Consider the following 40647-nt stretch of genomic DNA (forward strand, 5'->3'; position numbering starts at 1 on the left):
GGCGATGCGGTGTATCTGTTAAAACCGAGTTGCCAGTAACAGGGGCCGCTTCGCGCCCCAACGCGGGGCAAGCCCGCTCGCCACAAAATCAGCAGGCGGTCAGGTGTAGATAAACCGGTTGACCACGCCTTCGAGCATCTCCTGACGGCCGCTCACAGCCTGCGGGTTCAGCTCATGGGCAAACGCGTGCTCGGCCAACGATGCCAGGCTGAACTCACCGGCCAGCACCGCCTGGCCCAAGGGCTGCTGCCACCCGGCATAACGCTGGTCCTTGAACTGCTGCAATCGGTCGTTTTGCACCATGGCCGCCGCACGCTCCAGAGACAGGGCCAGCACATCCATGGCGGCGACATGCCCGTGGAACAGGTCAACCTCATCCAGGCTCTGGCGGCGCACCTTGGAATCAAAATTGTAGCCGCCGTTCTTGAAGCCCCCGGCCTTGAGGATTTCATAGGTGGCCAGGGTCATCTCCTCGACACTGTTGGGGAACTGGTCGGTGTCCCAGCCGTTCTGCGGGTCGCCGCGGTTGGCGTCGATGCTGCCGAAAATCCCCAGGGACACGGCGGTCGCAATTTCATGGTGAAAACTGTGCCCGGCCAGGGTGGCGTGGTTGGCCTCGATATTCACTTTTATCTCGTGTTCCAGGCCGAACTCATGCAGGAAGCCGAACACCGTGGCGCTGTCGTAATCGTACTGGTGTTTGGTCGGCTCCTGGGGCTTGGGTTCGATCAGCAGGTCACCCTTAAAGCCGATCTTGTACTTGTGCTCCACCACCATGCGCATAAAACGCCCGAGTTGTTCGCGCTCGCGCTTGAGGTCGGTGTTGAGCAGGGTTTCATAGCCTTCGCGACCGCCCCACAGCACGTAGTTGGCACCTTTGAGGCGTTGGGTGGCGTTCATCGCGCTGAACACTTGAGCGGCCGCGTAGGCGAATACCTCCGGGTCCGGGTTGCTGGCGGCGCCAGCGGCAAAACGCGGGTTGCTGAAACAGTTGGCGGTGCCCCACAGCAACTGGATGCCGGTCTGTTCCTGGTGGCGCTCCAGGTGGTCGACCATCTGCGCGAAGTGGTTGCGGTATTCCTTGAGCGAGCTGCCTTCGGGTGCCACATCGGTGTCGTGAAAGCTGTAGTAATCAATGCCCAGCTTGGAGAAAAACTCGAACGCCGCTTCAGCCTTGCCGATGGCCACGTCCATCGGCTCGCCGCTGCGCTGCCACGGGCGCTTGAAGGTGCCCATGCCGAACATGTCCGCCCCCGGCCACACGAAGGTGTGCCAGTAGCAGGCGGCCATGCGCAGGTGTTCACGCATGGGCTTGCCGAGGATCAGTTTGTTGGCATTGTAATGGCGAAAGGCGAGAGGGGCGTCGCTGCTGGGGCCTTCGAAGCGAACCTTCTCGACACCTGGGAAGTACGGCATGGTGTTTTCCTTATTGTTCTTGGTGGTGCCCCGATACTAGCAACGGCATCGGGACTGCCGATTATGAAAATCACCAAGACGTAGTGCGATTTTGACCAGCCAGGGCTAGTCTGTAGCGACCGGCCCCAGGATAAAAACAATGAAAACCCTACCGCCCGTGCACCGCATTGCCCTGTTGTTCAACGGCAGCAAAATCTACGATCGCGGCATCATTACCGGCATCGGCAATTACCTGAGCAGCACGCGTGTGTCCTGGGACTTGTTCCTGGAGGAAGATTTTTTGTGCCGCTTAAGAGGCATCGAGCGCTGGCAGGGCGACGGCATCATTGCCGACTTCGATGACCCGCTGATCGGCGAGGCGCTGGCCGATATTCATTTGCCGGTGGTGGCAGTGGGCGGCTCCTATCAGGATGCACGCGCCTACCCCAAGGGCATTCCCTATGTGGCCACCGATAACCATGCACTGATCAAGTTGGCGTACGAACATTTGATTGAGGCGGGGCTGACCCGCTTTGCCTGCTTCAGCTTGCCCGAAGCCCAGGCCAACCGCTGGGCGCAGGAGCGCGAGAAAGCCTTTCGCCGCCTGATGCAACGCGATGGTTTGCAGGTTGAGGTTTACCGTGGGCTGGGCACCAGTGCGCCGCTGTGGGACAGCGCGGTGGAGCAGCAGATCGCCTGGCTGCAAGCCTTGCCCAAGCCCATCGGTATCATCGCCGTCACCGACGCCCGCGCCCGGCAATTGCTGCAAGCCTGCCTCACCGCCGGCATCGCCGTGCCGGAACAGGTCGCGTTGATCGGCATCGACAACGACCCGCTGACCCGCACCCTTACGCGCGTGCCGCTCAGCTCGGTCATCCAGGGTACCGAAACCATGGGCCGCACGGCCGCCGCGCTGCTGCACCAGATGTTGCACGGCAAACCCTGCGCGGGCACGCAGATTTTGGTGCCGCCGGATGCAATCAATGTGCAGGCCTCCAGCCTGCATCAACCTTTGGGCAATCCGTATGTGATGCAGGCGTTGCTGTTTATTCGCCAATACGCCTGCCAGGGCATCAAGACCGCGCAGGTGGCGGCGTATGTGGGGGTGTCGCGTTCATCCCTGGAGTCGCACTTTCGCAAGGTGCGTGGGTGCAGCGTGCATGACGAGATTCTGCGCTTCAAACTTGCGGCGGCGGCCAAGGGCCTGGAAAACCACGCCCTGGCGATCGCCGACATTGCCCAGGGTTGCGGCTTCAAATCGGCGCAGTACCTGCATACAGTGTTTCGGCGAGAGTTTGGCTGTACGCCGCGCGAGTACCAGCATGGCGCAAGTACACCGTAGAACAACTGTGAGATCGTTCCCACGTTCCACGTGGGAATGCATCCCGTGACGCTCCGCGTCACACAGGCGCAGGTGGCGGGACGCGGAGCGTCCCATGATGCATTCCCACGCGGAGCGTGGGAACGATCCTCATTTCATGCTTTTAGAATACGGCTTTGACCTGCAACCCCAGTACCAGCGCGTTATCGATGCTCTCACCGGAAAACGCCCCAGGCTCGATGATGTATTGCACATCCGGGCGCAGCGTCAGCCACGGCGTGGCCTGGTAGCCATAACTGAGTTCGATCAATTGCTCGGCATTGTTCAGGTTGGGGTAGTCCGTCCCCGCATTGAACGCCGCCAACTCCTGCACGTCACGGCTGCGTGGGTTGGGCACCGCACGGCCATAACCCAAGGCGATTGTGTCGCGTGGGCGGCCTTCAAACGGCTTGTACAGCACCACGCCCGCGCCATACCACTTGCTGAACGGCGAGGCGGCTTCGCTGGCGGCCGAGTATTGGCCGAAAGCGTGCAGCACACGGCCTGCGGATGTGCTGGAGGCCCAGACGGCCTGGTCGATCAGCAGGTAGTGACCGCCGCGACCGTTCACGTCTTTGTTGCTGCCGATGCGCTTCACATCGGAGCTGTCGTAGTAATAACCCAGCTTGTACTCACCCGGCAGCGTGCCCGCGTGTTTGTACACCAGCTCGATCGGCACCACCGTGCCGGTGGTGTGTTTGGGGTCCAGGCGCCAGGCGCGGCTGGAGTTGCCGTTGCTGTCGGGGTCGACATTGAATGCCGCCACACGCAGCTGCCAGTTTGGCGAAAAGTCGTATTTCACCCGCGCACCCAGGCGTGCATTCGGGTAGTTGGTCCAGCCGCTGCCGCCGGACATGTTCAGCGGGTGCCCGCAGAAACCGGCGTTCATGAAGTTGCACAGGATGCCGCTGTCGAGGCCGCCGAGGTCGTTGCCCATCGCCATGTAACCGAGCTTGATGTTCAGCGCGGGCGTGAACAGCGTGCGCTCGTAGCTCAGCTCGGTAAGGCGGGTGTAGAGGCCGCCATAGTTTTCCTGGATCGGCAGGCGGTTGCCTACCAGGTCTTCGGAGGCGCTGTTGCCGCGCCGGTCGTTGATGGTCAGCTGAATGCGGTCGCCGTTGGTGAAGCCGTAGAGCTTGCCGAGGTCGAACTGCACACCGAGCTTGATGTTTTGCGAGTAGCGCGCCGAGCGGTGTTGACCGCCGTCGGCGTTGTAGGCGGTCTCGCCGCTGTAGTCGCCGGTGAAGCGGATGCCTTGCTCGTCGAGTTCACGGCGCAGGCCGCCCCAGTCGCCGGTCAGGGTAGTGTCGTCGGCTTGAACGGGCAGGGCGGCAGCCAAAGCCAGGCCCAGCGCCAGGCGGCCGAAGGGCATAGGAGAAGTGAGGGTCATGCGGGGTCTTCCAAACGGCATGTATAGAAAGGCGCGCGCGGTGCAGGAGAGCACCGCGCGAACAGAGGGGCGTTACGGCAGGGCGTAGGCGATTACGTAGTCGCCACGGTCAGTGGACTGGCGAGCACCGCCGGCGGTGATGACGATGTACTGCTTGCCGGTTTTTGGCGACACATAGGTCATCGGGCCGCCCTGGCTGCCCACTGGCAGGCGGGCTTTCCAGACTTCATCACCGTTGCCGCTGTTGAAGGCGCGCAGGTAGAAGTCCTGGGTGCCGGCGATAAAAATCAGCCCGCCCTGGGTCGACAAGGTGCCGCCCAGCGTCGGCAGGCCGACCTTGATCGGCAGGTGCATGCGGATGCCCAGCGGGCCGGTGTCCTCAACAGTGCCCACCGGCACTTGCCAGGCGATCTGCTGAGTCTTCATGTCGATGGCCGTCAGTGTGCCGAACGGCGGTGCCTGGCACGGGATGCCAGCCACGGACAGGAAGCGGTTTTTGTTCACCGCATACGGCGTGCCCTTGAGCGGCACGGCGCCCATGCCGGTGTTCAGCGCTTCACCACCGGACGCGGCCTGGGCCTTGTTCTGCGATGGCACCATCTGGATCCACAGGCCCAGGCGCATGTCATTGACGAAGATAAAGCCGTGCACCGGGTCGGTGGAAATACTGCCCCAGTTCATGCCGCCCAGAGAGCCCGGGAAACTCAGCGATTTATCCGTGCCCGGCGCGGTGTACAGGCCTTCGTAGCGCATGCCCTTGAAGTCGATACGGCACAGCAATTGGTCGAACGGCGTGGCGCCCCACATGTCCGATTCGGTCAGCGTCTGCGCGCCGATCTGCGGCATGCCCACCGATTTAGGCTGGGTCAGCGAGTAAGGCTCGTTGGGAATGTTGGCGGCCTTGACCGGTACTTCCTTCACGTCGGTCAGCGGCTTGCCGGTGGCGCGGTCGAGCACATAGATCTGCCCGGCCTTGGTGCCGATCACCACCGCCGGCACGGCCTTGTCGCTGCCCGGTGGGGTGAAGTCGATCAGGCTCGGCTGCATCGGCAGGTCGAAGTCCCACAGGTCATTGTGGACGGTCTGGTACACCCACTTTTCTGCACCGGTAGAGGCGTCCAGCGCCAGCACCGAAGCGCCGTATTTGTGGTTCAGTTGGGTACGTTCAACGCCGTAGATGTCGGTGGACGAGCTGCCCATCGGCAGGAAGACTGTGTTCATCAGCGGGTCATAAGACATCGGTGCCCAGCTGTTCGGCGTGCTGCGTACATAAGTGCTGCCGGCTGCCGGGGCCTGCTTGTCTTCGGGGTTGCCCGGGTCGAAGGCCCAGCGCATCTGGCCGCTGATCACGTCGAAGCCGCGGATCACACCGCCGGGCATATCGGTTTGCACGTTATCTGCCACGCGGCCGCCGACCACTACGGTGGTGCCGGCGATCAAGGGCGCAGAGGAGAGCTGGTAGTAGCTGTCGGGCACATTGCCCAGGCCGGCTTTGAGGTCCACCTGGCCGTGGGTGCCGAAGTCTTCGCAGAACTTGCCGGTGTCGGCATCCACCGCGATCAGGCGCGCATCAATGGTGTTGGTCAGCAAGCGGCGTTGGCATTGCGCCCCGGCCGGTACGCTGGCAGCAATGATCGGCGAGCTGTTTGGCTGGGTTGGCTGGGCAATCGGCGCAGTGGCATCGAAATACGCCATGCCACGGCAACGCTGCCAGACCGCCGATTTGGCGTTGACTTCGTTCTTCCACAGCTCTTTGCCGGTGTCGGCATCCAGGGCGATCAGGTTGTTGTGCGGGGTGCAGATGAATACCTTGTTGCCGATCTGCAGGGGCGTCAGTTGGTCTTCGGCACCGTTGCCGTCGCTGATCGCCACGTCGCCGGTGTGGTAGGTCCACGCCACTTTGAGCTTATTGACCGTGTCGCGGTTGATCTGGTCCAGCGCCGCAAAACGGCTGCCGCCTTCGGTGTTGCCGTAATGCGCCCAGTCCTTCTGCGCATCGGCGGCGGCCACTGGCGTGACGCCAGGGCCTTTGCCGGTGGGCGCAACGCTTGGGTGTGCAACGAACATATTGCCCGCCGCCACCGCCACGCCGACTGCCAGCACGGCGGCAACGCCATAGGCGCCACGCGCCGGTCGGCCGGCCAGCAGCGGATACACCAGCGCCACCACCAGGCCGATCACGGCAAACATGAACAGCCGCGAGAACAGCGGCCAGTACACCAGGCCCACGTCCGCAATCGCCCACACGGCGGTGCCAACCAGGAACGCGGCGAACAGCCAGGCGCCCGCCGGCTTGCGCCGCGCGATCAACATGCCGGAAACGGCCATGGCCACGCCACCGACCAGGAAGTACCAGGAACCGCCCAGGCTGACCAGCTTGGCGCCGCCCACAGCCAGCGCTACGCCGAGCAGGGCGATAACCACGCCCAGGCCCAGCAGGAGAAATCTAGAGGCGCCAGCGGCGCGCGATGCTCTTTTCATGTCGACAGGACTCGAAGGTGAGAGGGCAAAGACGCGATTTTAGCAATATAAGTAACCAGTTAGTACATTGTGCTGCGTAATAGTCTTTTACAAATGTGTGTACAACAGCAAAACCCCGGTTCGCAGGGCGCCGATGCGAACACAGATGTCCCCAGCGACAAAAACCAACTGTGGGAGCTGGCTTGCCTGCGATGCAGACACCTCGGTACATCAGGTACACCCAGTTGATGTCATCGCAGGCAAGCCAGCTCCCACACCAGCCCCATTCCACATTGGCTTTAGTGTAGAGCGTCAGCGACAAAGCTCAATTTGGCTATTGCTCCACGTGCGCCAGAAACGCCCCCACACACGCCATGCACGCCTCACGTTCTTCGACATGCGGCATATGGCTCGACTGCTCAAAAATCTGCCAGCGCACGTCGCGGATGCCATCGGCAAACGGCTGTACCGTGGCGGGTGTGGCTTCATCAAAGCGCCCGGAGATCAACAACGTCGGCACCTGGATGCGTGGCAGTCGCTCGATGATGCTCCAGTTGCGCAGGCTGCCGATCACGTGGAATTCAGTGGGGCCGTTCATGGTGTGATAAACGGTCGGGTCGTCTTCGATGGCGGCATTGGTGCGCAGCACTTCGGCGGGCTCCGGCTGGACGCGGCAGACGTGGCGGGCGTAATACACATCCGAGGCTGCGCGGTACTCGGCGCTGTCAGTGGTGCCTGCCGCCTCATGGCGCAGCAGGGTGGCCTGCACTTCGGTGGGCAATGCCTGGCGCAGCTCATTCGCGGCGGCGCACCACAGGTCCATGGAGGCGGGCGAATTGGCGATGATCAATGCCTTTAAGCCGGCGGGTTGGCGTACCGCGTGTTCAGCCCCAAGCATGCCGCCCCAGGACTGGCCCAGCAGCGCGTAGTCGCTGATGTCCAAATGCTCGATCAGGTTGTCCAGTTCCGCCAGGAACAATGCCACGTTCCAGAAGTCAGCAGATGCGTCGCGCAGGTGAGTGGAGCGGCCATTGCCCAACTGGTCGTAGTGCACCACCGCGCGCCCTGTGTCGGCCAGGTCCTTGAAACTGTCGACGTAGTCATGGGTGCAGCCGGGGCCGCCGTGCGCGACGATCAAGGGCAAGCGCCCGGAACTCAAATCGCCAGTGACCCGGAACCATGTCCGGTAGCCACGGAAATCGGCATAACCTTCGCGAACCTGCATGCTGTGTGCCTCCTTGGATAGATGCGCTACAGGCTAGTCAAAACCGCGCGTCAGGGGCACTGGTAAAAATGATAGGTTCTTGAATTAAAAGCACCCTGGGCTTAAGCCAGCGCATCACGCTGCATCGACTGCAGGTTCTTCTCGATGGTTTCGCAGATGGTTTCCATCTGGATCTGATGTTCGCTGGAATGAAACGGGCTTTGCAGGTCGGTGCCGATGCGTTCGATTGCCAGCAGCATAAAGCCCACCACGGTCGAGGCCAGCGGGGTGAACCAGCCCAGGGACTCCACCAGGCCCACTGGTACGATCAGGCAGAACAGCGAGATAAACAGCCGCGGGAAATATACGTAAGGGTAGGGCAGCGGCGTATTGGCGATTCGCTCCATGCCGCCTTGGGCGTTGGACAGGTCCACCAGTGTCGACTCCAGCCGCGCCAGGCGAATACTGTCCAGGTGCCCGGCCTTGTATTCGCGGGCCAACAACGTCGCTGAACCGGTGAGGATGTCATTGGCAAAGTTGTTGGTGGCGCCATTGCGCGCAAACTCTTCGGCGGGGATAAACGCACGTACTTCATCCGGGCACGGGCGGCCCTTGAGGTGCGCCGCCAGGCAATTCACATAGGCCACATGGCGGCGCAACAGGGTGGCCTTGACCGGGTTTACCTCGCCCTCGGGGTCATCCAGCAGTGTCAGCACCTGGCGGGCGAAACTGCGCGAGTTATTCACCATCGCGCCCCACAACGTGCGTGCTTCCCACCAGCGGTTATAGGCGCTGCTGTTACGAAAGCTGATCAACACCACCAGCGCCGACCCCAGCAGGGTCAGCGGCATCAGCGGCAAGTTGATCTTGGTGGTGAGGAACAACATGAAATCGACCGTGACGGCCACATCCCACAACAACAGCCAGAACAAGGCCCAACCCACATAGCCCATGGTTTTGATAATCAGGCGGTACTTTTTGATGATGGCGGCTTTCAAGCGAGGACCTCACGGCGAGCAATGGGCAATAAATACCCTAGCTCGGACGCCCGGGGGCGGTGAAAGGTTCGCGGTCATATTTCTGGCGCCATTTATTGGCTCTGCTTCACACGCAATCTTTGCACTGCTATTTCAAGCAAGTTCACCGCTTGCGCGTTAGCAAATAGCCCAGGAAGTGCAGTTGGAACAACTTTGGTAATGATGCTGTGCCACGCGGCAATCACTGTACATTGACCCCAAAGGCAAAGCGCCATCAGGGGCCGTTTTACGACGTGATTTGTTTTGGGACCTGACTACGTGAACTTTGTAGTCTAGATCAGTGGGATGAAGTTGGTTGATCAGGGTTCTTTCATGCGTGTCAGTTCGTTAAAGTTGGATATCGGTAATACTGCACAAGCACTTGAACGTCATGAGGACTTTGAATCTTGTATTCGGGCACATTATCAGGTGCTTCTTGGCCCTTACTCGAAACGCCCGTTTTTCTACAAAAGTGCAATGAAATACAGCCGTTTGATGGTCTCATTTGCACTGTTCAGCGAGTACTTTTCCAAACCGACAGCCTTGCTTTGCGAGGTGAAAGCCTTTTGTGTGGCGCGGGGGTATTGCTCAAGAAACAGCCTGGAGTCGATCTTCCTGCTGTTTCGGGCGCTGGGGTTCATGGTGGTCGACGCACACCCGGAGGACAGCCGGTTCAGGGTGTATGCGCCCTCGGATGAAGCCTGCCGGGAAGTGCGGCTGATGCTGACGTCCATTACCGACTCACTGGCGCTGATGTGCCCTGAGAAGGAGCGTTTTCGCACAATGCGCGAGATGGACGACCGCAGTTTTCTAGCCCTTTATTTCAAAGGCTTCGCTCAGATCCTGGCCGACGAAATGACCGTTGATGTGTTGCTGCCCGACTGTTTTTGGCTGGTGAAGAAAGATGCAGGCCATTTGTTGATGCTGGCGATATATAACGATGCCTTTTCACCGGAAAACGAGCGCATGACCTTCAAATCGTCATCTTATCTTGCGCTCGCCCAGCAGCTGTCGGTATCAAAAACCCATATTATTAGAATGGTCCGGGAGGGTGTCGAGAAGGGCTATTTCAAAGTGCATGCGAAAAAACAGCTGGAAGTGCTGCCGGCTTTTGTTTGCCTGGTAAGACGGTTTATGGCGTTTTCATTTGCGGTTGGCCTGCACGCGGTTGAAAGAGGGGAAAGGGATGCCTGCTAATTTGAAGTTAAGGCCACGGATGCGCCGGTTACTGTCGCCAGCGGTCACCCAGGCCGAGTTAATCGGGATTATTGCCTGGCTCGGGGTGTTGTTGATTCATCCGGACATGCAGCTGGATATATATTTGTCAGCGATCACCCTGTGCCTGTTGGCGGTGTGTCGACTGCACCACATGACCATCCACTTTTACCTGTGGCGCACGCTCGGGGTTGTGTATGTCGTGCTGCTGTCCGTGGGGTTTGCCTATGTCATCAGCGCGCATGGGGAGTTGCGCCTGTTTGGCTTGCCGCTGGCGGTTATCCTGGTGATCAGCAGCGCCATCCTGTTTATCAGTGTGCAGGATTACCTGGTCTGCGCCACGTTGGTCTGGTTGATTTTATGGCCGTGCATCCAGGCGGACATTTACGGCGATGCCCAGGTCTATCTGTATATTTTTTGCGTTGCGTCGGTGGCCATCGGTTTTATCCTGAGTTTTTCCTATTTGAAGAACCTGCGCTCGGTGTTGCTGGTAGAAAGTGAGTTTCGCGAGCTGGCAGAGACGGATTACCTGACCTCCATTCTCAACCGGCGCGCCTTCATGCAGGGCTTTGACGCGTTGATCGCCAGCGGCCACAGCGGCTATTTCATGATGTTGGATATCGACAGTTTCAAACTCAAAAATGACCGGTATGGCCACGATGTGGGCGACAGCATTCTTTGCGCCATGGCCACCTGCCTGAAAACCGCCAAAGGCAGCCACAGTTTCGGCAGGATCGGCGGCGAAGAATTCGGCGTGCTGCTGTTGGGCGACGACCCGGCTGTCGCCTGCGAGTTCGCACGGGATTTGTTGCAGGCTATCCGGCACAGTGTGGCGGCGCCGCACAATTACACGTGCAGCGCGGGAATGGCGCGGTTTTCGGCGGGGGACGAGATGTCGGCAGTGCTTAAGGACGCTGACCGCAACCTGTATGGCGCCAAGCAAAATGGCAAGGACCGGGCCTATCTGGAGGGCAGGCCGATTAATCCGCAGGGGTGTGCAGTCGCCCAATGAGTGCTCAGCGCGGCTGGATCAACGCTGGCCCATGGTTGCGTGTGTTGCCCACGGCACTGTCGACCTTGAACCATTCGAACACGTCTGCCGGGTCGCCCTGCAACAGCACCATCTGCTCGGCGCGACTTCGGGAGGTGGCCGGGTCCAGCCACTCACGGGCCAGTTCCGGAGTGAACACCACGGGCCTGCGGTCATGGATGTCGAGCATGCCACCGGCGCTGTCGGCGGTGATGATCACGAAGCCATCGTGCGCGTGCGCGCCCTCATCGGCGTCGGGCAGTTGGCCTATGGCGGCACAGAATACCGGCGCACCGTCGCGGCGACGAATCAGGTAGGGCTGTTTTTTCGCGTCGCCTTCATCCACCCATTCAAACCAGTTGTCCACTGGGGCAATTGCGCGATGCGGCCAGATCGCGCGAAAGAACGCGCCGTGCGCGACCTTCTCGACACGCGCGTTGATCGCCAGCAGGCGTTCTTTGCTCCAGTGCGGGCGCCAGCCCCAGCGCACCGGGTCAGCGTGCAAAAGATCATTGTCCAGGTGCAGCAACGCCACGGGGGTGGTTGGCGCCACGTTGTAGCGCTCAAGCGGCTGGTCGCCCACGCTATTGGCCAGTGCATTGGGCATGCTCAGCGCCGCCACAAAGTCATGAATACCGCGGTACTGCGAAAGTCGTCCGCACATGGCCGGTTCCTCGAACTGACTCCCTGAGCGTAGACGATCAATTTACAGCGGCGTGAGCACGTTCATCACCGTGTCCAGCGCCACCCGCGTGTCATCCAGTTGCACCAGCGAGGCGTGCCGGGCGCCGAGGGCGTCACGGTTCTGGATGGCGGTGAGGATCGCTTTGTGGCGGGGCAGGCTCAGGCCCTGGATGTCAGGACGGCGGTTGGTGATGTTGATCGACTCGCGCAGCGGCAACGACAGCATGTTGCACATGTAGGCGAGCAAGTCGTTGCGGGTCGCGTCGGCGATGGCGCGGTGGAAGTCCAGGTCGGCCTGCAGCAGGTCATCGTGGGTCTTGGCGGTTTCCATGCCCCGGTAGGCGGTTTCGATGGTGGCGATGTCTTCGGCGGTGGCCGTGGTCGCGGCCATGGCGGCGATTTCCGGTTCGAGGATGCGCCGCACGCCGGCCAGGGTGTTGAAGAATTCGCTGTGGGGCGTGGACTGCATCAGCCAGGACAGCACGTCCGGGTCAAGCAAATGCCATTTCACCCGTGGGCGCACCACCGCGCCCACCCGTGGTTTGGAGTACACCAGGCCCTTGGCGCTGAGCACGCGGGTCGCCTCACGCAACACCGAGCGGCTGACCTGGTATTCCTCGCACAGCGTGGCTTCCATGGGCAGGCGTTCTTCGGGCTTGAAGCGACCGGAAACGATGTGCATGCCCAAGTCCTGAACGATCTGGGCATGCTGGCTCTTGCGCGGCTTGGGCGGCTGGTGATCCATAACGACGGGGAGGCTCTGGCTTAGGTTCGCGGCATCATAGCATCCCAATTAGTGGGAATGCCGGGGGACTTCAGCGCCACGGCAGCCCACCAGGAAGTCGAAGTCGCAGCCTTGATCGGCCTGCAGCACGTGATCGATATACAGCTGGCGGTAGCCGCCGACGATCAGGTTTTGCGCTGGCGCAAGGTCAGCCATGCGCGCCGCCAGTTCGGCGTCGGGGATATCCAGGTGCAACCGGCCGTTGGCGCAGTCGAGCTCGATCCAGTCACCTTCCTGCACCGTGGCCAGCGGCCCACCGGCGGCAGCTTCCGGTGCCACGTGCAGCACCACCGTGCCGTAGGCGGTGCCGCTCATGCGTGCATCGGAAATGCGCACCATGTCAGTCACGCCCTGGGCCAGCAGCTTGGCGGGCAGGCCCATGTTGCCGACTTCGGCCATGCCGGGGTAACCCTTGGGGCCACAGTTTTTCATGACCAGAATCGAGTTGGCATCCACGTCCAGCGCCGGGTCATTGATGCGTGCCTTGTACATGTCGAAGTTCTCGAACACCACCGCGCGGCCACGGTGCTGCATCAACTCGGGGCTGGCGGCGGAAGGCTTGAGCACGGCGCCCAGCGGCGCCAGGTTGCCGCGCAATACGCAAATACCGCCATCGGCGCGGATCGGGTTATCGAGGGTGCGGATCACCTCATCCTGGCCGTAGATCGGCGAGTCCTGGGTGTTCTCGCCCAACGACTTGCCATTGACCGTCAAGGCATTCGGATGCGGGATCAGGTTGGCTTCGCCCAGGCGACGCAGCACGGCCGGCAGGCCGCCGGCGTAGTAGAACTCTTCCATCAGGAAACGGCCTGACGGCTGCAGGTCGACGATGGTCGGCACGCCACGGCCCATGCGGGTCCAATCGTCGAGGTCGAGCTCGACACCGATACGCCCGGCGATGGCTTTGAGGTGGATCACCGCGTTGGTCGAACCGCCGATGGCCGCATTCACCCGGATCGCGTTTTCAAACGCCTCCTTGGTAAGGATTTTCGACAGTTTCAAATCCTCACGCACCATCTCGACCGCGCGCATGCCAGACATATGCGCCAGCACATAGCGCCGCGCGTCCACCGCCGGAATCGCCGCGTTGTGGGGCAGGGAAGTGCCGAGTGCTTCGGCCATGCAGGCCATGGTCGACGCGGTGCCCATGGTGTTGCAGGTACCCGCCGAGCGCGACATGCCGCCTTCGGCCGCAAGGAAATCGTCAAGGGTGATGGTGCCGGCCTTGACCTGCTCGCTCAGTTGCCACACCACCGTACCCGAGCCGATGTCCTGGCCCTTGTGCTTGCCGTTGAGCATCGGCCCGCCGGTGACCACGATGGCCGGCACGTCACAACTGGCCGCGCCCATCAGCAGCGCCGGGGTGGTTTTGTCGCAGCCGGTCAGCAGCACCACGCCGTCGATGGGGTTGCCGCGAATGGCTTCCTCTACATCCATGCTCGCCAGGTTGCGGGTGAGCATGGCGGTGGGGCGCAGGTTGGATTCGCCATTGGAGAACACCGGGAATTCCACCGGGAAACCACCGGCCTCGATCACACCGCGTTTGACGTGCTCGGCGATCTGGCGGAAATGCGCGTTGCACGGGGTCAGTTCCGACCAGGTGTTGCAAATGCCAATGATCGGTTTGCCATGGAACTGATGGTCGGCAATGCCCTGGTTCTTCATCCAGCTGCGGTACATGAAACCGTTCTTGTCGGCGGTGCCAAACCACTGGGCGGAGCGGAGGGCGGGCTTTTTATCAGGCATGATCGACTCTCTTATTGTATGACTATATGTTCTATATGTGCTTAAACATAAGCGCAAAAACGCAGATTTGGAAGTATTGTTTTGCAAATAGTCATACTATATAGTCCGGCTTAATTGAGGTTTGACCCTGGCGGATTTTCGCGAGAGGCAGCCCCCGAGCTTCTATAAAAACAACAATCGGAGATCGACCCCATGAGCCAGGAATTGCGGCTTGTTCGGCGTATCACGCTGAAACTGATTCCCTTCCTGATCCTGCTGTACCTGATCGCCTACGTGGACCGCTCGGCGGTGGGGTTTGCCAAACTGCACATGGGCGCCGACGTCGGCATCGGCGATGCCGCCTATGGTCTGGGGGCGGGGTTGTTTTTTATTGGCTACTTCCTGTTTGAAATCCCCAGCAACCTGATGCTCGACCGCTTCGGCGCGCGGCGCTGGTTTGCACGGATCATGCTCACCTGGGGCGCCATCACCATCGGCATGGCCTTTGTGCAGGGGCCGCACAGTTTTTATGTGATGCGCTTTCTGCTTGGCGCGGCCGAAGCCGGGTTCTTTCCGGGCGTGCTGTACTACATCACCCAGTGGTTCCCGGTGCGCCATCGCGGCAAGATCCTGGGGCTGTTTATCCTCTCCCAGCCGATTGCCATGATGATCACCGGGCCCGTGTCCGGCGGCCTGCTGGGCATGGACGGCATCCTTGGTCTGCACGGCTGGCAATGGCTGTTTATCGTGATCGGCACGCCGGCGTTGTTGCTGACTTGGCCGGTGTTGCGCTTTCTGCCGGACGGCCCCAAGCAGGTCAACTGGATGAGCGAAGACGAAAAAGCCTGGCTGACCGCTGAGTTGGCCAAGGACCTGCAAGCCTACGGCCAGACCCGCCACGGCAACCCGCTGCATGCCCTCAAGGACAAGCGCGTGTTGTTGCTGGCGCTGTTCTATCTGCCGGTGACCTTGAGCATCTATGGCTTGGGCCTGTGGTTGCCGACCCTGATCAAACAGTTCGGCGGCACTGACTTGGTGACCGGCTTTATCTCGGCGGTACCCTACATTTTCGGCATCATCGGGCTGCTGATCATCCCGCGCAGTTCCGACCGTTTGAACGATCGTTATGGCCACCTTGCCGTGCTCTATGTGCTCGGCGCCATCGGCTTGTTTTGCAGTGCCTGGCTGAGCGTGCCGGTGCTGCAAATGGCGGCGCTGTGCCTGGCGGCATTCGCCTTGTTTTCCTGCACGGCGGTGTTCTGGACCTTGCCGGGGCGGTTCTTTGCCGGCGCCAGTGCGGCGGCGGGCATTGCCTTGATTAACTCGGTGGGCAACCTGGGCGGCTATATCGGCCCGTTCGTGATCGGCGCGCTCAAGGAATACACCGGCAACCTGGCTTCGGGCCTGTATTTTTTGGCTGGCGTCATGGTGTTCGGGCTGGTGTTGACCGCTGTGGTGTACCGCGTGCTGGAGCGCAAGCATGTGCTGCCCGCCGACCAGTTTGCCGCCAGCGCCCGAGGCGCCACACGTACTTAATCCTGGAGAAGTTTGATGCGTTTAGTTCAGTTCGAATTGCGTAACGGTGAGCGTCGTGTCGGCGTGGTGCAAGGCAACACACTGCGCGAAGTGCACACCGCGCGCAGCGTGCGTGAGTTGGCGCTGGCCGCCATCGATGCCGGTGTGGGCCTGGCGCAACAGGTCGACAGCCTCGGGCTGGGCGACAGTTACGACTACGCCGCGCTGTTGGCAGACCTCAAAGTCCTGCCGCCGCTCGACCATCCCGACCCCGCGCACATGCTGATCAGCGGCACTGGACTGACGCACCTGGGCAGCGCCTCGGCCCGCGATAAAATGCATCAGGCCGGTGACGACAGTGCCTTGACCGACACCATGCGTATCTTCAAATGGGGCGTGGAAGGCGGCAAACCGCCGGCCGGCCAGGCCGGCGTGCAACCGGAATGGTTCTATAAGGGCGATGGCAATATTGTCGTGCGCCCAGGCCAGGCATTCCCGGTGCCACCCTTTGCTGAAGACGCCGGTGAAGAGCCGGAAATCGGCGGGTTGTACGTGATCGGCCGTGACAGCAAACCCTACCGCCTGGGGTTTGCGGTGGGCAACGAGTTCTCCGACCACGTCATGGAGCGCAAGAATTACCTGTACCTGGCCCATTCCAAGTTGCGCAGTTGCAGCTATGGTCCGGAGTTGCGTGTGGGTGAGTTGCCCGAGCATCTGGCCGGCACCAGCCGCATCCGCCGAGACGGTCAAGTGATATGGGAAAGCGAATTTCTCAGTGGCGAGGCGAACATGTGCCACAGCCTGGAAAACCTCGAGTACCACCATTTCAAATACAGCCAGTTCCTGACCCCGGGCGACGTGCATATTCATTTCTTCGGCACCGCCACCTTGTCATTCGCCGACGGTATACGTACCCAGCCGGGGGATGTGTTCGAGATCAGCCAGGCCGAGTTCGGCGCGCCGCTGGTCAATCGGGTCGGCAGCGCCGAGGCGGCGTTCGCACCTGGCACTGTCATCAGCCTTTAAGGAGATCAGCATGAATCCGTTTCTCGGCCACAACTACATCGGCGGCCAGCGCAGCGCCCAGGGCAGCATCACCCTGAAAAGCGTCGACGCCAGCACCGGCGAGGCCTTGCCTCAGGATTTCTATCAGGCCACGCCCGCCGAGGTGGATGCCGCCGCCAAGGCCGCCGCTGCCGCCTATCCCGCGTACCGGGCATTAAGTGCATCGCGGCGGGCGCAGTTCCTGGAGACGGTGGCTGATGAGCTGGACGCGCTGGGGGATGATTTTATCGAGTTGGTGTGCCGCGAAACGGCATTACCTGCTGCGCGCATCAAAGGCGAGCGCGGGCGCACCAGCGGCCAGATGCGCCTGTTCGCTACGGTATTGCGTCGTGGTGATTTTTACGGCGCGCGTATCGACAGAGCCTTGCCCGACCGCCAACCCCTGCCGCGCCCGGACCTGCGCCAATACCGCATCGGCCTCGGCCCGGTGGCGGTGTTTGGTGCGAGCAACTTTCCCCTGGCATTTTCCACCGCCGGCGGCGACACCGCTGCCGCGCTGGCGGCCGGCTGCCCGGTGGTGTTCAAGGCGCACAGTGGGCATATGGCGACGGCTGAGCGGGTGGCCGATGCAATCATTCGGGCGGCCGAGGCCACCGAGATGCCGGCGGGGGTGTTCAACATGATCTTCGGTGGCGGCGTCGGTGAGGCGCTGGTCAAGCACCCGTCGATCCAGGCCGTGGGTTTTACCGGCTCGCTCAAGGGCGGCCGTGCCTTGTGTGATATGGCGGCGGCACGCCCGCAGCCGATCCCGGTATTTGCCGAGATGTCGAGCATCAACCCGGTGATTGTGCTGCCCCAGGCCTTGCACGCCAGGGCCGCGACCATCGCCCGCGACCTCACTGCCTCGGTGGTGCAAGGCTGTGGCCAGTTCTGCACCAACCCTGGCCTGGTGATCGGTATTGCCTCGCCACAGTTCACCGCGTTTACCCAACAGGTGGCGCAACTGATCGGTGAACAGCCGGCGCAAACCATGCTCAATGCCGGCACCCTGGGCAGTTATGGCAAAGGCTTGGAAAAGCTCTTGGCGCACCCTGGCATCCAACACCTGGCGGGCAGCGCTCAAGTGGGCAGTCAGGCGCAGCCGCAGCTGTTCAAGGCCGACGTGCGCTTGCTGATCGACGGTGATGAGGTGTTGCAGGAAGAGGTGTTCGGCCCTGCCACGGTGTTTGTCGAGGTCGCCGATCAGGCCCAGCTCAGCGACGCCTTGCACGGCCTGCACGGCCAGCTCACCGCGACGCTTATTGCTGAACCGGCCGACCTGCAGCACTTCACTGAACTGACGCCGCTGCTGGAGCAGAAAGTCGGGCGCATCCTGCTCAACGGCTACCCGACCGGCGTGGAAGTGTGTGATTCGATGGTTCACGGCGGGCCGTACCCGGCCACATCCGATGCCCGTGGCACCTCGGTCGGCACCCTGGCCATCGACCGTTTCCTGCGCCCGGTGTGCTTGCAGAATTACCCTGATAGCCTGCTGCCCGACGCGTTGAAAAACGCCAACCCGTTGCGTATCCAGCGGCTGGTGGATGGCACGCCATCGCGCGACCCGCTGTAACACCAGGAGGTTTTATGTCGTGTACCGCAGTCACTGCGCACCGTGCGCAGCTGGGCGAAGGCCCGTTCTGGGACGTGCCGACCCAGGCGCTGTATTGGGTGAATATCGCCGGCAAGCAGGCGCTGCGCCTGATGGGCGGGCAGTTGCAGATCTGGCAGTTGCCCGAGCACGTCTCGGCCTTCATCCCCTGTGAAAGCGGGGATGCACTGGTGACGCTGAGCAGCGGCGTGTACCGGCTGAACCTGGAAACCGAAGCCCTCACGCTGCTGTGCGTGGCCGACCCGCAACCGGGTAACCGTGGCAATGAAGCGCGCTGCGATGCCCAGGGCCGCCTGTGGTTGGGCACCATGCAGAACAACATTGGCGAGCAGGGTGAAGACCTGCCGATTACGCGGCGTTCCGGCGGCCTGTTTCGGATCGATGCCAACGCGCATGTCACGCCGCTGCTGCAAGGGCTGGGCATTCCCAACACCTTGGTGTGGAGCGATGACGGCGCGCACGTGCATTTTGGCGACAGCCTGGACGGCATTTTGTACCGGCATGCGGTCAAGCCAGAGGGTCAGCTCGAGCCTGCCCGGGTCTGGTTCGGCCCGCATGAGCGTGGTGGCCCGGATGGCTCGGCGATGGACGCGGATGGCTATATCTGGAATGCCCGTTGGGATGGCAGTTGCTTGCTGCGCCTGACGCCGGCGGGTGAGGTCGATCGCATTGTCGAGTTGCCCGTGAGCCGGCCCACCAGTTGCGTGTTCGGTGGCCCCAGCCTCACCACCCTCTACATCACCAGCGCCGCCAGCCCACTCGATCACCCGCTGGATGGCGCAGTGCTGGCCATCGAGGTCGATGTGCCGGGCACCCCCTGTCACCGCTTTGCCGGATAAACCCAAGACCTGAAAACAATAACAAGGAGTCACCCGTATGAATCGTCGTCGAGGTATGCGTTCCCTGTGCTGCGCCGCTGTGGCGGTGTCGGCCCTGAGCTTGGGCGGTCTGTTGCAGGCCGCTGAAGCCGTGAAGATTGGTTTTTTGGTCAAGCAGGCTGAAGAGCCGTGGTTCCAGACCGAATGGGCGTTTGCCGAAAAAGCCGGCAAGGAGCATGGCTTTACCGTGATCAAGATCGCCGTGCCCGATGGCGAGAAAACCCTCTCGGCCATCGACAGCCTGGCGGCCAACGGCGCCAAGGGCTTTGTGATCTGCCCGCCGGACGTATCACTCGGCCCGGCTATCGTCGCCAAGGCCAAGGCCAACGGCCTGAAAGTGATTGCGGTGGATGACCGTTTTGTCGACGCCAAAGGCAACTTCATGGAGGACGTGCCGTACCTGGGCATGGCCGCGTTTGAAGTGGGCCAGAAGCAGGGCGCGGCGATGGCGGCGGAGGCGAAAAAACGCGGTTGGGATTGGAAGGACACCTATGCGGTGATCAATACCTTTAACGAACTGGACACGGGTAAAAAGCGCACTGACGGTTCGGTTAAATCCCTGGAAGATGCCGGTTTTCCTAAAGACCACATTCTGTTCACCGCGGCCAAGACGCTCGATGTACCGGGCAGTATGGACGCCACCAACTCGGCACTGGTCAAGCTGCCCAGCGGTGCCAAGAACCTGATTATCGGTGGTATGAACGACAACACGGTGCTCGGTGGCGTGCGCGCAACCGAAACGGCTGGTTTTGCTGCGGCCAATGTGATTGGTATCGGCATCAATGGTACGGATGCCATTGGCGAACTGAAAAAGGCTGACAGTGGATTTTTCGGTTCGATGCTGCCTAGCCCGCATATCGAGGGCTACAACACGGCGCTGATGATGTATGAGTGGGTCACCAAGGGGACGGAGCCGCCCAAGTACACGGCCATGGACGAGGTGACGCTGATTACACGGGAGAACTTCAAGCAAGAGCTGACGAAGATTGGGTTGTGGCAGTGAGGTAGGCTTGGCGGGGGGGGATCGGACGGAGTACATATCCGTTGCTGCGGTAACGGCTACCTATGGTTCCGCCCTTACGGCGGGTCACTTTTGGCAAACGCCCCAAAAGTAACCAAAAGGTCTTCGCCCCACCACTCGGTGCCTCGCTTAGGCTCGGCATGCCCGCACTCCGGCTTGAATCCGTGGGCCGCCGCGATGGGCCATCCTTGGCCCAGCGCGGCTAACCCGGCGTCCTGCCGGGTTACCCACGGATTCAAGCCTGCGTTCGGCCATCGTGGTTAACGGGGCGCCTCAGATCAAGATCAAGATCTACAGCACGGCGGCCTGAAAGCCGACCTGAGTGGTTAGATCAAAAGCGAAAAGCGGATTTGCATACACCTGGGATCTGCTTTTCTGTGGGAGCTGGCTTGCCTGCGATGCAGACACCTTGGTGTATCAGGTGCACCGAGTTGATGCCATCGCAGGCAAGCCAGCTCCCACCTTAGACCGAGTATGGCTCTGCTGCTGCTGCTGCTGCTGCTGCTGTTGCTCCGGCCCTTACATCCTTTTCGATGACGAAGTCAGCGGTCTTTTGATCTGCGCTTTTGATCTTGATCTGAAATCGCCCCGTTAAACACGATGGCCGGAATCTGACAGTGATTTGGGGGGTAAACCGGCAGGGATGCCGGTTTAGCCGCGCTGGGCCAAGGATGGCCCATCGCGGCGGCCCCCCAAATCACTGGCGGATTGCGGGCATGCCGAGCCACAGCGAGGCACCGAGTGTTGGGGCGAGGGCTTTTTGCTTACTTTTTGCTGGGCCGGCATTCCGGTCCTTCAAAAAGTGACCCGCTGTAAGAGCGGAACCATAGGCAGCCGTTACCGCAGCAACGGATATGTACACCACCAAAAGACAACCCACAGCCTGATCTAGAGAGCCGTGGCGACGCCCTCATCACCCGCATACATCCACCGCAACAACGAATGCCGCCCGCTGATCCCCAGCTTGATCGCCGCCCGCTTGAGGTAACTTTCAATAGTGTTGACCTTCAACGCCAACTGCTCCGCCAACTCCGGTGCAGTCCGCCCGGCCAGCAAACCCACACACACATCCAGTTCTCGATTGGACAAGGTTAACCCCGATTGCACCAGACGTTCTTCAATGCGCCGACGCAAGGTTTCAAGCCCTTGATTTTCCGCGACCACAGGCGATCCGCCCTGGCGACAGGGCTGGATCGCAGTGATGTGTTTCTCGACCATGGGCAGAAGCAGCGTCGAAAAATCCTCCAGCATGCTGCGTTCCTGTGGCGAAAAACTTTCCGACTGATGCGAGCGATACACCGACAACACATAACGCACATCGTCCTTGCGGCGTGTGAGGTGCAATTGGGCAGCGGGTTGTTCTTCGCCCAGCGCCGTCACCGAGTCGGTGTAGACCGGGCTGATCCGGCGTCGGGTGTGCCCTTCGGCACTGACCTGCAGTTGGGTGATATGGGTAGCGTCCACTGCCAGCTGGGTCAGGATCAAGTCATGCAGCATGCGCGGGAAATGGCGGCTGCCGGTGCTGGCGATGACCTTGCCTATATGAGGAAACAGGTGTGAGTTCATCAGTTCGTCCATGAATGTTGAGTGCAGGTATTCATCCTTATAGCGACGGGGTTTAACAAGGTAACCAATGTGAATAACCTACAGTGATAATGCACCCGCCGAGCACCTATGCTAGTACAGCCAGGGAAATGCATGGGGATCCAATCGGCAAAAAAAACAGATTAAAAACGCATAACGGCGGTCGGACCAGTCCGACCACCGTCTGTAGGAAAGGATTACCTCAACCGTAGGCCCTATTTCACGGCGTGTTCTTCCACCACGGCGCGGCCCGGTGCCGCACGGGTGCATTTGACCAGGGCCTGGTGGATATCGGCCAACAGGTCGGCGATGTCCTCAAGCCCGACCGACAAGCGCACCAGGCCTTCGCTGATACCGTGTTGTGCGCGTTCTTCGGGGGTGTAGGTGGAGTGGGTCATGCTCGCCGGGTGCTGGGCGAGCGACTCGGCGTCACCCAGGCTGACGGCGCGGGTGAACAGGTTGAGGGCATTCATGAAGCGCCGGCCGGTGTCGATGCCGCCCTTGAGTTCAAACGCGATCATGCCGCCGGACTGCTTCATCTGCCGCGCCGCCAATGCGTATTGCGGGAAAGAGCGCAGGCCCGGGTAAGTGACCCACTGCACGGCAGGGTGGGCCTGCAAGGCTTCGGCCACCGCCTGGGCGTTGCTGCAATGGCGGTCCATGCGCAGGGCCAGGGTCTTGAGGCCGCGCATCAGCAAGGATGCGTCCTGCGGCGACATCACCGCGCCGGTCAGGTCCTTGAGGCCTTGCAGGCGAATACGTTGTGCCAGCGCCTGGTTGCTCACGGCGATACCGGCGGTGATATCGCCATGGCCGCTGAGGTACTTGGTGGCCGAGTGCACCACCACATCGGCCCCCAGTTCCAGTGGCCTTTGCAGGTAGGGGGTGCAGTAGGTGTTGTCGACCACCACGGTGACATTTGGCTGTTGGTGCGCCAGCTCGGCCACGGCGGCGATGTCCACCAGGCGCAGGTTGGGGTTGGCCGGGGTTTCGCAATAGACCATGCGGGTGGCAGGGGACAATGCCGCGCGCAGGGCGGCCAGGTCGGTGAGGTCGACGTGTCGCACCCGGATGCCGAACTCAGCAAGGCCATGGTGCAGCAGGGCAAAGGTGCAGCCATACAGGGTCTGGCTGACGATCACTTCATCGCCCGGGCGCAGCAGGGTCCAGAACGTTGCGGCAATCGCACCCATGCCGGAGCTGAAGGCCACGGCAGCTTCGCCGTTTTCCAGGGTTGCCATGCGTGATTCCAACAGTGCCAGGGTCGGGTTGGAAATGCGTGTGTAGAAGTGGCCGCTGGCTTCCCCGGCAAAACAGGCAGCGCCATATTCGGCGGTGGGGAACGCGAAGGTGGCAGATAAATAGATCGGCGGTACGAGGGCGCCGTGATGGTCCTTGGGGTCGTAACCATGGTGGATGGCGCGGGTAGAAAAGCCGAATGTATTGTGTTTGTTGTTCATGTCGGACGCTCCTTATTTCCTACAATGCTATGCTCATAACCAGAGTTGAACATTGCAAAAAACCCAGGAAAATCCCGGATTTCGGGGCGAATAATCGACAAAAACAACAAATAGAGGCACGTTATGCCCGTGAGTCTGGACCGCACCGACAAAGCCCTTTTAAACGCCTTGCAAGGCAATGCCCGCTTGACCGTGGCCGAGCTTGCCGACCGCGTAGCCCTGACCACCTCGCCGTGCTGGCGACGGGTGCGCAACCTGGAGGAGAGCGGGGTGATCAGCGGCTATCAGGCGATTCTGTCGCCCAAGGCGCTGGGGTATGGCGTGACGGCGTTTGTCAGCATCATGATGGAAAGCCACACCCAGGAAATCGCCCGGGCATTCGAGCAACGGCTGCTGGAGATTCCCGAAGTTGTCGCCTGCCACAACGTGTCGGGGCGCTATGACTTTTTGCTCGAGGTGGTGGCCAAAGACCTGGAGTCGTTTGGCGAGTTTGCGCGTGAGGTGTTGCAGACGCTGCCGTGTGTTAAAGAAATCTACTCAAGTTTTTCCTATAAGTCGGTGCGGCCTTTACGGGTGATTCCGCTACCGGGCTGAAGCGGCCTCATGCACGCCCTCAGTCGACTTTCAAATACCCGCGTGGCGTGCTGCCGGTCATGCTTTTGAAGAAGGCGATCAACGCGCTGTCGCTGGCAAAGCCCAACTCGAACGCGCAGTAGCCCAGGTTGCGTCCGATGGCAAGCAGTTCGATGGCCCGCATCAGGCGCCACTGCTGGCGCCATTGCTGATAGCCAAGGCCGGTTTCCCGCAGGAAAATCCGGCCGATGGTCTTGGTGCTGGCACCTATCTGTTTTTCCAGGGCTTGCAGGGTCGGCGGTAACCTTTCCAGATCGGCGAGCAAGGGCGCCAGGCGTTTGTCCTGGGGCAAGGGCAGGAGCATCGGTTGTGCGGTGGCCGCCTGGATTTCATCCAGGCACAGCGCCAGCAAATGCGCGTAGCGGCCCGTTTGCCAATCGGTGTCGAAGGGCGCCATCGCTATGGGTTCCAGCACTGCGCGCAGCAATGGGCTGACCTCGATCACCCCCACCTGTGCAGGCAATTGATCGGCCAGTGCCGGGCTCAGATACACCGAGCGATAGTCCACGGTTTTGTGCATCACCGCGCGATGCGGCACGCCGCACGGGATCCACGCTGCTCGCGAAGGCGGCAGCAGGCACAGCTGGTTGTCCAGGGTGATACGGGTGCAGCCTTGGCGCGTGAACAGCAGTTGCCCGCGCTGGTGGCGGTGCAGGCCGGAGTCGTGATCACCGAGCAGGGCGGCAATGCCGATGACCGGCGCTGCCAGGTGGTCGGGATCGAAAGTAGCGTCGTTGGCGAGCCAGGCCATAGGTTGTCCGATTTGATGGGTAAATTGTCAAAGTCTGGATAATACTCCAGTCGACAGTCCTTACACTTCTTGCGCTGTTTCAAGCAAAGGAGTTGGGGATGAAGGTTAAATTTTTTTTGCCACTGACGGTCGCGTTGCTGATGTTCCCGCAACTGGCCCAAACGCTCTACAGCCCAGCGCTGGAAGATATCGGCCGGGCGTTTGCGGTGGGGCCGGAGCGGGCCGGGCAGACGTTATCGGTGTATTTCCTGGCGTTCGCTTTTGGCGTGGTGGTGTGGGGCCGGCTGTGTGATCGTTGGGGGCGGCGGCCGGTGATGCTGGCCGGGTTGGCTCTGTACGTGGCTGCCTCGGTGCTGGCCTTGGGCATGACCAGCTTCAACGGTTTGTTGCTGGCCCAGGCGTTGGCGGCGTTTGGCGCGGCGGTCGGTTCGGTGGTGACGCAGACCGTGCTGCGTGACCGTTTCAAGGGCGTGCAATTGGCCCAGGTATTCTCGCTGATGGGCATTGCCCTGGCCGCCAGCCCGGCCGTGGGCCTGTTCACGGGCGCCAGCCTGGTGCAGTTCTTCGGTTATCGCGGTGTGCTCAGTGGTTTGTTGCTGCTCTCGCTGACCTTATGGGCGTGGTGCGTGTGGGCGTTGCCCGAGACCCGTCCAGCCTCGATGCCGACGGCCGCGCTGGGCCAGACGTTGCGGTTGCTGCTCAGGGATGCCGGGATCTGGCGTTCGGTGGGGCTGGTGGCGGCGTTCAATATTGCGCTGTTCAGCTATTACAGCGTGGGGCCATTCATCTTTTCGCGGCTGGGTTTGTCTGCCGCCGACTTCGGCTACAGCGGCGTCTTGCTGGCGCTGGGCTCCGGGTGTGGTGCGTGGCTGAACAAGCGACTGCTCAAGCGTGGGGTAAACGGCGAGCGATTAGTGCTGATCGCCGCCGGTGTCGCAGTGCTGGGTGGCTTGCTGGTCGTGCTGCTGCAACACAGCGGGTTATTTGTCTGGCCGATGCTGCTGGTGGTACTGGCATTCGGCATGGCCATCCCCAATGTGCTGGGGGCCGCGCTGGTGGCCTACCAAGATCGTCTGGGCACTGCCGCCGCGCTGTTTGGTTTGTTGTATTACCTGGTGATCGGCGCTGGGTTGACCCTGGTCGCCTGGGCCCAGGACCTGGGTTGGAGTCTGTTGGTCTGTGGTTTGGCGGCGCTGTGGCTGGCAGCGCCGCGCAGGCTCAGAAGTTAACCGAAGCACTCAGGCGCGCGGTCAAGGGCGCGCCCTGGAACAGGTAGTCGTCGCCCAGGTATTCACCCGCATCGCGCCAGTAGCGTTTGTCGAACAGGTTATCGACGCTGAGGCGGAACACGGTCTCATAGCCGTCGATTTTGGTGGTGTAGCGGCTGCCGACATTCACTACGGCGTAGTCGCCCACTTGCACATTGCCGGTGCGGTCGGCGTACTTCTTGGCGCTGTATTGCACGCCGCCCAGCACGGCCAGCCCATTCATCCACGGCAGGGCGTAATCGGCATACAGGCTGGCGCGCAGTTTGGGGACGTTGAGCGCCTGGTGGCCTTCGTAGTCTGGCGTGCCGCTGTTGTTCACGCGGGCACGAATCGCCGCGACGCTGGTGGCGATCTGCAGGCGGTCGGTGGCCCAGCCGTTGGCGGAGAGTTCCAGGCCGGTGTTTTTTTGTTCGCCTTGTTGGACGTAGGTGAATTGACCGGCGCCATCGGGCTTGGCGTATTGGTAGGCTTGACGGGTCTGGAATACGGCGGCGGTGAAACTGATGCGGCGCCAGTCGTATTTCACGCCGGCTTCGATTTGCCGGGACACGGTTGGGGCCAGGGTGTCACCGGAGTTGTTCGCTATCCACGGTGCCGTGCCGCCCAGAGACAGGCCTTTGCTGTAGCTGGTGTACAGCGAAATATTGTCCACCGGTTTGTAGATCAATGATGCCTGGGGCAGGAACACGTACTGCTGGGTGTGGCGATTTTCGTTGCCGGTTTTTTCATCGAACGCTTTTTCATCCAGACGCACTTCGCGCCCGCCAATGATGGTTTGCCATTGCTCGTTGAAGCGGATGCGGTCGGTGACGAACAGGCCGTATTGGCGGCTGTCGAGGTTGCGGTGGCTGGGGTACAGCGGCTTGTCGGTGGGTTTGAAGGTAGGCGCGTCTTCATTGATATTGCCGCTGCCGATGTAGTCGTTGACGGACTTGCGCTTGTCGATCACCCGGCGAAACGCGCTGGTGCCGAAAGTCAGTTCATGGCCCAGGCTGCCGGTGTCGAACAGGCCTGTTATTGCCGCCTGTACTTCATCATCACGGCGGGTGTCGTCGGGGCTGCGGTAGTCGTAGACGTCGTAGTCGCCTTCCGGGCTGAAGGTGTTGGCGTTGCAGCTACCGACGTAGTAACAGCCCCAGGCAAACGAGCTGTAATCATCAATCACCACTTTGCTGTGGGCGGCACTGAGGCTGCCTTTCCACTGATCACTGAAGCGGTATTCAAACTTGCCATTGAGGTTCAGCGAATCGATGCCGACCTGATGGGAACCACTCTGGTGCCCCAGCAATTTCTTCGGTGACGCGTCATGGGGCACTTCGGTGCCGCCCAGCAGTTGATAACCCGGCACGGAGCGCTGTTGCTTGTTCTGGTATTCCGCGTCCAGTTGCAGCACCGCGTCGGGGCTGATGTTCCAGTCGAAGGCCAGGGACACAAAATCGCGCTGGCCATCGGCGTGCTCGACATACGAATTGAGGTCTTCGTGGGCGACGTTGGCGCGCAGGCCGAATTGCTGCTCGCTGCCAAACCAGCCACCCACGTCGGTGGCTATGTAACCGCTGCCTCGGTCATCGGTGGACACGGTAACCGAGCGCACATCTTCCGGGCGTTTTGTCACGTAGTTGATCACGCCGCTGGGTTCGGAAATACCGCTTTGCAAACCCGCCAGGCCCTTGAGCACTTCGACCTGCTGCTTGTTTTCCAGGGCGACGTTTTGCTCGCCAGTGATGGTGCGGCCGTTGATTTTGTAGCTGCTCGCGGCGTTCAGTGAGAAGCCGCGGATCACGAAGTTTTCGTAGTAGCCGATGGGGGCGTAGCTGTCGCCTACCGAGGCGTCGTTGCGTAGCACTTCGCTGAGCAGCCGCGCCTGCTGGTCTTTGATCAGTTCGGCGTTGATCACGGTGATTGATGCCGGAGTGTCCAGCAACGGCGCTTCGTTGAAGCCGCCGACCGAGGCGCTGTTGGTGCGATAGCCGGAGTCTTCCTGGCCCTGGACGTTTACCGCCGGTAGTTCGATTTCAGCGGCCATGCTGTTGCCCAGGCTGCCGCTGAGTAGCAGGCCAAGGGCGAAACGTGAGGTAACGACGGGACGAAAACGCACAACCATGGGGGTAGGGCCTTAAAGCGCAGGGCGGGGGGCGCATAAGCTAGGGGGATGTGCTGGGATTTACAAGTTATTGAGAATGGTTGTGTTGTGTACATATCCGTTGCTGCGGTAACGGCTGAGTAGGGTTCCGCTCTTACAGCGGGTCACTTTTGGCAAACGCCCGGAATGCCGGCCCAGCCAAAAGTAACCAAAAGGTCTTCGCCCCACCACTCGGTGCCTCGCTTAGGCTCGGTGTGCCAGAACGAAGGCTTGAATCCGTGGTTAACGGGGCGCCTCAGATCAAGATCAAAATCTACAGCACGGCGGCCTAGTAGCCGACCTGAGTGGTTGAATCAAAAGCGAAAGGCGGATTTTCATACACTGAAGAGCTGCTTTTCTGTGGGAGCTGGCTTGCCTGCGATGCAGACACCTCGGTACATCAGGTACAACCGGTTGATGCCATCGCAGGCAAGCCAGCTCCCACCTTTGACCGAGTATGGCTCTGCTGTTGCTGCGGCTCTTACATCCTTTGGCCCCCAGGTCAGTATCAAAAACACCCGTCAACCCAAACGCCTGAGCGTCTCACTGGGCAACTCCCGAAACAACGCCCGATAACTCTGCGAAAACCGCCCCAAGTGCCAGAACGACCAGTTCATCGCCACCTCAGCCACCGTAGCCCGAGTCGAGCTCAACAACTCACGCCGCGCCCCGTTCAACCGGCGCAAGCGCAACCACTGCGCCGGGCTCATTCCGGTGTAGGTCTTAAAGCCTTGCTGCAATTGGCGTAACGGCACACCGGCGATCTGCGCCAGTTCCAGCAGGTTGGCGGTTTCATCCGGCGTATCCGCCGCCCATTCACCGATACGCGCCATCAACAGGCGCTCGTCACTGCGCCGCTGCAACGAGCTGCGGTCCAGGCACACACAAGCGTTGTCGAGAATAAACAGGCAGTCATCAAGCAATTGCTGGGTGAGGGCATCACGGCTGATAGGGTCAGTCAGCGCGGACAGCCGTGTCAGCGTGCCACTGAGCCATCGGGTGAACAGCGCGTTCTGCTGGCACGTCAGCGGTGCCATGAACAACCCCTCAAGTTTCGCCACATCCAAACCATGGCGCTGCACGAACTGCGGGCCGAATACCACCGCGACTTCGCGGTAGTTTTCCGGGGTGATCCAGGTGTTGCGGCTCTCGCCATTGAGCATGTACAGCGCGTTGTCGCTGCCATCGAAACAGAACGCCAGGGAGCCCGGTGGCGCATTGAAATGCTGCTCCACGCGAGTGTTCATGCACTCTTCGTAAACCTCGACGCCGTGCAGGTCGAGGTAGCGGATCTGCCCGGCAAAATGCCCTGGGGACATCTGCTGGTACTGCTGCACCCAACCGGGTGTCGCACTGCATTGAGCGGCCACATCACCGGTGGTGAAGGCCTGTACGCGCAAAGCTGTTGCCTGTGTCATGGGTAACCTGGGCGCACTCTATTGGTGCGTTATGGTTCGTGCAAAGTGGATAGATGCCGTTTGAAGGCTGGCCCAAGATAGACCTCAATGCGCCGGGAGTACAAGTCGGCGCGTGCAACCAACCCATGACGAGGTCCTTATGAACGCCCCCTTCGATCAGCTGTCCGCCTGGCTGAAAGAACACAAGATTACCGAAGTCGAGTGCGTGATCAGTGATTTGACTGGCATCGCACGCGGCAAAATTGCGCCCACCAACAAGTTCCTGCATGAGCGAGGCATGCGCCTGCCGGAGAGTGTGCTGCTGCAAACGGTGACCGGGGACTTTGTCGACGACGATATCTACTACGACCTGCTCGACCCTGCCGACATCGACATGATCTGCCGGCCGGTGTCCAACGCCACTTACGTGGTGCCGTGGGCGATCGAACCCACCGCCATCGTGATCCATGACACCTTCGACAAGCAGGGCAACCCCATCGAGTTGTCGCCGCGTAACGTGTTGAAAAAAGTCCTGCAACTGTACACCGACAAAGGTTGGCAGCCGATTGTCGCGCCAGAAATGGAGTTCTACCTGACCCAGCGCTGCGAAGACCCGGACCTGCCGCTGAAAACCCCGGTGGGCCGTTCGGGCCGGGCCGAAACCGGGCGCCAGTCGTTTTCCATCGACGCCGCCAACGAATTCGACCCGCTGTTCGAAGACGTCTATGACTGGTGTGAACTGCAGGGTCTGGACCTTGACACGCTGATCCACGAAGACGGCCCGGCACAGATGGAAATCAACTTCCGCCATGGCGACGCCCTCGACCTGGCCGACCAGATCACCGTGTTCAAACGCACCCTGCGTGAAGCCGCGCTCAAGCACAATGTGGCCGCGACCTTTATGGCCAAGCCAGTGGCCGACGAACCGGGCAGCGCCATGCACCTGCACCAGAGCGTGGTGGAGATCGCCACCGGCAAGCCGGTGTTCGTCGACGCCGACGGCAAGATGAGCCAGCTGTTCTTGCATCACATCGGCGGCTTGCAAAAGTACATTCCCAAACTGCTGCCGATGTTCGCGCCGAACGTGAACTCGTTCCGCCGCTTTTTGCCGGACACCTCGGCGCCGGTCAACGTGGAGTGGGGCGAAGAAAACCGCACCGTCGGCCTGCGTGTGCCGACCTCCAGCCCCGACGCGATGCGCGTGGAAAACCGCCTGCCGGGCGCGGATGCCAACCCCTACCTGGCGATTGCCGCGAGCTTGCTGTGCGGCTACCTGGGCATGATCGAGCAAATTGAGCCGAGCGCGCCGGTGGAAGGCCGCGCCTATGAGCGCCGCAACCTGCGCTTGCCGTTCACCCTCGAAGATGCCTTGGCGCGCATGGAGGACTGCGACACGGTCAAGCAGTACCTGGGCGATAAGTTCGTGCGTGGCTATGTGGCGGTCAAGCGCGCCGAGCACGAGAATTTCAAGCGAGTGATCAGTTCCTGGGAGCGTGAGTTCCTGCTGTTGAGCGTCTAAAAAACCAATAAAGGGGTGTCGATATGCGTCTTGTGAAAAAGCTTCTCCCGCTGGCTCTTGTCGCGGCGTTCAGCAGCAGCGGCCAGGCCGCCCAGACGGTCAGCGTCTATAACTGGACCGACTACATAGGCGAGACCACCTTGGCCGATTTCCAGGCCAAGACCGGGATCAAGGTGATCTATGACGTGTTCGACTCCAACGAAACCCTGGAAGGCAAGTTACTCGCCGGGCGCACCGGCTATGACGTGGTGGTGCCGTCCAACCACTTCCTGGCACGCCAGGTAAAAGCCGGCGCGTTCTTGAAACTCGACCGCTCGCAGTTGCCCAACTTCAAGAACCTCGATCCCAAACTGCTCAAGCTGCTGGAGAAAAACGACCCCGGTAACGCGCATTCGGTGCCGTACTTGTGGGGCACCAATGGCATCGGCTACAACGTCGACAAGGTCAAGCAGGTGCTGGGCATCGACCACATCGACTCATGGGCGGTGCTGTTTGAGCCCGAGAACATCAAGAAGCTGCACGAGTGCGGCGTGGCTTTTCTCGATTCAGCCGATGAGCTGTTCCCGGCAATCCTCAACTACATGGGCAAAGACCCGCGCAGCGAGAACCCCGAGGATTACAAACAGGCCGAAGCCAAGCTGCTGACGTTGCGCCCGTACATCACCTACTTCCATTCGTCCAAGTACATCTCGGACCTGGCCAACGGCGATATCTGCGTGGCCTTCGGCTATTCAGGCGACGTATTTCAAGCCGCCAACCGCGCCAAGGAAGCCAAGAACGGCGTGAACATCGCCTACTCGATTCCCAAGGAAGGCTCCAACCTGTGGTTCGACTTGCTGGCGATTCCTGCCGACGCCGGGAACCCGAAAGAGGCCCACGCCTTTATCAATTATTTGCTCGACCCAGAGGTGATCGCCAAGGTCAGTGCCGCGGTCGGTTATGCCAACGCCAACCCGGCGGCCAAGCCCTTTATGGCGCCGGAGCTGGTCAACAACCCTGAGGTGTACCCGTCCCAGGAAGTGCTCGACAAACTCTATATTTCCACCACGCCGACCCCGGCGACCATGCGCCTGATGACCCGCGCCTGGAGCAAAGTGAAGACCAACAAATGATCCAGTCCAATGACCACGCCCGGTCCTACTACCGGGCTTCGGCCAATACCATGCCGGAGCGCCCGTCACTGGGCGCCAACCTGAGCGCCGATGTGTGCGTGATCGGCGGCGGGTTCACCGGCGTCAACACCGCCATCGAACTGGCCCAGCGCGGGCTCTCGGTGATCCTGCTGGAGGCCCGGCGCATCGGCTGGGGCGCCAGTGGGCGTAATGGCGGGCAACTGATTCGCGGCATCGGCCATGACGTGTCGGGGTTTGCCAAGTATGTGGGTGAGGAGGGCGTGCGTTACCTGCAGCGCGCCGGGATCGACTCGGTGGCGCTGGTGGGCGAGCGTATCGCCCAGCACAACATTGACTGCGATTTGCGTTGGGGCTTTTGCGAACTGGCCAACACCCCGGCGCAGTTTGCCGCGTTCAAGGGCGAGCAGGCCGGCCTGGCAGCGCTGGGTTATGCCCCTGAAACCCGCCTGGTCGGCCCGCAAGACATGGCGCAGGTGGTGGGCTCCAGCGTCTACGCTGGCGGCCTGGTGGACATGGGCTCCGGGCACTTGCACCCGTTGAACCTGGTGCTGGGCGAGGCGCAGGTGGCCGAGTCGCTCGGGGTGAAGATTTTCGAACAGACCCAGGTGCTGGAGCTTGTACACGGCGATACGGTGCAGGTGCGTTGCGCCGGCGGCACGGTGCGCGCGGCTAATCTGGTACTGGCTTGTAACGCGCACTTGGAGGAACTGGAACCGCGCTTGAGCGGTAAGGTACTGCCGGCGGGCAGCTACATCATCGCCACCGAGCCGCTGTCGGTCGAATTGGCCCAGCAGTTGATTCCGCAAAACCTCGCCCTGTGCGATCAGAAAGTCGGGCTCGATTACTACCGGCTCTCGGCTGACCGGCGCCTGCTGTTCGGCGGCGCCTGCCATTACTCGGGGCGTGACCCTGCGGATATTGCCGCGTATATGCAGCCCAAGTTGCTCAAGGTGTTCCCGCAGTTGGCAGGCACCGCCATCGAGTTCCAGTGGGGCGGCAAGATCGGCATCACCGCCAACCGCTTTCCCCAGGTCGGGCGCCTCAAGCACTACCCGAATGTGTTCTATGCCCAGGGCTATTCCGGGCATGGCCTGAACGTGACGCACTGGTGCGCGCGCCTGCTTGCCGAAGGCATTCACGCCGGTGCAAGCCACGGCCTGGATATCTTCAGCCAAGTGCCGCACATGACCTTCCCCGGCGGCAAGGCCCTGCGCTCGCCGCTGCTGGCGTTGGGGATGCTGTGGTATCGGTTGCGAGAAATGCTCTGACTGGCAGCCGCGTTTAACCGGATGAGCCTGAGGGGGAAAGATTGAGGTAAGGGCGTGAGTGGCTGACATTGGACCGAGTATGTCCGGGGCGATGAGGTTACCCGTTGCCCTGGCCTTCACAGGCTTTCAGTCAGCACCTTCCTGAACGTTTCCACCAAAGGCCGCAAATTAACCCGGTGCCATGCCGCCCACAGCGGCGTGGTGTAGGTCAGCCATGGCAATTCACGCAACACCACCCCAGGCGGCGCATTGCGGCTCAGCCCCTTTTGCACCATCGCCACACCCAAACCCGAGGCCACCAACCCCAGGGCGGTAAACGGCTCACTGGCTTCCATAGGGATTTGCGGCGTAAAACCAGCACGAATGCACGCAGCCACAAAGTCATCCGCCGGGTTGGCGCCAGGCTTGCGTTGCACGCCGATCCACTCCTGATCAGCCAGATGCTCGGGTAACAACTCGCTGTGGCGCGCCAATGCATGATGTTCCGGCAGCGCCAGCAGCATCGGGTCGTCCAGCACCTGCAGCGCCGTCAGGTCCGGGTCATCGGTGGCCGGTGGCTCGCCGACCAGGGCAATGTCGAGGCTGCGTTGACGCAAGCCTTCGAGCTGTTCCAGCGACGGCAAGTTGTACAGCTTGATATGCACGGTAGGTCGGTCATCCCTCAATACGCGCAACGCATTGGGCAGCACGCCGGCATGCATGGCGTTTTCGATGTAGCCGATGCACAAACCGCCTTCTTCGCCGCGTCCCAGGCGTTTGCCGAGGGATTCCAAGCGATTGGCGTGGGTCAACAGCGCCTTGGTTTCCGCCAGGAACGTCTGGCCATCGCGGGTCAGGCGGATGCGCTGCTGGCTGCGTTCGAACAAGGTCAGGCCCAGGCGCTCTTCAAGCTGGGCGATCTGGCGGCTCAGCGGTGACTGCGAGATATGCAGGCGCTCGGCGGCACGGCCGACGTGTTCTTCTTCCGCGACCACTTCGAAGTAGCGCAGTTGGCGAAGATCAATCATGTGTAAGACCTTTCAGGACTCAAGTTGGTCGCAGTATGTCTTGGACGGTCCGATCTATGCAATCTAGGATCTGCTCAACGGTCACAGCGACCCACAACCGATTGAGGACCCACCATGAGCTTGAAAGACAAATTGCCCGGCCCGCTGGGCTTCGGCACCGCACCGCTGGGCAATATGTTCCGCGCAATTGCCGAAGACGAAGCCCAGGCCACCGTCGAGGCTGCCTGGAATCACGGCGTGCGTTACTTCGACACCGCTCCCTTCTACGGCTCGGGCCTGTCGGAAATCCGCCTGGGCCATGCGCTGTCTCAGTACAACCGCGATGACTTCGTGCTCAGCACCAAAGTTGGCCGGGTGATTCTCGATGAAGTCGAAGAAAGCGCCCGCGACCTCGGCGAAAAAAGCGGCGTGTTCGAACACGGCCGCCCCAACAAGATGCTCAATGACTACAGTGCCGACGCCACCTTGCGTTCCATCGAAGACAGCCTCGAGCGCCTGCAAACCGACCGCCTGGACATCGTGTGGATTCACGACATCGCCCAGGACTTTTACGGCGACCAATGGCTGGACTACTTCAACCAGGCCCGCACCGGCGCCTTCAAGGTGCTGACCCGCCTGCGCGAAGAAGGCGTGATCAAGGCCTGGGGCCTGGGCGTCAACCGCGTTGAACCCTGCGAGTTGACCCTTGACCTCAGCGAAGCCCGGCCCGATGGCTTCCTGCTGGCCGGCCGCTACACTTTGCTGGACCACGAACGTGCCTTGCAGCGTTTGATGGACGCAGCCTTGGCGCAGAATGTCGAGATCGTCGTCGGCGGGCCTTACAGCTCCGGCATTCTGGCCGGTGGCGCGCACTTCGAATACCAGCAGGCGAGCCCCGCGATCATCGATAAAGTCGAGCAGATCAAGGCGATTGCCCAGGCGTTTGGGGTAAGTATAAAAGCCGCAGCCCTGCAATTTTCCCTGGCGCATCCGGCCGTGGCGGCGGTGATTCCAGGTGCCAGTCGTCCGGGGCGGATTGCCGAAGACGTTGCGGCGTTGTCAGAGAAGATCCCGGCAGCCTTCTGGCAGGCGCTGCGCGAGGCCCGGTTGATTTCGGCCCGTGCGCCTCTGCCGCTCTAACTTCAGGAGTACCACCGATGAACATTGATGTAAGCGGCAAAGTAGCTATCGTCAGCGGCAGCACCGCCGGTATTGGCCTGGGCATCAGCCAGGCGCTGGCCGCCTGCGGTGCCACCGTGGTGGTGATCGGGCGCGAATCGGGCAAGGTCGACGATGCGCTGGCAAGCATTCGCCAGGCGGTGCCGGGCGCTGATCTGCGCGGGCTGGTGGCGGATCTTGGCACCGCCGAAGGCGCCGCGAAACTGTTCGCCGCCGAACCGCGTGCCGACATCCTGGTCAACAACCTCGGCATCTTCAACGATGTGGATTTCTTTGATGCGCCCGACAGCGAGTGGACCCGCTTCTATGAGGTCAATGTGATTTCCGGCGTGCGCCTGGCACGGCATTACACGCCCGGCATGGTCGAGCAGGGCTGGGGGCGGGTGATCTTCGTGTCGTCGGAGTCCGGCGTGGCCACACCGGCCGACATGATCAACTACGGCGTGACCAAAAGCGCCAACCTCGCGGTTTCCCATGGCCTGGCCAAGCGCTTGGCGGGCACCGGCGTGACGGTTAACGCAGTGCTGCCGGGGCCGACCTTTACCGACGGCCTGGAGCAGATGCTCAAGGACGCCACACAGAAGTCCGGGCGCAGTGCGCGGGACGAGGCCGACGTATTTGTACGTAACGCACGGCCGACCTCGATCATCCAGCGCGCGGCGAATGTGGATGAAGTGGCGAACCTGGTGGCGTACATTGCTTCACCGCTGTCCTCTGCAACCACAGGCGCTGCGCTGCGGGTCGACGGTGGTGTTGTCGACAGCATGGCGATCTGAAGTCTTATTTTTCCTGGAGTATTTAGTGTGGCGACAGCTTCTTCTGTAATTGAAATCCCGGTTTCGGCCGATCAGGTCTGGCAATTGGTCGGTGGCTTCAACGCGCTGCCGGATTGGCTGCCGTTTATCGTCAAGAGCGAGCCGAGCGAGGGCGGGCGCGTGCGCCACCTGCAAACTGCAGATGGCGGTGTGGTGGTCGAGCGTTTGCAGCGTTTTGATAACGTGGCACGCAACTACAGCTACACCATTGAGCAATCGCCGTTTCCGGTGAGTGCTTACCTTGCGACCTTGCAGGTTGAGGCGCTCACCGACAGCTCGGCGAAAGTGACCTGGTCCGGCGTGTTCACCCCGGCAGCCGGGACCACGGACGCGGCGGTGGAAGAGTTGTTCACCGGTGTTTACAGCGGCGGCCTCGAAGCGCTGCGCGCCAACTTCTAACTAACCGGCAAAGCCGTTCCAATGTGGGAGCTGGCTTGCCTGCGATAGCGGAGTGTCAGGCACTGCAAATTTGCCGGGTACATCGTCATCGCAGGCAAGCCAGCTCCCACAAGGTTTTGTAGGGGCTGGAGATGATCGTTCCCACGCTCTGCGTGGGAATGCCTCTTGTGACGCTCCGCGTCACGCTGTGGGACGCGGAGCGTCCTGGGCTGCATTCCCACGCGGAGCGTGGGAACGATCAGGCTTCGGGCATCAACTGCTGCCGACACTCCAGCACCAACCGCGCACCGCCACGCTGGCTGCTGCCAACCTCCAGCTTGAACCCGTGCAAGTTGATGATCGCCGCCACAATCGACAGGCCCAAACCGAAGCCGCCTTGCTGGTCGCTTTCATCCACGCGATAAAAACGCTGGAACACCGCATCACGTTCCGCCGCCGGAATACCCGGCCCGGAGTCGTGCACTTCGATGCGCGTGCTGCCGCCGTCATTCACACCACGCAAGATCACCTCGCCACCGGCGGGCGAGAACTTGATCGAGTTGCTCAGCAGGTTGGCCAAGGCTTCGAACAGCAGCGCACGGTCGCCGGTGATCCACGGCAGCGCTTCGGGCACTTCGAGGCGCAACTGCAATTCGCCTTCCTCGGCCAACGGCAGATAAAAGTCATGCAGCTCGCGCAGCAGTGGCAACGGGTCCATTACCAGGAAACCCGAGCGGCGCTGGTGGTCTTCCAGCTCCGAGATGCGCAATAGCCCGCGAAAGCGCGCCATCAGCGTGTCGGTCTCGGCGATGGCGTCGTCGAGCTTCACCGCGTACACCGAGTTTTCCTCGGCTTCCTGCTTGATGCGGTAAAGCTGCGCGCGCAAGCGTGTCAGCGGGGTGCGCAGGTCGTGGGCAATGTTGTCGCACACGCCCTTGACCTCGTTCATCAGCTTCTCGATGCGGTCGAGCATGGCGTTGACGATGGCCGCGAGCATGTCCAGCTCATCACGGCGATTCGACAGCGGCAAACGGTGGGTCAGGTCGCCGGCGACGATAGCCTCGGCGCTGGCCTGGATCCCGCGAATACGCCGCAGCGGGCGGCGGCGCAGCAAATGCCAACCGGCCGCGCCGGGAATAATCGTCAACGACAGCGCCCACAGCAGCGCATGCCAGATGATCCGGGTGACGCCGAACAGCGAACCGTTGGCTCGCACCAGCACCAGCCAGCGGCCGTCTTCGGTGTGGGTGGCGACGGCGTCGCAGCTGTCTTTGGGCAGTTTGGGGTCGTCGGACTCGACGCAATTGGCCAGCGCGTGGATCTTGCCATCCAGCGGCAAGTCCGGTGGCACGGCGCGGATCGGCCCGCTCAGGGGGCGAAATTGCTCATCGAACAGGCCATAGGCGTCCACGCCCTTCATGTCGAAGGTCATGCTGGTGGTCAGGGCTTCCACCAGTTCTTCGCCGTCGAAACGCTGAAACAAGTGCTGGCGCTGCATCAACGAGTGGCGGGAGAGGTCGCCCAGGTAACCCGAGACTTCGAAATACAGCACCCCCATGAGGATGCAACTCCAGGCCACGAACAGCGAACTGTAGAGCGCCAGCAAGCGGCTGCTGGAGGAGCGCCAGCCCTTAGAGGGGTTCAGCAATGACATAACCGGAACCTCGTACCGTGCGGATCAGCGGTGTGAGGCCCGGTGGATCGATTTTCTTGCGCAGGCGACCGATATGCACATCGATCAGGTTGGTGCCCGGGTCGAAGTGATAACCCCAGACTTCCTCGAAGATCATCATCCGCGACAGGATCTGCCCGGTGTTGCGCATCAGAAACTCAAGCAGTTTGTATTCGGTGGGCAGCAGGCTCAGCGGCTGCTCGGCACGGCTGGCTTCGCGGCTGATCAGGTTCAGTTCCAGGTCGGCCACGCGCAGGGCGGTTTCGAACTCCTTGACCGTGCTTTTGCGCCGCAGCAGCACTTCGACACGGGCAGCCATTTCGTCGGAGGCGAACGGCTTGGTCAAGTAGTCATCACCACCGGCCCGCAGGCCGCGCACGCGTTCGTCGACATCGGAGAGGGCGCTGATCATCAAGATCGGCGTCGACACCCCGATGGTGCGCAGGGTCGTGACGATGGCCAAGCCATCCAGCTCCGGCAGCATCCGGTCGAGGGTGATCAGATCGTAATCACCACTCACGGCGCGGACCAGGCCTTCGCGGCCGTTGTCCACCCAATCCACGTCCAGTCCATGGCTACTCAGCTCGGCGACGATCTCGCGGGCCGTTACGGCGTCATCCTCGATGGTCAAAATACGGGTCATAGGATTACCTGGTGAGCGATTCACACTAGAAGTGGGGTCATTTTGCCAAGAAGTAGCTGAATGTTTCCTAAATTAAACTTCATCTTGGCAAAACCACCACAAATATCCGGGTTGCACACAATCATTGTGGGAGCTGGCTTGCCTGCGATAGCGGTGTGTCAGAGACAAAATATCAACCTGGAAGACCGCTATCGCAGGCAAGCCAGCTCCCACAGCGAGCGGGTTTGCAGGGAGATTGCATAAAGCACGCCCGCCACTGCTGTTTCTTGCAAGTTGCACGGTCCTGCGAAGTTCAAATTACTTAACTCGTTGAAATAACATGATTTTAATTTTTTGCCCGGCTGGCACGCTGCCTGCACTGTCCCTTTTGAGACTTGTAACACTATTTTTCCTGCCGGGAGCAAAACAACAATGATCACATCGTCATCCACGCTGCAAGAGTCAAGCGCGCGCTCTGGGGTTTCCTGGGGCGCAATCTTTGCCGGGGCCGCTGCGGCGGCTGCACTGTCGCTTATCCTGGTGCTGTTGGGCTTCGGCCTGGGCTTTTCGGCGGTGTCGCCGTGGGCCGACAGCGGCATGAGCGCCAAGGGGCTGGGTATTTCCACGATTATCTGGCTGGCATTCACCCAAATCGTCGCTTCGGGCCTGGGCGGTTACATTGCCGGCCGGTTGCGTGTGAAGTGGGCGAATATGCATGGCGATGAAGTGTACTTTCGCGATACTGCCCATGGTTTCCTCGCCTGGGCCGTCGCCACTTTGGTCACCGCGGTACTGGTGGTCGGTTCGGTCAGCAGCGTGGTCAGTGGCGGCGTGAAAGCCGGTGCCAGTGTGGCGGCAGGTGCCGCCAGCGGCATCAGCCAGGCCGCCGGTAGCGCAGCCAAGGGCGCCAACAGCGGCGACTTCGACTACTACGTCGACAGCCTGTTCCGCGATGACCGCCCAGCTGCCGTCAGCGATGACGCGGTACACGGCGTGGTCGCACGCATCCTCACCCGCACCCTGAGCAACGACGGCCAATTGGCACCGGAGGACCGTACCTACCTGGCCCAGTTGATCAGCCAGCGCACCAACCTCAGCCAGGCCGACGCCGAAGCGCGTATCGACAAGGTCTACGGCGAAGCCCGTAAAGCCATTGACGATGCCAAGCTCAAAGCCAAGCAAGCGGCCGATACTGCCGCCAAAGTCGCTGCCTACACCTCGCTGTGGACCTTTGTGGCCCTGTTGATCGGCGCGTTCTTTGCCAGCTTCGCAGCAACCTTCGGCGGTCGTCGTCGGGATGCTGTGGTGTACGTCGAAACCGAAAACTACGTTCGTTAATTCAAGGAGAACATCATGCGCTCATTACTACTGTGGTTCCTCGGCGTGCCGATTCCGGTGATCATCCTGATCGCGATTTTCATGCACTGATTCAGGTTAACTGTGGGAGCGGCGGTGCGACGACTCGACTTGCCCGCGATGACGGAGTGTAAGCTGGCTCTTATACACATTTCCGAGCCCACGAGACGA

Annotated in this window: 34 protein-coding genes; 17 read left to right on the forward strand and 17 right to left on the reverse strand. The window is 61.2% G+C overall.

Going from position 1 to position 40647, the window contains the following annotated elements; all coding sequences use genetic code 11:
* Nucleotides 1-99: 99 nt before the first annotated feature.
* Nucleotides 100-1416, reverse strand: coding sequence for a xylose isomerase (xylA, locus tag GIW48_RS26250; RefSeq protein ID WP_186617599.1), 1317 nt, complete (start codon nucleotides 1414-1416; stop codon nucleotides 100-102).
* Between the two features lie 139 nt (nucleotides 1417-1555).
* Here xylA and GIW48_RS26255 point away from each other — a divergent pair, with 139 nt between their 5' ends.
* Nucleotides 1556-2737: a XylR family transcriptional regulator gene (locus GIW48_RS26255; RefSeq protein WP_170040167.1), complete on the forward strand. Its 1182-nt coding sequence runs from the start codon at nucleotides 1556-1558 to the stop codon at nucleotides 2735-2737.
* Between the two features lie 142 nt (nucleotides 2738-2879).
* Here the strand turns inward: GIW48_RS26255 and GIW48_RS26260 are convergent, their stop codons facing one another.
* The 4 genes from GIW48_RS26260 to GIW48_RS26275 form a co-directional block, all read right to left on the reverse strand.
* A complete protein-coding gene (locus GIW48_RS26260) occupies nucleotides 2880-4145 on the reverse strand; it encodes a carbohydrate porin (RefSeq protein WP_169988323.1) in 1266 nt (421 codons plus the stop codon).
* Nucleotides 4146-4217: 72 nt separating this feature from the next.
* Nucleotides 4218-6626, reverse strand: a complete 2409-nt coding sequence (locus GIW48_RS26265; protein ID WP_236462288.1) for a glucose/quinate/shikimate family membrane-bound PQQ-dependent dehydrogenase — start codon at nucleotides 6624-6626, stop codon at nucleotides 4218-4220.
* Between the two features lie 313 nt (nucleotides 6627-6939).
* Nucleotides 6940-7830 (reverse strand): proline iminopeptidase-family hydrolase, encoded by an 891-nt coding sequence (locus GIW48_RS26270; protein ID WP_236462285.1) that lies wholly within the window; start codon nucleotides 7828-7830, stop codon nucleotides 6940-6942.
* A 101-nt stretch (nucleotides 7831-7931) separates the two neighbouring features.
* Entirely contained in the window at nucleotides 7932-8807 is an 876-nt protein-coding gene (locus GIW48_RS26275) for a bestrophin family protein (protein ID WP_017136525.1), read from the reverse strand.
* A 324-nt stretch (nucleotides 8808-9131) separates the two neighbouring features.
* Here GIW48_RS26275 and GIW48_RS26280 point away from each other — a divergent pair, with 324 nt between their 5' ends.
* Nucleotides 9132-10022: a hypothetical protein gene (locus tag GIW48_RS26280; RefSeq protein ID WP_017136524.1), complete on the forward strand. Its 891-nt coding sequence runs from the start codon at nucleotides 9132-9134 to the stop codon at nucleotides 10020-10022.
* Entirely contained in the window at nucleotides 10012-11052 is a 1041-nt protein-coding gene (locus GIW48_RS26285) for a GGDEF domain-containing protein (protein ID WP_170040161.1), read from the forward strand. The genes GIW48_RS26280 and GIW48_RS26285 overlap by 11 nt, the downstream gene beginning before the upstream one ends.
* Before the next feature lie 4 nt (nucleotides 11053-11056).
* Here GIW48_RS26285 and GIW48_RS26290 read toward each other — a convergent pair whose 3' ends face one another.
* The 3 genes from GIW48_RS26290 to GIW48_RS26300 are packed head-to-tail and all read right to left on the reverse strand — an operon-like array spanning nucleotide 11057 to nucleotide 14284.
* Nucleotides 11057-11734 carry an SOS response-associated peptidase family protein gene (locus tag GIW48_RS26290; protein WP_138450596.1) on the reverse strand — a complete coding sequence of 226 codons (678 nt, stop codon included), beginning with the start codon at nucleotides 11732-11734 and terminating at the stop codon, nucleotides 11057-11059.
* A 42-nt stretch (nucleotides 11735-11776) separates the two neighbouring features.
* Entirely contained in the window at nucleotides 11777-12499 is a 723-nt protein-coding gene (locus GIW48_RS26295; RefSeq protein WP_017136521.1) for a FadR/GntR family transcriptional regulator, read from the reverse strand.
* Between the two features lie 48 nt (nucleotides 12500-12547).
* On the reverse strand, nucleotides 12548-14284 hold the full coding sequence (locus GIW48_RS26300; RefSeq protein ID WP_017136520.1) for an IlvD/Edd family dehydratase: 1737 nt from the start codon (nucleotides 14282-14284) through the stop codon (nucleotides 12548-12550).
* A 192-nt stretch (nucleotides 14285-14476) separates the two neighbouring features.
* Here GIW48_RS26300 and GIW48_RS26305 point away from each other — a divergent pair, with 192 nt between their 5' ends.
* The 5 genes from GIW48_RS26305 to GIW48_RS26325 are packed head-to-tail and all read left to right on the forward strand — an operon-like array spanning nucleotide 14477 to nucleotide 20315.
* Nucleotides 14477-15799, forward strand: a complete 1323-nt coding sequence (locus GIW48_RS26305) for an MFS transporter (protein WP_170040159.1) — start codon at nucleotides 14477-14479, stop codon at nucleotides 15797-15799.
* A gap of 15 nt (nucleotides 15800-15814) precedes the next feature.
* Complete coding sequence (gene araD1 / locus GIW48_RS26310; protein WP_099547905.1) at nucleotides 15815-16804, forward strand: AraD1 family protein; 990 nt, start codon at nucleotides 15815-15817, stop codon at nucleotides 16802-16804.
* Between the two features lie 10 nt (nucleotides 16805-16814).
* Entirely contained in the window at nucleotides 16815-18395 is a 1581-nt protein-coding gene (locus GIW48_RS26315; RefSeq protein WP_099547904.1) for an aldehyde dehydrogenase (NADP(+)), read from the forward strand.
* A gap of 14 nt (nucleotides 18396-18409) precedes the next feature.
* The gene (locus GIW48_RS26320) at nucleotides 18410-19273 is read left to right on the forward strand and encodes an SMP-30/gluconolactonase/LRE family protein (protein WP_177034475.1); all 864 of its coding nucleotides are present in this window, start codon (nucleotides 18410-18412) and stop codon (nucleotides 19271-19273) included.
* Nucleotides 19274-19310: 37 nt separating this feature from the next.
* On the forward strand, nucleotides 19311-20315 hold the full coding sequence (locus tag GIW48_RS26325; protein WP_017136516.1) for a substrate-binding domain-containing protein: 1005 nt from the start codon (nucleotides 19311-19313) through the stop codon (nucleotides 20313-20315).
* Nucleotides 20316-21221: 906 nt separating this feature from the next.
* Here GIW48_RS26325 and GIW48_RS26330 read toward each other — a convergent pair.
* Nucleotides 21222-21899 carry a helix-turn-helix transcriptional regulator gene (locus GIW48_RS26330; protein ID WP_026013668.1) on the reverse strand — a complete coding sequence of 226 codons (678 nt, stop codon included), beginning with the start codon at nucleotides 21897-21899 and terminating at the stop codon, nucleotides 21222-21224.
* Nucleotides 21900-22132: 233 nt separating this feature from the next.
* Nucleotides 22133-23377 (reverse strand): methionine gamma-lyase, encoded by a 1245-nt coding sequence (locus GIW48_RS26335; protein ID WP_236462947.1) that lies wholly within the window; start codon nucleotides 23375-23377, stop codon nucleotides 22133-22135.
* 123 nt (nucleotides 23378-23500) lie between these two features.
* Between GIW48_RS26335 and GIW48_RS26340 the strand changes: the two genes are divergently transcribed.
* The gene (locus GIW48_RS26340; RefSeq protein ID WP_017136655.1) at nucleotides 23501-23971 is read left to right on the forward strand and encodes an Lrp/AsnC family transcriptional regulator; all 471 of its coding nucleotides are present in this window, start codon (nucleotides 23501-23503) and stop codon (nucleotides 23969-23971) included.
* 19 nt (nucleotides 23972-23990) lie between these two features.
* Here GIW48_RS26340 and GIW48_RS26345 read toward each other — a convergent pair whose 3' ends face one another.
* The gene (locus GIW48_RS26345) at nucleotides 23991-24761 is read right to left on the reverse strand and encodes an AraC family transcriptional regulator (RefSeq protein WP_099550144.1); all 771 of its coding nucleotides are present in this window, start codon (nucleotides 24759-24761) and stop codon (nucleotides 23991-23993) included.
* A 98-nt stretch (nucleotides 24762-24859) separates the two neighbouring features.
* Here GIW48_RS26345 and GIW48_RS26350 point away from each other — a divergent pair, with 98 nt between their 5' ends.
* The gene (locus GIW48_RS26350; RefSeq protein ID WP_170040143.1) at nucleotides 24860-25990 is read left to right on the forward strand and encodes an MFS transporter; all 1131 of its coding nucleotides are present in this window, start codon (nucleotides 24860-24862) and stop codon (nucleotides 25988-25990) included.
* Here the strand turns inward: GIW48_RS26350 and GIW48_RS26355 are convergent.
* Together GIW48_RS26355 and GIW48_RS26360 are read right to left on the reverse strand one after the other, a co-directional pair.
* On the reverse strand, nucleotides 25980-28133 hold the full coding sequence (locus tag GIW48_RS26355; RefSeq protein WP_236462950.1) for a TonB-dependent siderophore receptor: 2154 nt from the start codon (nucleotides 28131-28133) through the stop codon (nucleotides 25980-25982). The two genes, GIW48_RS26350 and GIW48_RS26355, sit on opposite strands and share 11 nt — an antisense overlap.
* Nucleotides 28134-28672: 539 nt before the next feature.
* Nucleotides 28673-29569, reverse strand: coding sequence for a helix-turn-helix domain-containing protein (locus GIW48_RS26360; RefSeq protein WP_236462787.1), 897 nt, complete (start codon nucleotides 29567-29569; stop codon nucleotides 28673-28675).
* Between the two features lie 139 nt (nucleotides 29570-29708).
* On the opposite strand from GIW48_RS26360, the gene GIW48_RS26365 reads away from it, so the two are divergent.
* The 3 genes from GIW48_RS26365 to GIW48_RS26375 are packed head-to-tail and all read left to right on the forward strand — an operon-like array spanning nucleotide 29709 to nucleotide 33468.
* Complete coding sequence (locus GIW48_RS26365) at nucleotides 29709-31067, forward strand: glutamine synthetase family protein (RefSeq protein WP_017135352.1); 1359 nt, start codon at nucleotides 29709-29711, stop codon at nucleotides 31065-31067.
* Between the two features lie 23 nt (nucleotides 31068-31090).
* Complete coding sequence (locus GIW48_RS26370; RefSeq protein ID WP_177034351.1) at nucleotides 31091-32179, forward strand: polyamine ABC transporter substrate-binding protein; 1089 nt, start codon at nucleotides 31091-31093, stop codon at nucleotides 32177-32179.
* Entirely contained in the window at nucleotides 32176-33468 is a 1293-nt protein-coding gene (locus GIW48_RS26375) for an NAD(P)/FAD-dependent oxidoreductase (protein WP_236462784.1), read from the forward strand. Before GIW48_RS26370 ends, GIW48_RS26375 begins: the two co-directional genes overlap by 4 nt.
* 116 nt (nucleotides 33469-33584) lie before the next feature.
* On the opposite strand, the gene GIW48_RS26380 is transcribed toward GIW48_RS26375, so the two are convergent.
* The gene (locus GIW48_RS26380) at nucleotides 33585-34475 is read right to left on the reverse strand and encodes a LysR substrate-binding domain-containing protein (RefSeq protein WP_017135354.1); all 891 of its coding nucleotides are present in this window, start codon (nucleotides 34473-34475) and stop codon (nucleotides 33585-33587) included.
* Between the two features lie 114 nt (nucleotides 34476-34589).
* On the opposite strand from GIW48_RS26380, the gene GIW48_RS26385 reads away from it, so the two are divergent.
* The 3 genes from GIW48_RS26385 to GIW48_RS26395 are packed head-to-tail and all read left to right on the forward strand — an operon-like array spanning nucleotide 34590 to nucleotide 36847.
* Nucleotides 34590-35594: an aldo/keto reductase gene (locus GIW48_RS26385; RefSeq protein WP_099550137.1), complete on the forward strand. Its 1005-nt coding sequence runs from the start codon at nucleotides 34590-34592 to the stop codon at nucleotides 35592-35594.
* Between the two features lie 17 nt (nucleotides 35595-35611).
* Nucleotides 35612-36409: an SDR family NAD(P)-dependent oxidoreductase gene (locus GIW48_RS26390; protein ID WP_017135356.1), complete on the forward strand. Its 798-nt coding sequence runs from the start codon at nucleotides 35612-35614 to the stop codon at nucleotides 36407-36409.
* A gap of 27 nt (nucleotides 36410-36436) precedes the next feature.
* Nucleotides 36437-36847 carry an SRPBCC family protein gene (locus GIW48_RS26395; protein WP_017135357.1) on the forward strand — a complete coding sequence of 137 codons (411 nt, stop codon included), beginning with the start codon at nucleotides 36437-36439 and terminating at the stop codon, nucleotides 36845-36847.
* A 238-nt stretch (nucleotides 36848-37085) separates the two neighbouring features.
* On the opposite strand, the gene GIW48_RS26400 is transcribed toward GIW48_RS26395, so the two are convergent.
* Nucleotides 37086-38480 (reverse strand): sensor histidine kinase, encoded by a 1395-nt coding sequence (locus tag GIW48_RS26400; protein ID WP_099550136.1) that lies wholly within the window; start codon nucleotides 38478-38480, stop codon nucleotides 37086-37088.
* Nucleotides 38458-39141, reverse strand: a complete 684-nt coding sequence (locus GIW48_RS26405) for a response regulator transcription factor (RefSeq protein WP_003219726.1) — start codon at nucleotides 39139-39141, stop codon at nucleotides 38458-38460. Before GIW48_RS26405 ends, GIW48_RS26400 begins: the two co-directional genes overlap by 23 nt.
* A 411-nt stretch (nucleotides 39142-39552) precedes the next feature.
* Between GIW48_RS26405 and GIW48_RS26410 the strand changes: the two genes are divergently transcribed.
* The gene (locus GIW48_RS26410) at nucleotides 39553-40458 is read left to right on the forward strand and encodes a hypothetical protein (protein WP_017136412.1); all 906 of its coding nucleotides are present in this window, start codon (nucleotides 39553-39555) and stop codon (nucleotides 40456-40458) included.
* Here the strand turns inward: GIW48_RS26410 and GIW48_RS26415 are convergent.
* Nucleotides 40455-40647, reverse strand: a 193-nt coding sequence (locus GIW48_RS26415) for a hypothetical protein (protein WP_236490684.1), incomplete at its 5' end; no start/stop codon positions are given. The genes GIW48_RS26410 and GIW48_RS26415 overlap by 4 nt on opposite strands.

This window comes from Pseudomonas sp. PA-6-3C (assembly GCF_021605825.1).
Taxonomy (GTDB): Bacteria; Pseudomonadota; Gammaproteobacteria; order Pseudomonadales; family Pseudomonadaceae; genus Aquipseudomonas; species Aquipseudomonas edaphica.

Bases quoted from the DNA above. Each gene is read 5' to 3' on its own strand.
- GIW48_RS26360 (WP_236462787.1), bottom strand. From the start codon at position 29,569: ATGACACAGGCAACAGCTTTGCGCGTACAGGCCTTCACCACCGGTGAT.
- GIW48_RS26280 (WP_017136524.1), top strand. From the start codon at position 9,132: ATGAAGTTGGTTGATCAGGGTTCTTTCATGCGTGTCAGTTCGTTAAAG.
- GIW48_RS26320 (WP_177034475.1), top strand. From the start codon at position 18,410: ATGTCGTGTACCGCAGTCACTGCGCACCGTGCGCAGCTGGGCGAAGGC.
- GIW48_RS26300 (WP_017136520.1), bottom strand. From the start codon at position 14,284: ATGCCTGATAAAAAGCCCGCCCTCCGCTCCGCCCAGTGGTTTGGCACC.
- GIW48_RS26410 (WP_017136412.1), top strand. From the start codon at position 39,553: ATGATCACATCGTCATCCACGCTGCAAGAGTCAAGCGCGCGCTCTGGG.
- GIW48_RS26350 (WP_170040143.1), top strand. From the start codon at position 24,860: ATGAAGGTTAAATTTTTTTTGCCACTGACGGTCGCGTTGCTGATGTTC.
- GIW48_RS26345 (WP_099550144.1), bottom strand. From the start codon at position 24,761: ATGGCCTGGCTCGCCAACGACGCTACTTTCGATCCCGACCACCTGGCA.
- GIW48_RS26330 (WP_026013668.1), bottom strand. From the start codon at position 21,899: ATGAACTCACACCTGTTTCCTCATATAGGCAAGGTCATCGCCAGCACC.
- GIW48_RS26290 (WP_138450596.1), bottom strand. From the start codon at position 11,734: ATGTGCGGACGACTTTCGCAGTACCGCGGTATTCATGACTTTGTGGCG.
- GIW48_RS26370 (WP_177034351.1), top strand. From the start codon at position 31,091: ATGCGTCTTGTGAAAAAGCTTCTCCCGCTGGCTCTTGTCGCGGCGTTC.
- GIW48_RS26365 (WP_017135352.1), top strand. From the start codon at position 29,709: ATGAACGCCCCCTTCGATCAGCTGTCCGCCTGGCTGAAAGAACACAAG.
- GIW48_RS26335 (WP_236462947.1), bottom strand. From the start codon at position 23,377: ATGAACAACAAACACAATACATTCGGCTTTTCTACCCGCGCCATCCAC.
- GIW48_RS26375 (WP_236462784.1), top strand. From the start codon at position 32,176: ATGATCCAGTCCAATGACCACGCCCGGTCCTACTACCGGGCTTCGGCC.
- xylA (WP_186617599.1), bottom strand. From the start codon at position 1,416: ATGCCGTACTTCCCAGGTGTCGAGAAGGTTCGCTTCGAAGGCCCCAGC.
- GIW48_RS26340 (WP_017136655.1), top strand. From the start codon at position 23,501: ATGCCCGTGAGTCTGGACCGCACCGACAAAGCCCTTTTAAACGCCTTG.
- GIW48_RS26385 (WP_099550137.1), top strand. From the start codon at position 34,590: ATGAGCTTGAAAGACAAATTGCCCGGCCCGCTGGGCTTCGGCACCGCA.
- GIW48_RS26265 (WP_236462288.1), bottom strand. From the start codon at position 6,626: ATGAAAAGAGCATCGCGCGCCGCTGGCGCCTCTAGATTTCTCCTGCTG.
- GIW48_RS26390 (WP_017135356.1), top strand. From the start codon at position 35,612: ATGAACATTGATGTAAGCGGCAAAGTAGCTATCGTCAGCGGCAGCACC.
- GIW48_RS26400 (WP_099550136.1), bottom strand. From the start codon at position 38,480: ATGTCATTGCTGAACCCCTCTAAGGGCTGGCGCTCCTCCAGCAGCCGC.
- GIW48_RS26305 (WP_170040159.1), top strand. From the start codon at position 14,477: ATGAGCCAGGAATTGCGGCTTGTTCGGCGTATCACGCTGAAACTGATT.
- GIW48_RS26315 (WP_099547904.1), top strand. From the start codon at position 16,815: ATGAATCCGTTTCTCGGCCACAACTACATCGGCGGCCAGCGCAGCGCC.
- GIW48_RS26405 (WP_003219726.1), bottom strand. From the start codon at position 39,141: ATGACCCGTATTTTGACCATCGAGGATGACGCCGTAACGGCCCGCGAG.
- GIW48_RS26285 (WP_170040161.1), top strand. From the start codon at position 10,012: ATGCCTGCTAATTTGAAGTTAAGGCCACGGATGCGCCGGTTACTGTCG.
- GIW48_RS26255 (WP_170040167.1), top strand. From the start codon at position 1,556: ATGAAAACCCTACCGCCCGTGCACCGCATTGCCCTGTTGTTCAACGGC.
- araD1 (WP_099547905.1), top strand. From the start codon at position 15,815: ATGCGTTTAGTTCAGTTCGAATTGCGTAACGGTGAGCGTCGTGTCGGC.
- GIW48_RS26355 (WP_236462950.1), bottom strand. From the start codon at position 28,133: ATGGTTGTGCGTTTTCGTCCCGTCGTTACCTCACGTTTCGCCCTTGGC.
- GIW48_RS26270 (WP_236462285.1), bottom strand. From the start codon at position 7,830: ATGCAGGTTCGCGAAGGTTATGCCGATTTCCGTGGCTACCGGACATGG.
- GIW48_RS26380 (WP_017135354.1), bottom strand. From the start codon at position 34,475: ATGATTGATCTTCGCCAACTGCGCTACTTCGAAGTGGTCGCGGAAGAA.
- GIW48_RS26260 (WP_169988323.1), bottom strand. From the start codon at position 4,145: ATGACCCTCACTTCTCCTATGCCCTTCGGCCGCCTGGCGCTGGGCCTG.
- GIW48_RS26295 (WP_017136521.1), bottom strand. From the start codon at position 12,499: ATGGATCACCAGCCGCCCAAGCCGCGCAAGAGCCAGCATGCCCAGATC.
- GIW48_RS26325 (WP_017136516.1), top strand. From the start codon at position 19,311: ATGAATCGTCGTCGAGGTATGCGTTCCCTGTGCTGCGCCGCTGTGGCG.